The following is a 57,671-nucleotide window of genomic DNA, read 5'->3' as shown; positions in this document are numbered from 1 at the left end:
TGGTAGGCCAGCGCGGCGTACACCTCGGCCCGGCGCAGGTGGAGGCGGTTGGCCTGCCAGGCCGGGAGCGTGCCGGTGTCCACCTGCTCCAGCACCGAGGCTCGCCACTCGTCGAGGGCCTGGCGCTCCACCTGCCGGAGCGCAGGGTCGATGCATTCGGGCCGGGTGAGGGCGAGTGCGGCCCGGAGCCGCGCCTCGGGGGTGCCTCCCAGCGCGAGCACCCGGCGGAACGCCTCTCCGTCGTAGCAGAGGCGGGTGCGGCCCTCCTGCTCGAGGCTGACGAGCTTCACCCCGTAACTGGCGGCCACGTCCAGATGCGCGGCGAGGGCCTCGTCATTGGACTTGCGGGAGGAGGCCCGCTTGGCCAGTCGGTCCGCGAAGGTGCCCATGGCATCGAAGAGCTCGGGGCCGACCTGGGAGGAGTTCGCCGCTCTCAGCAACGCCGCCGTGTAGCCGATGCCCAGCGCCTCCGCTCCCGAGGTGTCCCGGAGGAACTCCACCACGGCCTGGAGCTGGGGGGCGCTGGACTCCTCCAGGCGGTAGACGCGAACCTGCTGCGGACGGATGTAGCCGGGGCGCTCCCGGCCGTGGTCGTAGACCTGGAGGAAGCCCTGGCGTTCGCCTCGGACTTCGAGCCACTCGCCCTGCCACAACGTGGCCTGGCGGGGCGCGGAATCCTGGGGCGAGGCGCGCAGAGGGGACTGGTCCTGCACCACGAGGGCGATGGTGAGAATGGCGGCGAGCATGGGGCCTACTCCTCCTGCTGCTGCGTGCCCTCGGACGCGTAACCGGACTCGGACTCGTCGCTCGACTCGGAGCGGCGCGAGCCGGGGGCGCTGGCGTACTGGGGCTTCGGCGAGGACTGTCCCAGCAGGTTGCCGGCGATGAAACCACCGGCCTGGGGCGGAGCGATGATGACCTGGATCTTGTCGGACAGCTTGTCGGCCAGGGTCTTCTGGATGAGGAGGGGGTTCTTGGTGATGAGGTCGGCCTCGCGGGCGAGCTGCTCGGAGGAGGCCTTGCCGGTGGCCTCGATGCGGTAGGCATCGGACTCGGCGAGCTTGCGGCGGGCGTCGGCCTCACCGTCGGCCTCGATGCGACGGGCTTCGGCCTCGGCGCTGGCCTGGGTGATGCGGCTGACCTTGGCGGCCTCGGCCTCCAGGCGGCGCTGTTCGATCTCCTTCTCCTTGAAGGGGAGGATGTGGCGCATGGCCTCGGCCTTGGCCTTGGCGGCGATGATCTCCTCGCTGGCGGCGGCCTCGGCGACCTTCTCGCGGCGGACCTTCTCGGCCTCGGCGCTCAGCGCGGTCTCCTTGATCTGCTTCTCCTTGAGGTCCAGGGTGTAGCGCATCTTCTCGGCGCTGAGTTCCTCGGCGAGCAGGGCCTCCACGCCGTTGCGGTATTGCTGGGGCAGGTCCACGTTGCCCAGGGTGACGGAGCGGAGGAGGACGCCATCCTTGGCCAGGAGGGGGGCAATCTCGTCGAAGAGGGCCTTCTGGATCTCCATGCGCTGGGTGGCGAAGATCTCCCGGACGGTGTGCCGGGCGAAGTGACTGCGGAGCACCCCATCGATGACGGGCTCGACGAGCTCGCGGCCCACATCGTCCGGCACCGAGGCGGCCAACTGGGAGATGCGGGCCGAGTCGAGGGCGTAGCGAAGGGTGACCTCGACGCCGATGGACAGGCCCTCAGCGGACTGAAAGGGAGCGGGGCCACTGGCATTGGCGCTGCGGTCGGGCCGGAAGACCTGGTCCTTGAGGCTATAGAGGCGGAGCCGGTGGATGTGGGGGACGAGCAGGGCCCAGCCTTCGCGAAGCTCCGCGGTGTTGCCGGTGACGAGGTTCATCCGGATGCCGACCTGGCCCGGCTCGATGAGGGTGACGGGGCGCGAGGCGGCGACGAGGCCGACGGTGCCCGCCACGACGAGCCCGGCGGTGAGGCGACGGCCCTTGGGGGTGAAGATGGACCAGCGGAACAGGCTGACGACGGCGCCCAGTCCGGAGCGGACCAGGAAGACGCCCTGCTTCACACCTTCACTCAACTTCTCTGGGATGTTCATGGCCTTCAATTTCTCTTTGATGTTCATGGATGCCTTCTCCGCGAGAGAGGCAATGCATGACGGATACCCACCGCGTGGGCGGATGTTCACGAAGGTGCTCCGCTCTGTGCGCGTGTGAAGCGTGAGGAGCACGAACGCGAGCGCGCGGCTGCATGGACGCACGCGGTGTGGCCCGCGTGGCTCATCACGAAGAACGGGTGCGTCCGGCGGCACACAGGAGCGGGCGGCAGCCCTGGCCGTGCCAGCCCGACATGTGAGGCCCGGGCCCCGGGGTCAGCCCTTGTTTTCCCCACCACTCGCAGGGGCCGGGGCGGCCGCGCGCACCACCGTCTCCGCGTTGAAGTCCTCCTGGCTGCTGGGCCGGAGGCTCGAGGACGACAGGCGCGAACTGCTGGCCTTCTTCCAGTACTGCCGCGGCGGCAGCGGCTCCACCTGCGGACCCGATACGATGCGCGGCCAGAAGTCGCACTCGACCAGCCCCATCCTCTTCACCAGCACCTGCCGCTCCTCATAGAGCCGGGCCGCTCCTGCCACATCCCCCAGCTCCTCCAGCGCCTCCGCGTACCGCTGGAGCGTCGGAATCTGGTTGCTCAGGTTCGCCACCGCCCGCAGCCGCGCCATCGCCTCGTCCGCCCACGTCCGCACCTGCGCCACCGTCCCACCCGAGAGCGCATGCAGGTGCGCCAGCCCGATCAGGCACAGCGGCGCGGCCTGCTCGTCCATCGTCCCGGCGCTGGCCAGCTCCAGCCCCTTCTCGTACGCCGCCTTCGCCTCGACCTGGCGGCCGGCGACGAACTCCACATCCCCCAGGTACGCATACGCCAGGGAGCTGCCGTACAAGGTGCCCTGCTGCTTCGCCAACCCCAGCGCGTGGTTCAGCAGGTGCCGAGCCCGATCCAACCGGCCAATGTGGAACTGGTGCCGCCCCGCATAGAAGGTACCCATGCACACATACAGCCCGGTGATGCCGTGGGCCTCACTGAAGGCCAGCAGCTCCGCGCTGCGCTGCACCCCTTCATCCCACCGGAACTCCGCCTCGGCGATGACGGAGTAATAAAAGGTGGAGGCCGCCATCCGCACCGGGTTGCCCAACCGCAAAGCAATCCGCGCCGCCGAGGACGCATACTCCCGGGCCTTCTTGAACTCGCCGCAGTACGCCAGGGACAGCGCGAGGATGCCCTCCGAGTGCGTCTGCTCCACGTACTCGCCCGCCTCCGCCGACTGCGCCGCCGCCTCGGTGAGCATGAGGATCGATGGCCCGAACCGCCCCGAGCCCGACAGCGCCCGCCCCATGATGCTCAAGGGCGCGTACAGGTAGGAGCGCAGGTGCGGCTCCGTCGCCAGATCCAGGCACGTCTCGCTGCACTCCAGCGCCTTGGGGAAGTTGCCCTGGGCATAGTAGGCCCGCGCCCATGAGCTGTTCAGCGCCAGCCGCTGCTCCGGCGTGCAGCGATCGAGCATCGCCTGCCCCAGGTCCAGGTACCGCAGCATCTCGGCCGCGCTGCCCAGCAGACAGCCGATGCGCACCAACCCATGCAGCGACTGGACCAACAGCTCGTCCCGCTCCGCCGAGACGGGCTGCGAGCTGGCCACCGTGAACGCCTTGCGCAGGTGCTGGCCAGCGCCAATGGGATCCAACAGCCGGTCCGCCTCGAGCCCCGCCTCCAGGTAGGCGCCCGCGGACCGCAGCGGCTGGCCCGCCTTCTCCCAGTGGTAGCCCAGCGTCCCCGGAGGAGCCCCTCGCTGCTGCAGCCGCTCGCCGATGCGCCGGTGGATGTCCGCCACGTTCTCCAGCCGCCCGTCCGATGCCAGCCGCTCGCGAATCGTGTCGTGCACGAAGGTGCACCGGTCTCCCGACACCACGCACAGCCGCTGCTCCTCCGCCGCGGTGATGGCCGCCCGCACCTCTATAGGAGCAAACAGGCCCAACGCCTCCAGGTCCGACAGCCGGAACCGCCGATCGAAGAGCGCGGCCACCCGGAGCACTCGCAGCACCTCTTCGTCCAGCCGCTCCAGCGCGCGCCCCACCACCGTGGACACGGAGTCCGGAGGCCGGTACTCGCCCCGCAGCCGGTCCGACAGGCGGATCCTCCCGTCCTGCTCCCGGGAGAGGTACCCGCCCACCTGCAAGTCTCGGATGATCTGCGCGCTCACCAGCGGGTTGCCGCTGGCCAGGAACGGCACCGACTGCACCAGCGCCTTCACCACCGCCGGACTGGCCCCACCCGCCAGCCTCGCCAGCAGCTGGTCATTCTCCTCGGGACCCAGCGCCTCCAGCGTCACCATCTCCAGCTCACCCGTGCGCGCCAGCCGGGGCGGCGGACGGGTGGTGCACAGCAGCAGCACCCCCGGAGGCGGCGACGCGGTGAGTCGAGAGAGCACCGCCAGCGTCCCATCGTCCGCCCAGTGCACATCCTCCAGCACCAGCACCAGCGGCCGCGCCGCTCCCAACGCCGTGAGCAGGTGCACCAGCGCCTTGCCCACCCGCTCGGCGCCCAGGCCCTGGACGATGACGCCCTCGTTCTCGCGCTCGGAGCCCTCGGGCAGCAACCGGCTCAGCTCGGGCACCAACCGCCGCAACTCCTGGGCCTCGCCCGCCAGCGCCTGCCCCGCCACATAGCGCACGCGGTGCCCGGGCTCGCTGCGGATGCCCATCAACAACTCCACCATCTGCCCCAGCGCCTCGCGCAGCGGCGAGTACGGCACCAACTCGCCCAACTGCCGGCACCGCCCGTACCCCACCAACACCCGCGCGCTCACCTCCTGCGCCAGGAGCACCTCGGAGATGAGGCGGCTCTTGCCCATGCCCGCCTCGCCCACCAGCATCAGCGAGCGACCCTGCCGGTCCCCCACCGAATCCACCGCCTCGCGAAGCAGCGCCACCTCGCGCGCGCGGCCCACGAAGGGCGCGTCGTCGGTGACCATCTCCGGAGGCAACACCACCACCCCATCCCCGGTGTTGCCGTGCAGCAGGTCGAAGTAGATCCCCTTGAGGCGCGCGGCCAACCGGCTCGCCCCGCCGAAGCGCTGCGCCACATCCGGATCCAGCAGCGAGCGCACCAGCCCCGCCACCGGCGAGGGCACCAGCGGCGCGGCCTGCTCCAGCGGCGTCATCTTCCCCGCGCGCTTGAGCGAGCCCAGCGCCGCATACGAGGAGTTGCTGGGGAACGGAAGGATGCACGAGAGCATCTCGTACAGCAGCGTCCCCAGCGCGTAGAGGTCCGCCTTCTCCGTGAAGCGATCACCCGTGCCGAAGAAACCCTCGGGGGCCATGTACGCCAGCGTCCCCGCCATGGGGCCGCCCTCGTGCGTCCGGAACCCGTTGGACAGCCGTGCCAGACCGAAGTCCAGCACCTTCACCTTCGGCTCCACGGGATCCGTAATAATGATGTTGGCCGGCTTCAGGTCCAGGTGGAGCACCTTCAGCTCATGGCAGTACGCCAGCGCCTCGGCGATGCGCCGGGTGAGCTGGAGCGCCTCGAGCACCTCCAGCGGGCCCTTCTCCTGCAGGTAGTGCCCCAGCACCACGCCGTGCACCATCTCCATCACCAGGTACAGGCGCCCATCCTCCAGAAAGCCGTACCCCAGCACCTCCACCAGCGAGGGGTGCCGCAACCGCGCCAGCGCCTCGATTTCGTTCTGCTGCCAGACGAGTTGCTGCGCGGTGATGGACTTCGCCGAGTGCTTGCTGACCTTGATGGCGACCAGCCGCTGCTCGGAGTCCCGGGCGCGATACACCACGCCAAAGCCGCCGGAACTCAGCGTGTCCTCGATGACGTACGCCCCCACCTGCGTCCCCGGGGTAAGCGCGCCGGGAACACTCTTCACGTCGGGTTTTTCCGGCGGAGGTGGTGCCATCGTCCTGGAAAAGTCCAAGCATGCCAGCTTGAGGCGACTGAAGCGAATCCAGAGAAAGCGACCCAGGAGAAAGGCGGGGCGCCTGTGACTCAACCCGCTACATCCCGCGTGGGAGAGCCGAGGGCCATCTTTCGTTGAAAGCCCCCAGTCCGCGGCCTAACTTTCGAGCCACCCACTGGTGGGGCCCCTCCGAGGCAGGCAGATGCACGGCGCGCGGCCTGCCCGGCCCGGTGCTCCACACGACAACCGAGGAGAGCACCGTGGCAGACCATGTCCCGCTCGAGGAGATCGGCCGGGAAGTCCGAAACATCATTGCCGGCGCATTGAAGAAGCCGGTGGAACAAATCCCACTGACGGCCAGCCTCGAGAGCGGGCTGGGGATCGACTCCATGGCGATGATCGAGATCAACATCGCCCTGGAGGAGCGCTTCCGCTTCGCCATGCCGGACATGGCGTCTCCGGCGGAGGCCAACCTGCGAACGGTGGAAGACCTGGCCCGCTTCGTGGCGAAGCTGCTGTCCCAGCAGAAGGGGAAGCCCTCATGACGACGGCCACGACGAACCTGGGGCTGCGGCACCCGGACGAGCGCGTCGCCGCCCAGCGCACTCCGGAGGAGCAGCGAGCGCACGAGGCCCGCGAGGTGGCTCAGCACTACGAGCACAACCCCGAGATTTTCAGTCTGGTACTGGACAAGCGGCTGGCGTACTCGACGGGGGTTTTCCTGTCTCCCGAGGAAGACCTGGAGACGGGGCAGGAGCGGAAGTTCGCGCGGGTGGCGGCGAAGCTGAACATCCAGCCCGGGGAGAAGGTGCTGGACGTGGGGTGCGGCTGGGGGAGCCTGCTGCTGTACCTGGCGCAGCACACGCAGGGCGACTTCCACGGCATCACCCTGAGCAGCAGGCAGCGCGAGGTGGCGCTGCAGCGCGCGAAGGACTGGGGCGTGGCGGACCGCGTGAAGGTGGAGCTCAAGCACGTGGAGGAGCTCAACCCGGCGCCGGAGAGCTACGACGTGGTGCTCTTCTCCGGGAGCATCGTCCACATGCACAACCGGGAGACCATCCACCAGCTGGTGGGGCGCACGCTGAAGCCGGGCGGGCGGCTGTTCATCTCGGACTGCTACTTCCCGGCGCAGCAGCGCGGGGACCGAGACAGCAGCGCCACGCGCTACATCTTCGTCACGGCGCTGGGCTACTGCCGGCTGCTGACGCTGTCGGAGGAGCTGGGGCTCATCGAGCAGGCGGGGTTGGATCTGCTGCACGTGGAGGACCTGACGAGCTCGTACGTGCAGACACTGGGGTATTGGATCGACAACGTGCGCAAGAACCGCGAGCACATCGAGTCCATGGCCCCCGGCTTCGCCAAGGTGCTCCAGGGCTACATGATGGTGGCGAAGCTGTCCTTCGCGAAGCGCACGGCGCTCGAGTACATGATCCTGGCGACCAAGGGCGCGCCCAAGGTGCACGTGGCGGGCTGGCCCATTCCGGGGAGCGCGAAGTGAGTGGGTCCAGGACGCTGGCCGGCCTGCTGCGGTCGCGGGCGCAGGCCGAGGGGGGAAAGCTCGCCATCCGTTATAAGGAGGGGGACGCGTGGCTGTCCCGTTCCTGGGGCGAGACGTGGGAGGAGGCGCGAGCGGTGGCCGCGGCGCTCCACGCTCGGGGCGTACGCCCAGGGGATGGAGTGCTGCTGCTGGTGCCCGAGGTACGGCCCTCCGTCAGCACGCTGTTCGGCGTGTGGGCGCTGGGCGCGGTGCCGAGCATCCTCGGCGTGCCGTATCGGCTGGCGGACCTGGACAGCTACCTGGAGCAACTGAGGATCACGGCGAAGAAGCTGGACGCGAAGGCGCTGGTGCTCTCGGGGATGTTGGCGGAGATGGCCGGAGACAGCGGCGGTGAGGGGCTCGCGCTCATCATCGCCGACTCGCTGGTGGAGGAGGGCCGTGCGTCCTCCTTCCAACCCGAGCCGGAAGCAGCTCCGGGCCCCTGTGTCGTTCAGCTCACCAGCGGCAGCACCAGCAACCCGCGCGGCGTGGTGCTCTCGCACGAGAAGGTGATGCTGCACATGGAGAGCATGAGCCGGGCCCTGCCCTCTCCGGCGCATGCGGTGGCGGTCTCCTGGCTACCGCTGCACCACGACATGGGGCTGTTGGGGGGACTGCTGTTCCCCTTCTTCAACGACTTCCCGGCGCACATGCTGTCGCCGCTGGATTTCCGGCAGCGGCCCTTCTGCTGGCTGGAGACGATGAGCCAGTTCCGAGGCACCATCTGCGCGGCGCCGCCCTCGGCGTACGCCATCTGCATGGGGCTGGCGAACCGGGCGCGCGAGGCGGGGTTGGACCTGAGCGCGTGGGAGGTGGCGATGATCGGCGCGGAGCCCATCTCGCCCGAGCTGTTGCGGCGCTTCTCGGACAAGTTCGCGCCGTGCGGCTTCCGGGCCGAGGCCTTCTTCCCCGTGTACGGGCTGGCCGAGGCCACGGTGGCGGTGACGTTCCCGGAGAAGCTGGCACCCACGGTGGTGGACCACGTGGACCGCGTGGCCCTGGAGCGCGAAGGCCGGGCGTTGCCCTGCGAGGCCGTCCCCGGGTCGCTGGGGCTCACGGGTGTCGGCCGCCCCATCCCCCACACCGAGGTGCGGCTGGTGGATGAGCAGGACCAGTCGGTGCCGGAGCGCACGCAGGGAGAGATCCTCGTGCGCTCGGCGACGCTGATGGATGGCTACTACCGGGAGCCGGAGCTGACCTCGGCCGCCGTGCAGGAGGGCTGGCTGCGGACGGGGGACGTGGGCTACCAGGCGAAGGGCTCGCTCTTCATCACCGGCCGGAAGAAGGAGCTCATCATCAAGGGTGGCCACAACCTGATTCCGTCCATCCTCGAGGAGATCGCCTCCACGGTGGAGGGAGTGCGGGCCGGGTGCGTGGCGGCGGTGGGCGTGCGCTCGGAGCAGCGGCAGACGGAGCTGGCCTACGTGCTGGCGGAGACGAAGCTGGAGGCCGAGGCCCAGGTGGCCCTGGGCGAGCGCATCCGCGAACAGCTCCGGGCCCACGGCATCACCATCGACCACGTGATGCTGGTGGCGGCGGGCGCGCTGCCCAAGACGACGAGCGGGAAGCTCAAGCGCAAGGCCATCTCCGAGGCCATCGCCTCGGGCCAGCTCACCGGCACGCTGGCATGAGGCGTGGGGCTCACTGGCCGATGACCTTGGCCTCCAGGCCCATGAGGGTGGGAGGCCGCACGAAGCGGCCATACCGCCGGCTCTTGGCGTACCAGGCGATGTGCCCGTTCACGCTGTCGATGATGGTCGTCGCGTAGGCCAGCAGGTCCCCGTCTTCGGGGAAGGACTCCTCGAGCTTGAGCGTGATGTGGGTGATGTCGGCGGCCAGCGAGTTGAGCTGGTCGAGCAGCGTGTGGAAGCGCTGTGACAGCGAGCTGCGCTCATTTCCCTGATCGAGCAGGAAGACATTGTCCAGCTCGCCGCAAGCAATCTCCTTGGCCAGCGAGAAGACATCGTTGATCAGGATGACGTGGCGGCAGGCATTCGTAAGCAGCAGCTTCACGGGGTGCAGCTGGCGGCGCATGGGGGACAGCGAGACGCCCTGGATGATCAGGAACGACTCGATCGACTGGACATAGGAGATGGTCTGCTCCCGGTTGTGCATGTACGTGGACAGCGAGGGTGAGTAGCCCGCGTCGGTATGAGCACCATGCTCCCAGGCCAGCGCCTCGAAATATTGGGCCATGCTGGCGATGAACCAGGAGAGCTCCATCCCGCTCTCGAGCGCGCGTTGGCGCACTTCCAGGAGCACCTCGAGGAACGGCTCGATGAGCGGGAAGTCCGCGGCATGCCCCTCCACACGAGGCCTCTCTCCCATGAGGCACCGCATGAAGAGGCCGAAGACCTCCTGGAGCTGGCCGTAGCTCAGGTAGTGGGACTCGGCGCGCACGTCGATCAGATTGTCCAGCGCATCATCCAGCGTGAAGATGAACGCCTGCAGTTGGATGAACCACACCGAGCGGCGGAGCAGTACATCCGGCAGCGTGCACGCCGCCAGCGCGGCCAGCCGAGACTGACAGAATTTGTGGAAGTAGGGCTCTCCCTTGCGTACGAGCCCCGTCTTCACCGCCCAGGCGATACACTCCTGCTCCGCTTGAGCGATCTCCTCGGGTGTGGCGACGGGACGCGGCCAGCCGTGGCCGGCAACATCCACGAGGTTCAGTCGTCCTTGCAGGCGGGCGCGTGACACCGTTCCGAGATCGAACTCGACAGCCGGTGAAGGGCTGAGACTCTGCATGGCGGGGGGACCTCCAGAAAGATCGTACGCCACGCCCAGTCAGGACGCTTGAGGACATGTATCGAAGCGGAACGAGCAGAGGGAGCTGGCCGCGGCGAGGGCGCACGGTACGCGCTCTTCAGCCCTCAGCCCAATTTCAGCAGCGCGTCCTTCCAACCTCCAGAGAGCACCGCGTCATCGGGTCCTCCTGAGACGGGAGGCCCCCTGTCGGCCGCACCGGGTCCAAACTGGTATGGCAGGCATACCAGTTGGCCGTGTTCTCGCCCGACGGGGTTCCTCCTCGGGCGCAGCCCCTGATGGCTCTAGGATGACCCCATGACATGGGAGCAACTCGTCAAGCTGGGCGCCGAGCTGCCCGAGGTCGAGGAGGGCCTCTGGTACGGCACACCGTCGCTCAAGGTCCGCGGCAAGGGCTTCGTGCGCCTGAAGGAAGACGGTGAGTCGGTCGTCTTCATGCTCGAGAGCGTCGACGAGCAGGAGTTCCTCATCCAGGCGATGCCGGAGCTCTATTTCATCACGGACCACTACCGGGGCTATGCCTTGGTCCTGGCACGGCTGCCGAAGCTGCGCGCCCCCGAGTGCCGCCGCAGGCTCGAGCAAGGCTGGAGGTTCAAGGCGCCACAGAAGCTGGTGAAGCAGCTCGACGCGGCCCAGGGCAAGCGGAGCCCTCCGAAGAAACGCCCGGCGCGCGGTTTATCGTCCGTTTAAAATCGGGGCGTAGGGTTCTTCTCATGAACCCACGCGACCGCCTGACAAGGGATGTACCCGCGCCCCACGGCGCCGCCTCCCTCAAGAGCTTCATCCACCTCATCGCCTCGACGAAGCCCTCGCTGCCCCTGCTCATCACCGCCCTGGTGCTGAGCGTGAGCTCGACGCTGGTGAGCCTCTTCGTCCCGCTCTTCACCAAGAACCTGGTGGATGGCTTCTCGCTGGCCGCCCTCAACTACCGCCAGATGGCGCTGATCGCCGCGGCCTTCACCCTCCAGGCCGCCACCAGCAGCATCTCGCTCTACCTGCTCACCTTCGTGGGCCAGCGCATCGTCGTCGGCATCCGAGACCGGCTCTGGAAAAAGCAGCTCGCCCTGCCCGTCCGCTACTTCGACGCGCACGGCACCGGAGACCTCATCTCCCGCATGGCCAACGACACCGCCGTCGTGAAGGCGCTCATCACCGAGAACCTCTCGAGCTTCGTCTCGGGCATCCTCGCCATGGTCGGCTCGGTCAGCCTCCTCATCTCCCTGAACTGGAAGATGGCCCTCGTCATGCTGGTGGCCCTGCCCGTGGGCATCGGCATCATCGTGCCCCTGGCTCGCAACATGCGCCGGGTGGCCATCGGGGCGATGGACGAGAACGCCCGCTTCACCGCCCTGCTCGCCCAGGTGCTGTCGGAGATCCGCCTGGTGAAGGCCTCCAACGCCGAGAGCCGCGAGTACCGCAAGGGCCAGGAGACCGTCGAGCGGCTCTTCCAGTTCGGCCTCAAGGAGGGTCGAGTCCAGGCGCTCGTCGGGCCGATGATGGGTCTGGTAATGATGGGCCTGCTCGTCCTCGTCATCGGCTATGGCGGGCTGCTCGTCTCGTCCGGACAGCTCTCGGCGGGAGACCTGGTCGCCTTCATCCTCTACCTCATCCAGGCCGTCATCCCCGTGGGTCAGCTCACCAACTTCTTCGTCCAGCTCCAGAAGGCCCGCGGCGCCACCCAGAGCATCATCACCCTGCTGGAGACGCCCGAGGAGAAGCCGGAGGAGGGAGTGCACCTCGAGGCGGCCCGCCTGCCCATCCGCTTCGATCAAGTGAGCTTCAGCTACCTGCCGGGCGAGCCCGTGAGCCGGGAGATGAGCTTCTGCCTGGAGCCTGGCACGGTGACGGCCATCGTCGGCCCGAGCGGCTCGGGCAAGACGACCCTCTTCTCGCTCCTGGAGCGCTTCTATGAACCGGACTCCGGGACCATCCTCATCGGCTCGAAGCCGCTGAAGGAGTTCTCCCTGGCCTCGTGGCGCCGCCGCATCGGCTACGTCCCCCAGGAGAGCCCGCTCATGGCGGGGACGATCCGCGAGAACATCGCCTATGGCCTCGACCGGGTGCCGAGCGATGAGGAGCTCGCCGAGGCCGCTCGCCTGGCCTATGCCGACGAGTTCATCCAGGGCCTGCCCAACGGCTATGACACGGAGGTGGGCGAGCGGGGCGTGAAGCTCTCCGGAGGACAGAGGCAGCGCATCGCGATTGCCCGGGCGTTCCTGCGCAACCCCGACATCCTCATGCTGGACGAGGCCACCTCCAGCCTGGACAGCACCTCGGAGCACTTCGTCAAGCTGGCCCTGGAGAACCTGATGCGCGGCCGGACGACGCTGATCATCGCTCACCGCCTGTCCACGGTGATGGACGCCGACCTCATCCTCTTCGTCGAGAAGGGGCGGCTGACGGGGCGCGGCACCCACTCGGAGCTGGTGAACAGCCACGAGCTCTACCGGAGCTTCGCCGAGCAGCAGCTCCGCCCCCACGACCTCCGAGAGGCACGTGCCTGACTCGCGGGGTGTTCCCTGTAGAATGTGAACCCAGGAGGGCGCATGGCGAGGATCATGGTCGTCGATGACGACCCCCACATCCGCGAGGTGGTGCGGCACTTCCTCGGGACCGCGGGCTTCGACGTCGTCGAGGCCTCGGACGGCCGGGAGGCCCTGCACCTGCTGGAGCGGACCCAGACCGACCTGCTCGTGCTGGACGTGATGATGCCGAAGATGGACGGCTGGCAGCTCTGCCAGGAGCTCAAGCGTCTGCGAGACGTCCCCATCCTGATGCTCACGGCGAAGGGAGAGACGTCGCAGAAGCTCAAGGGCTTCGAGCTCGGGGCCGATGACTACCTGGTGAAGCCCTTCGAGCCCGCGGAGCTCGCGGCCCGGGTCAAGGCGCTGCTCAAGCGCTACCGCATCGAGGCTTCGCAGAGCGTGCAGGTCGGCAAGCTCTTCCTCAGCCGGAAGACGTACCTGATCCAGGCGGGCACGGAGAGCCTCACCATCCCCATGAAGGAGTTCGAGTTGCTCTTCAAGCTGGGCAGCTCGCCTGGGAAGACGTTCAGCCGGGAGCAGCTCATCCAAGCCGTCTGGGGCCCGGACTTCGAGGGTACGGATCGCACCGTGGACGTGCACGTCAACCGCCTGCGCGAGCGCTTCCCCGAGGAGCGCTTCGGCTATCGCATCACCGCCATCCGCGGCCTGGGCTATCGACTGGAGCTCGCACAGTGAAGGTACCCTCCCTGAAGCGCACGCCTCGCCTCAGGGCCGTGCTCGTCACCCTGGCCTTCCTGGCAGGGCTGATCGCGGAGTGGACGCTGGTGTCCTGGCTCAAGGCTGCCGCCCTGGCGGCCCTCGGTGTGCAGCTCTCTCCCTACATCAGCCAGGTCATCGATCTGGTGGTCTCGCTCGTCCTGTTCGGCTTCATCATGAAGTTCATCGGAAAAGCCTTCTTCAACTGGCGGATGACCATCTTCACCGTGTTGAACGACGCGCTGAGCCGCATCGCGCGAGGGGACTTCTCCGTCAGCGTCCCGGTGGAGGAGGCGGACGATGACATTCGGGAGAACCCGGTCCTCAAGGTGGCCGTCAACATCAACCAGGTGGCCGAAGCCCTCCAGCGCATGGAGGCGATGCGCCAGGAGTTCATCTCGAATGTCTCCCACGAGATCCAATCGCCCCTCACCTCCATCCGGGGCTTCGCGCAGGCCCTGAGAGAAGGCGGGCTGTCCGAGGAGACCCGTCAGCACTACCTCACCACCATCGAGGCCGAGAGCCGGCGCCTCTCGCGGCTGAGCGAGAACCTCTTGAGGCTGAGCTCGCTGGACTCGAAGGCCCACGCCCCGGTCCCGCGGCGCTACCGGCTGGACAGCCAACTGCGCGAAGTGGTCCTGGCCGCCGAGCCTCAGTGGACGGCCAAGGGGCTCGACATCGAGGCGGACCTGGACGCCGTGTACCAGACCGCGGACGAGGACATGCTGAACCAGGTCTGGACCAACCTCGTCCACAACGCGATCAAGTTCACTCCCACGGGCGGGAAGATCGGGATCGAGCTGCGGCTCGAGGACAAACAGGCCCTCGTGCGGCTCACGGATTCGGGGATTGGCATCTCGCCGGAGGACCTGCCCTTCGTCTTCGACCGGTTCTACAAGGCGGACAAGGCTCGCAGCCGCACGGATACCTCGGGTGGAAGTGGACTGGGGCTCGCCATCGCCCGGAAGATCGTCGAGCTCCACGGAGGGCGCATCGAGGCCCTGAGCGAAGGCCTGGGCAAAGGCTCCTGCTTCGCGGTACGCCTCCCCTCCGCGGAGCCCTACCTGAAAGCACCCGAGCCTGCTTCACCGGACACATCTTCGGAGCTGGGAGCGGAGCAGGGAGCGCAGCCCGACACGGTTCAAAGTGCACGCTGGAGGCTCGACGGGTAGAAAGGGCGCCTACTCCACGAGAGGGTCGGATGCGTCCAACGCAGCAGGACGGGAAGACGAAGAAGGCAGCGGCACCCAAGAAGACCGTGGCGAAGAAGGCCACCGTGAAGAAGGCTCCAGCCAAGAAGGCCCCGGCGAAGAAAGCGTCTGCGAAGAAGCCGGCCGCGAAGAAGGCCGGTACGCAGGGCGAGCTGCCGATCCTCTCCTTCACGAAGCCGGAGGCGTGGTCGGACTGGCTCGACAAGAACCACGCATCCTCGCGCGGTGTGCTGCTGAAGTTCGCCCGCAAGGCATCCGGCATCCCCTCCATCACCTACCAGGAAGCGGTGGAGGTGGCGCTCATATGGGGCTGGATCGATGGTCAGGCGAAGCGGCTCGATGACACCGCCTGGCTCCAGCGATACACCCCACGAAGCCCCCGGAGCATCTGGTCCAAGATCAATCGCGAGAAGGCGCTGGTGCTCATCGCGGCGGGGAAGATGAAGCCGGCAGGGCTCGAGCAGGTCGAGCGCGCGAAGAAGGACGGGCGTTGGGAGGCTGCCTACGACTCGCCGAAGAGCGCAACCGTGCCCGACGATCTGTCCGCGGCCCTCACCGCCAATCCGCGCGCCGCCGCGTTCTTCGCCACTCTGAACTCAAGGAACCGCTACGCCGTGCTGTTCCGTCTCCACCACGCGAAGAAGGCGGAGACGCGCGCCCGGCACATCGCCACCTTCGTCGAGATGTTCGCCCGGCACGAGAAGCTGCACCCCTGAGGCGTGGGGGACACGCCGCTCATGGGAGCGCCGCCTCGATGATCTGCTGACACGCCGTGGACGCCGCGACGGCCGCATCATGCGTCTGCTCCAGCGGCCCCACCGCGGGATGAACGAGAACCTGGATCTCTCCTGTCCGGAGCACGAAGTTGCTGTGCCGGGGCATGATCTCGAACGCGCCGGAGACTGTCACAGGCAGCACGCGCACCCCCGCACGAGAGGCGATGTGGAACGCGCTGTTGTGGAACGGGCGCACCTTGCCATCCGGGCTCCGCGTCCCCTCCGGGAAGAAGACGGTGGACCAGCGCCGAGCCACCCCCTGCTGCGCCTGCTGGAGCCCGGGCAACGAGGCCCGCATGCTGCGCGGATCCACGGAGATGTGACCGAACAGCCGCATGGCCCACCCGATGAGCGGGATGCGAAAGGCCCCACGCCGGGCCACCATGCGCACGGAGGTACGTGGCTGGAGCGCCGCCACCACCGCCATCGCATCGAGCAGGCTCTGATGGTTGGCGACGATGATGTACCGCTCGTCCCGGAAGGCCTGCTCCGCGCCACGCACCGTCAGCCGCGCGCCCACCAGCGCGAGGATGCCGCGCGCCCAGAGGATGGAGCAGACGTCATGCACCCGCTGGCGCCGATCCAACGGGAGCGCCAGCAGGGCCACCGGGATGAACACCACCAGCGAGAGCATGGCCCATCCCACGGCCAGCACCGTCCTCAGGACCTGGACTGGGCGGGAATAGGTGCGCTCGGGCATGGAGCGCTTCTACTCTCCGAGGAACTGGCGACTCCAGTGGCGAAACGCGGGAATGGAGCGCTCTTCCGGTGAGAACAACGGCTTGGGCCGGTAGATCTTGTTCTCCCAGATGGGGATGTCCTCCTCCACCTGCCGGATGATCTCCGCCACCAGCGCCTTGACGACATTCTGGCTGGATCCCGGCAACGCGGGCTGCCGGGCGAAGAAGGTGTGCCTCAGGGTGACGTGCTCGGGCCCCACCGGAACAGCGGCGGAGATGAACGTCACATCGGTGATGCCCGTGAACCGGATGGCCCAGTAGCCAGGCCCATACGCATCGGCCTGGATGCGGCCGTTCACCGGACCTCGCGGAGTGGGCTGCACCACCTTCGAGTCCATGCGGAAGACATGGTCCTGCGAGGAGAACTCACTCACCGGCTGCGAGAGCAGGCTGTGGACGTATTGGAAGTGGGTGGAGTCCGCGATGTTCTCGGAGATCTCATTCACGTGGGTGCGGATGCGCCACTGCTTCTTCTGGAAGAGCACCCAGCCCTCGGAGCGAGCCTCGGGGAGTTCCGGCACCCGCCAGGGCGGCTCCAAGCCCTCGGGCCCATGGTGAACGAGGATGATGCCGTCGAGCTCGTGCACCGGCCACGCGCGCACCTTCGCGCCGGAAGGAATCTTGCCCGCGTGGGGGACCTCGACGCAGGTCCCCTGGCCGTTGAAGCGCCAACCGTGGAAGGGACACTGCAGGTTGCCCTTCTGGACACGTCCCCCATGGCCCAGGTGTGCTCCCAGGTGTGGGCAGTAGGCATCGAGCGCATGAACCACCCCATCCTCTGTCCGGAAGAGCACCAGCTCGCGGCCGAAACAGGACAGGGGCATGACTCCCCCCATGGGCAGCTCATCGGACCAGGCAACCTGGAACCAGCCGTGCGGATAGGAAGTGAAGGGGAAGCGAGGGTCCATGGCCTGCTGGACATGATAGTGACGGGAGCCGGGTGCTCCAACCACCCTCCAGGACAGTCCTCCACCTCGGGAGGCCCACGCGCCGCCTCGGACGAGCTACCGGTGCAGCAGCCGCTCCAGACACGCCAGCAGCTCGCTCACCTGCTCTCCCTTCTGGAACACGGCATCCACGGGGGCTCGCGTACCGAAGCTCTGCTGCCCCGACACGAGCACCAGCTTCGCCTCGGGCAGCTGGCGGCGAATCAACGGAATCAGCTCCCACCCGTCTCCATCCCCCAGCGTCGAGTCCAGCAGCACCGCGTCGTACCGCGACGGCCCCTGCAGGCACCCGGCGAGCTGCGCACAGGACTCGGCGATGACCACGGTGAAGCCCGCGTCCTCCAACAGCGCCGACAGCGTCAGCGAGTTGGCCAGATCATCCTCCACGAGCAGCAGGTTCCGCCGCGGTGCTCCCGAGTTCTCCATGGGTCCCCCCTCCGTGGTTCCTCGCTCACACTCCGCCAGCGGCTCCGGGCTCCTCCGCGATGGGAAAGGAGACCCGCGCCCGCGTGCCCACGGACTCGCCTGCCTTCAGCTCCACCCACGCCCGGCCACGCAGCGCCAGCCGCTGGACGATGCACAGCCCCACCCCCGCATGCCCCGGCTTCGTCGTCACGAACGGCTCGAACGCCCGCGATCGCTGCTCGTCGCTCATCCCCGAACCGGTGTCGGTCACCTCGAGGATGACGCGCCCCTCGTCGCCTTGCAGCGTCCGCACCCCCAGCGTGCCGCCCTGGGGCATCGCCTCCACCGCGTTCTCGATGAGACAGCGGGTGAGCAGGGCGAAGTTCTCTCCATCTCCCTCCACCCGCGATTTGTCCTGCCAGGTGCGCTCCACGCGAATGGCCGGAGGAATGTGCGAGACCGCCAACGCCCGCTCCGCCGCATCGCACAGCACCACCCGCTCCTGCGCCGCCGGGAGCACCGCCAGGTTGCGAGCCGACAGCAGCTCCTCGGCCGAGGCCAGCTCACGGTCGATGAGCTGGAAGAAGACCTCCACCCGTGGATCCGCCTTCCACAGGTCCGTCTTCTGCGTCTGCTTCATCAGATAGTACGAGGCGTTGCGGATGCTGGAGAACCGGTTGCGCAAGTCATGGCGCAGCACCGCCGTCAGCACCTCTGCCACCGCCGCGCGCTCGCGGGCCTCGACCCCTGGAGTTTGCTCGTCCATGTCAGTTCCTCGTCAACGCGCGTCCACGGGCTCGCGCGATTGTCTGGGCCAGCTCCCGGATGGAGATGGGCTTGCGCATGCAGGACACGTCCCCCAGCGCGGCCACCTGGCGCATCATCTCTGGCACGTCATGCCCGGACACGGCGATGAAGCCCACCGGCTGCCCCACCCCTCGCAACCGCTCCACCACCTCCGGGCCCGTCATCCCCGGCATCACCAGGTCCACCACGCAGATGTCCACGCTCCCCGAGCGCATGCGCTCCACCGCCGCGTCCCCGTCGTAAACGGCCTCCGCGCGTACACCGCACAGCCGCAGCCCCTCCACCGTGGCCTCCGCCACATCCCTCACGTCATCCACCACCAGCACCTCGGGAGTGCGCGCCGCGCGCCGCAGCGTCCGCAGCAGGTGCTCCACGTCGAAGGGCTTGTGCAGCACGGTGAAGACGCCCTCGGCCAGCGCATCATCCACCAGGCTCTCCTGGGCGAACGCCGTCATCAGCACCACGGGCAGCCCCGGCTGCTCGCGCCGCAGGTGACGGTTCAGCTCCACCCCGTGCAGCCCCGGCATGCGGATGTCCGCCAGCACCACGTCCACGGGCTGCTGCTTCACCAGGCTCAGCGCCTCTTCGCCCGTGGAGGCCTCGACCACCTGGTGCCCTTCCAGCTCCAGGTTCGCCGCGAGGGTGATTCGCATCGACTCTTCGTCATCCACCACCAGGATGCGCGCCGTGCTCACGGGGCCTCCTAGGCCGCCCTCGCCACAGCGGGCGGGAGCTGGATGATGAACTCACTGCCACGACCGGGTTCGCTCACGACCTGGAGTGTACCGCCATGGCGCTGCACGCGCGTGGCCACAATGGACAGCCCCAGCCCGGTCCCTTGCTTCTTCGTGGTGAACAGCGGCTCGAAGATGCGCGGCAGCACGTCCGGGGGGATGCCGCCCCCGTCGTCCACCACGCGCACCCGCAGGGGCTCGGGGCCACCTCCGTCGGCCCGCACCACCACCTCCCCGCTCCGCCCCAACGGGATGGCCTCCACCGCGTTCTGCACCAGGTTGATCAGCACCTGCCGGAACTGCTCCCGATCCAGCACCGGCACCGGCAGCGTCTCCGGCACCTGGTTGAGCACCCGCACGCCCTCACGCGGAGGCACCACGCCCATGGCCTCGTCCACCAGCGGCCGCAGCGGGCACGGCTGGAGGCTGAGCGCCCGCTCCCGCGCGAAGTCCAACAGGTCCGAGATGATGCGCGCACAGTTGTTCAGCTCCCGGTCCATCAACGCCAGGAACTGAGGCACGCGCGCATCCGTCGCCGCCTCCTCCGGCTTCGCCAGGCGCTTGGAGAGATAGGCGTGCGCGTTGCGCACGGCGGCCAGCGGGTTGCGCAGTTCGTGCCCCACGCCCGCCGCCAGCTGCCCCACCGCCGCCAGCTTCTCCACGCGGATGAGGTGCTCATGGGTGTCCCGCAGCTCGGTCAGCGCCTTGTCCAGCTCGCGAGACTTCTCCTGCTCGCGCTCGGAGGCCAGCTCCGCCGCCGCCCGGCGCTCGGCCATCTCGCGCATCTCCCGCCGAGCCCCGAAGCACGAGAACAGCAGCACCAGATCGATGGCGAAGACCCAGAAGACATGCTCCAGCAGGCGCCACCACTCCGGATCCGGCGTGCCGTAAACGGACTCGGGCCAGAACAGGCCGCGCAGCGAGTGGTCCACCACCACCACGCACGTGGCGCTCAGCAGCACCGGCCAGTCCCGGTAGAAGGCCAGGAAGGCCAGCGAGCCGAACACGTGGAAGTGTGTCTCGATGCGGCCCCCCGTCAGGTGGATGAGCAGCGCGGACCAGAGCATCTGGGAAATCGCCACCACGTGGCGGGTGAGCGCGGTGCCGCTCCGCAGCCACACCAGCGCGAAGGGAAAGAGGCTGAGCGCGCCACCGAGGAACACCGCCGCCTGCACGTGCACGTGCACCGAGCGAACCTTGCCCTCCCACCCGTACGGGGAGAAGAGCAACGCGACCGCGATGGCCACCACCCACTGCCCCATCATCAGCCGGGCAAAGAGCCGATCCACCCGCCGCCACACCTCATCCTGGTGCTGAGCCAGGAGCCGGGCGGCACGCTCCTCGAACTCCGCGGGCGTGCCCTCCTCTACCAGTGTCTGGCTCATGGTGACGCCACCGCCTCGCGAGGCGCGGCGGGGCTCTCCAGCGCGCAGCCGTACACCGGATGCCGCCCCTCCTCCTCCTCGCGGCCCTGCAGCAAGGCCTCCACCGTGTCACGCCCGGCGTTGTCTCCCGCATGCCCGCGCGAACGGGTAATCCCTCCGCTGAAGCGCAGCCGTCCCTCTCCATCGAAGACCAGCACGTGCCCGGAGGTGGTGGCGCCCAACCGCCGAGCCTCCGCGCCCCCCACGTCCTCGAGCACGGTGACGCCCGGAATGGAGGCCGCGCGCTCCCACAATTCGCCCTGCACCCAGCGATTGGACTCGCCCTCGGGACGGTGGAAAAGGACATAGGCGTCCACGCGCCCACCAGCCCTCGCCATCACCGTCGCCAGCTCCCCCAGGCTCGCGCGAGAGCAGGGGCAGCGCGGATGCACCAGCATCACGAGCAGCGAACGGCCCGGCGTGGGGTGCAGCAGGCTGTCCGCGGGCCAGCGCGCGGGCGCTTCGTGGAACTCACCCGGCGTGGCGGCGTAACGGGCCAACGCCGCCATCCCTCCGAGCACCGCGGCCAGCCACAACACTCCGGCCACAACGAGCAGCGTGCTCCCGCGCCCCGCTGGAAGCCTGCCCTTCATCTCACATCACTCGCTTCCAGGCCCCCAGCTCCGACGAGAGCGAGCTCATCACCCGCTTGAGCCGGGCCGACTCCGCCGCCCGCTGGACGATCTCCACCAGACGTGCGGGCTCGTACGGCTTGATGAGCAGGTAGTAGAGCCCCTGCGCCTCGTACTTGTCCCGCTTCTCCAGATACTCGGCGTGCCCGGTGACGAGCACGCCCGACAGGTGCGGCTGCTTCGCCGTCGCCTCGCGCAGTAGTTGGATGCCGTTCTGCCCCGGCATGTTGAAGTCGGTGCACACCACATCGACGGTGTTGCGCTCCAGCAGGCGCAGGGCCGCCGCCGCATCCTGCGCCGTCAGCACCCGGAAATCTTCGGACAGCACGGCAGCAGCGGTGATGAGCACCGGGTGCTCGTCATCGACCACCAGGACTGTGAGCCTCTCCTTCATGGTGTCGATTGCCTCGCGGTTACCCAAAAAGATGTAAGTTCATGTGAGAGAACCGACCGGACTGCCCGGGAGTCCCCCGCGACTCTTGTTGCTACAGGCTAACGCGATTGGATCGCCATCACTGTCCTAACGCCCCACTTGAGGTTGGACAGGCGACACAGGCAGAGGGGTAAGTGCTGCCCGGAAGGCCATCCTGGGTGCGGCAGCATCCGGAAGTGAACGCTCGGGTACCTCGCTCGCTGATAGGTTCGGGGGCGCATTGGGGGTTTCCTGGATGGACGTCGAGGTTCGCTTTGCCCGCACGGAGGATGAGCGCGAAGCCATCTACCGGCTGAGGTACGCGACCTACGTCGAGGAGATGCACCTCTACCAGGGCCAGGCGGATCACTCCCTGCACTGGCTCAAGGACGAGGACGACGGCACGGCGCACCAGTTGTACGCGGAGGTCCAGAGCGAGGTGGTGGGGGCGCTCCGGGTGCAATTGGGCCGGGAGCGAGCCATCCCCGAGTCCCTCACCGAGCGCTTCGCGCTGGAGCGCTTCCTGCCGCTGGTGCCGCTAGAGCAACTGTCCGTGGTGGGGCGCTTCATGGTGCGCCGGGACATGCGCGGCACCACCGTGCCCTACCGGCTCATTCACGAGGTCACCCGCTTCCTGATCGACGAGGGGCTGGAGCTGGCCTTCTGCGACTGCCAGCCGCACCTTCTCAACCTCTATATGTCGCTGGGCTTCCGGCCCTACCTGGGCACGTTCGATCACCCGGAGTTCGGGGTGATGGTGCCGTTGGTGATGGTGCTGCGGGATCGCGAGCACATGGAGTGGGTGGGCTCGCCGCTGCGGACGCTGCTGCCCATGGATGGGCGCTCGGAGGTGCCCGCGCGCGTGGCGCCGCTGCTGGAGGCGGCTCGGGACGTGCTGAGCCAGGAGCTCACGGATCCGGAGCACTACTGGCGGCAGGTGCACGAGCTGATGGGCCCGGTGCGTCCCCCCGTCTTCGCCGGGCTCTCCGAGCAGGAATTGCAGGCGGTGCTGGCCAGCAGCCACGTCATCCAGTGCGCTCCGGGGGACTACCTCATCCGGCGAGGGCAGGTGGCGCGCACCGTCTTCGTGGTGCTCTCCGGCTCGCTGGAGGTGCGCGATGGGGAGCGCGTGGTGGCCACGCCCACCGCGGGCGAGGTGCTCGGGGAGGTGGCCTTCCTGCTGTCCTCGTCACGCATCAGCGACGTGTGCGCCACCGGCTCGGGGGCACGCGTGCTGTGCCTGAGCGAGAAGTCGCTCCGCGCGCTGATCGACTCCAGCTCGCGCGCGGCGGCACTGCTGCTGCTCAACCTCTCGCGGGCCCTGGCCCACAAGCTGGTGCAGCGCGCCGACAGCCCGAAGTGAGCAGCCGCCGGCGTGCCCGGGACGAACCTAGTGGTGCGCGCGCACCCCGTCCGCGTAGTGCTGCAACTGGTGACGCGCCGCCTCGAAGGCATCATTCACGGCCAGATACGGATCCTCGTGCGTCTGCCGCTCGGCGTGCTCCTTGCCGACGCTGATGTCCTTGCCGGGCACGTGGAGGTCCACGCGGACATGGAACAGCTTGCCCTGCCGATGGTGCTTGTGCGGCTGCTCCACCACCACATGGCAGCCCACGATGCGATCGAAGAACTGCTCCAACTTCTCCGCCTGGTCCCGGATGTGCTCGGACATGGCCTCGCTCGGATCCATACCCCGGTAGGTGATCTGCAGCGGTCGGTTCATCTGACGCCTCGGCTGTGGCCCCGTGGGCCGGTTCACCCTCTCTCAATTGCATTCCCAGGGCCAACGATTCCCCAACGAATTCAAGAAGATGCGGCCCCCGGGCACGCACGCTTTGCGAGCATTCCGCCACGGTGCGCAGCGGTTGCGCCGCACCTTGCAACAGCTCACGGCGCGTGCGTCCCGCCTCACTGCCTGTGACTCGGGCGGCCAGGCAGCCAGGGAGGCCGTCCGAGTGCCTACCTTGTGCGTCGGGAGCCCTTTCCGGCTCCGAGGAGGCCACATGATCCGGTTCGGGCCCGCTGGGTGGACGTACAGGGACTGGGAGGGGGTGGTGTACCCGAAGCCCCGGCCCAAGGAGTTCGACCCGCTGGTGGCGATGGCGACGCTGTTCGACACCGTCGAGCTCAACACGTCCTTCTACGCGCCCATCACCCCGAAGAACGCGCACCTGTGGCTGGACCGCACGGAGTTCAACCCGGACTTCCGCTTCACGGCGAAGCTGTGGAAGCGCTTCACGCACGAGCGCTCCGAGCCGTGGACGGCGGAGGACGTGCGGTGGGCGCGCGTGGGGCTGGGAGTGCTGCAACAGGCGGGGCGGCTGGGCGCGGTGCTGGTGCAGTTCCCCTGGTCCTTCCGCAACGAGCCGGCGAACCGGGACCACGTGGACGCCATCGTCTCGGCGTTCGAGGGCTTCCCGCTGGTGCTGGAGGTGCGGCACGCCTCGTGGAACGAGCCCTCGTACTACGCGGAGTTGGTGGAGCGGGGGCTGGGCTTCGTGAACATCGACCAGCCGCTGTTCAAGGACTCGATTGCCCCGAGCGCCCGGGCCACGGCGGCGGTGGGCTACGTGCGCGTGCACGGGCGCAATTACAAGGAGTGGTTCCGCCACAAGTCGCCCATCGATCGGTATGACTACCTGTACTCGGCGAAGGAGCTGGAGCCGTGGGCGGAGCGGACGAAGGAGGTCGCCGCGCACGCGCGAGTGGAGGACGTGTACGTCATCACCAACAACCACGCGCGAGGCAAGGGAGTCACCAATGCCCTCATGCTGAAGGCGATGGTGACGGGCCAGAAGGTGGAAGCCCCCGAGACGCTGCTACGCGAATACGCCCGGGTGCTGGAGCCCTACGCGCGCCCCATGGACCTGACCGCGGCCACACTCGAGCACCAGGACACGCTCCTCTAGAGTTTGCCCTGGGGGCTGGGCCTTACGCGGAGGCCGTCACACATCACGTCGAACATCCGGCGACGCGAGCGGCTGTCGCCTCCCATGCGCTGCACCGCCGTGAAGACGCCGCCCACCAGCGCGACGATCTCGGAAGCCTCGATGTCCTCTCGGACGGCACCGGCCTCCTGGGCCCGGGTGAGCAGCGCGTCCACGGCACGCCGGAACTCCCGGGAGAGTTCGGGCGGAGCAGCCGCCACCTTCACACCGCCCTGGGCCAGGGTATCGATGAGGTTCTTCTTCGCCGTCCCCTGCTCGACGAGCCGTTCCAGGAAGTCGAAGAAGGCCTGCCCCGGATCCGCGGCCTCCATCAGGGAGCGCGCGTCCTCGATGAGCGCCTCCATGTGACTCAATACGGCCGCCTGGAACAGGGACTCCTTGGTGGGGAAGTGGCGGTACACCGTGCCCACCCCCACCCCGGCCTCCTTCGCGATGTCGTCCATCCCCACCGCGAGCCCCTTGGACGCGAACAGCTCGCGCGCCACCTCCAGCACCCGATCCCGGTTGCGCCGCGCATCCGCACGCAGCGCGTCCGCGCTGTCTTGGGCGCTCGGGCTCTGCTTCCGCTCCCGGCGCGGAGCCGACTTGCTCGCGCTCATGGCACACCCCGGCTCATGAGATTGACAACCGGAACCTGGGCTCCGTATATAAACGGAGTCCTGGTTCCGCATAGCTGATGCGAAATCATGAACGCCATTGTAGGCCAAGGAGGGCTCGATGATTCTGGTCACGGGTGCCACGGGCACGGTGGGGCGAGAGCTCGTCAAGCAGCTCGGCGCGAAGGGCGCGAAGGTCCGCGCCATGACGCGACACCCTGAGAAGGTCCGTCCCCCTGTCAGCGGCGAGATCGAGTTCGTCCGGGGCGACTTCGAGGACCGAGCCTCGCTCCTGCGAGCGCTCGAGGGCATCGACACGGTGTTCCTGCTGAGCGCGCCCGGGCCGAAGGTGGCCATTCACGATCTGGCGATGGTGGAGGCAGCGATCCGGAGCCGCGTGAGGAAGATGGTGAAGCTGGCGGGGATGAGCGCCGAGGGATACTCCACCTTCAAGGTAGGGAGCTGGCACCGCCCAGGCGAGGAGGCCCTCCAGACTTCGGGACTGGCGTGGACGCTGCTGCGCCCGTCGAGCTTCGCGTCGAACACGTTGCGGTGGGCCCCGGCGATCCGCGCGGGCAATCCGGTGCCCATCGCCACGGGTGACGGCAAGCAGGGCGTCATCGACCCTCGGGACATCGCCGCGGTGGCCGCCGCGGTCCTCACGTCGAACCAGCACGCGGGCAATGTGTACACCCTCACCGGGCCGGAGCTGCTCAGCGCCAAGGAGCAGTTGGAGGTGCTCTCCCGGGTGCTCAAGCGCCCCCTCAAGGCGGTTGAGCTCACGGTGGAGGCCGCTCGCACCCAGATGATTGCCGCGGGAGTGCCAGAAGCCCAGGCCGATATCGCCGCCGAAGCCAGCGCGTTCGTGCGCGCGGGAGGCTCCGCCATGCTGGCCAATGGCGTCGAGGCGGTGCTCGGCCACAAGCCCCGGCGCTTCGAGGACTGGGCGCGCGACTTCGCCGTGGCCTTTGCCTGAACGCCCTCACCTGGCGGCAGGCCCGGCTGACGCTTCGAGGGCGGTGAGGCGGCTTCTCAGCTCCTCGATGAGCGCTTGCTGCTCCTTGAGGGCCTCCACCAGCACCGCGGTGAGGTGGCCATAATCCACCGTCTTGCGGCCTCCCTCGTCGGTGCGGATGATCTCCGGGAGGGTCCTCTCTACATCCTGGGCGACCATGCCGATCCGGTCGCCGGCGAGCGCGTCACGCCTCCTCTTTCGCTCCGCGCCCCACACGCGCTCGTTCTCCTCCGCCGTGGCCTCGGGTCCAGCGGACACGCTCTCCTCGACGTCACGGGTGACATGCTGGAGCCCCGCTTCGTTCACCTGGTAGTACACACCCTGGAGCTTCTTGACCTTGTCGAGCGCGTGATCGACCGCGCGCACCTGCGCCTTGAATTGCGTGTCCTCCGTCCAGGTGTATGAGCCCGCATAATCGTTCGCCCTGTTCTGGATCTGCTTCCAGCACTTGTCCGCATCCCACCAGAAGAGCAGCTCGCCTTTCACGTGCAGCCCTTTCGAGACGTACACGTACTTGCCGTTCTTGGGATCCATCTGCCCCAGCGAGAGCTGGTCGGACGTGAGGATGCCCGTCACCCCGAGGGGCCCATGCACCCCGAGGGCCCCTTGCACCGAGAGGGGCCCTTGCACAGTCACGGCTGCAGTGCCCCTGGGCTTGAGGATGAGGTCCTGGTCCGCGTTGCTGCCCGTCGCGTAGATGGTGTTGAAGGTGAACCCGATCCCCTGTGACTCGTTGGTGTGCCGGAACTCGATCCCGGTCTTCGTGTCGTTGATGTTCCCGGTGACGTAGAGCGGGCTGGCCACGGGGGCCTTGATGGCCACGGCTCCGTTGAGCGTGGCCTTGCCAGCGATGGTCACCGCGCCGCTGAGCGTGGTCTCGTTCGCGTCGAGATGGATTTGCGGAAGCTGGCTGGAGTTCTTGTCCTGTTGATACGGGCCCATCAGGCTGAGCCTCTGGGCTGGCCGCTTCTCATCGCTGCTGCTCGTGGCGATGACGCAGGGGTTCTCGGGCTTGTTGGAGAACCGCAACTGCCCACCTCCGTCTGGCAACTTCACCAGCAGGCCCTGATCGAGCGTGGCGGGGCCCGTCACCGAGAGCGCGCCGCCGACCGTCACGTCCTGCGTGGTCTTGACCGTCTTCGGCGTCAGATCGGGGTTCCTGATGGTGATCGTCAGCGCGTCGTAGAGAGAGATGGCCTGGTAGCCGCCCGAGGGCTCGTCCTGGCCCGGATCACCCGTCATCGAGGCGACGAGGAACAGCGTCGTATCCGTGGCGAGCCCGGGCAGCGGGCAGAACGTCTCGCTCCCCTGGTAGACCGGCTTGCTGTCACCCTTCCGGTAGACCTCGAAGTAGGTGCCGTTGCTCTCCCACGAGAGCTGAATCTCCGCCCCGTTGTCGAACTCGGTCCTCGGCACCGTCGGCGCCCCCGTCGCGGTCGCGATGAGGTTCTTCAGGTAGAAGGCCGGCGCCACGACGTCGACCGTCGTTGTCAGCTCCTTGTCCGTGAACGTGGAAGGATCGTCGGTCGTCCCGGACGTCTCATAGATGTGCACCTCGCTCGAGCCCGTGAAGGTGGAGACCGGGCCGGACAGACAGAAGACGAGGTTGCCTGGAACATCGTAGTACTTCGGGTCGCGGGCGCTGAAGGTGTAATGAGCCCAGGAGCCCGAGGAGAGCCCCACCTCGGAACCCCGCACCAGCCTGGTGGTCGCTGGCCCCCAATCGCCGGTGTTGATCGCCGAGGAGGGAGCGGACTGGAACAGCGCCCCGGCCTCGGAGTCCGCCCTCACGTAGATGCTGATCTCATTCGTGTATGCCGGCTCCGAGCCCTTCCTCTTCACATAGATCGTGAGCAGGCCCGTCGTCGGCGTGTCCGAGGTGCTCGCCTGCAAGGGCGCTTGCTGGGTCGCGATGAAGTAGTCGAAGAGGGGGGAAGAATCGTCGAGAGTCATGTCGGGGCTCCTCGTGAATCACGCTGTCGGGCTGCGGCGCTCGGCTCAAGTGCCGGGCTTCAGGCGGGTGACGAGCTGCGCGATGCCGTCCCGGAGCGTAGTCGGTTCGGGCGGCAGCTCGGCATGAGTCGAGGCCTTGAGCATGTCGTAGGGCACGGGCTTCTGGTCCTTGTCGAGCTCCCACCAGGACCACTCGCCGCCCTGCTCGGCGGGACGAGGGTAGGTGATCGCTGGCGGCGCGTTCTTCTCGAGTGGCGCTCGGACCGCCGTCAGGATTGGCCCCATGCGGAAGCCGATCTCCAGGCGGGACAGGGGTTCATCCACGAACCGGGGAGGAATCGTGAGCTTCTTGATCGGGAACATGCCCGTCGCGATGTGCACCTCGGCGCGGGGATCGACCAGGAGCGTGACGAAGGCGGACGTGCCTTCCTGGAACGAGAGGTGGAGATAGTTCTGCCCCTTCCCGAGCGGTCCAATCGGCTTCACGTAGTCCTGCTTCAGCGCGGCGTCGGGCGCGGCGACGCTGTTGAAGCTGTCGTGAGCGGCGTCGGCGTAATACCCGAGGGTGCCATCCTGCCGGGTCGCCTGATCGCCCACGCGAAGAGCAAACTTCTGTGACAGGTACCCGGGCGGGCTCTTGTCGAAGGTCGCATCCCAGCCCGTGTCCCGGAACGGCGCTCCCTGGAGCTGCAGTTGCAGGCGCGCACGAACGAGCGCCAGGGGACGGCCGACGAGAGTCGAGAGGTCCTGATCGGCCCGGCCACCGATCGGATCGATGGTCCAGAGCGTCGCGTCGATGGCCCCCAGGAAGGCCCGGAACCCGGCCTCGCTCTGGAAGCGCTGCGCGCCCAGCATCCTGGCGAGGTGGGGGGAGATCTTCTCAAGCTCCTCGATGCCCTTCACATCCCCGTGCGCCGAGGGCGCCCACTCCGCGGTGCGCGTCACGCCATCGCGTCCCACCACCAACCGCATCTCGCCCAGGCTGCGCCCATCCGGCGCATGGACGAGCAGGCTCCCCTCGAGATGATTGGGGATGAGGAAGGCGCAGACCGGGCAGGCGTCGGGCGCCTCCGAGAGGAGCCGGGTGTCATCCGATTTGTCGACGAGCTGCAGGTCGATCCGGCCGCCCTGGATGGGGCGCGGCGGCAGCTCGACCATCGCGTGGACCCGTGGCTTGAGGCTCTTGTCCTTCGCCGGAACCAAGGCCGGATCGACGACGGCGGGGAAGGTCTCGAAGTCGTGGAGGCCGCTGGACGTGTTCGAGGAGATCAACGACAGGACCCGCCCGAAGCGATCGTAGAGCATCAGATCCGAGAAGTAGAACTGCCCTTGGCGGATCCCCTGGAACACGGGGGGCTCTCCATTGGGGATCAGCGGGAGGGAGCTCACCCTCCCGCGAAGGGCGCGAGGCAAGGCATCGCGGCCACCGGTCTGGCCGTCGTCGTGGCCCATCAGCTCGGCGATGCTTCGGGCGTCGCGGCCCACGGCCTCGGAGCGCAGCGGGCGCCGGTGGGCACGCCCATCGCGCAGGGCGAGGCTGTCATGGAAGCCCACGAGCTCCTGCGCGAGGAACTTCCAATGGAAGATCTTCTCGATCTGCTGGGACAGGTCCGCGAGCTTCGACTGCCCGGCTCCGTACTCCTGGAGGAACTTCTTGAGGCGCGAACCGAAGACGAACTGCGCATGCGGACTGAGGAGCGAGATGCCGCCGACCTGCACGGGCTTCTGCGCTTCACCGCTGCCGTTGAAATGGTACTCGGTGCCGTCGAAGGTCCAGGCCCCGCCATCACCGGGGATGGGGAGAAACGCTCCCTTCCACTCGAGGAAGAGCGGCGCCCACGGCTGGCTCCACCCATCCAGGGGCATCGCGGGGAGGACGCAGGAGGCGGGTTGATATGTTCCCGGGGCACGCGCCTTCATGACCCTGGACAGGTCCTCTCCAGACGGGAGCCCCACGGCCGCCGCGAGCGCGGTGGCGTTCGCGACATCGAGGAGGAAGAGCTCGTCGAAGAGCGCCCCCACGAGGTCGGGCAGCGCGGCGAGCCCTGGCAGCACCGGCATCGCGGCTCCGGCCGTGGCCCGCGAGAGGGTCTTCCCGCTGGCCTGGAGCGCCGTCACGAGCTGGGTCGATGTCCGGACCGTGGTTGCCTGTCCCGGATCGGGCGCATAGGGGGGCTCGACGCCCGAGAGGATGACCACCGGGTTCTTCGCGCGGTAATAGCGCGGCGCGGCCACGGCCTTCAGGATCTTGCTGGGGTGGAGCGCCCTGAGCTCCGCGAACGCGAGGATCCCCGCTTGCAGTGCTTCTTCTCGCGTCCTTGCGTTCTCCCAACGGGGCTGCGGCACCTGCGCGAGCAGACCCTTCACATGTCCGAGCTTCTGAACGAGCCCCGCGGCGACGCTTCCTTGCTGGTCGGGATCGAGGTTCTTCTCCAGTTCCTGGAGGAACGGGCCGAACTTGTCGGGATCAATGGGAGGCTCTGGCCGGACGTTGACCTTGTCGCCGAGATACCCCTTCTTGTGCCAGAGCTCGCTGAGCCTCCACTGGAGCGAGAACACCTCTTCGAGCGCCGCGTCGAGCTGGCCCTGGCGGACGTTGAGCTCTTGAAGCCAGGAGGCCTCCTCCGCGGTGAGCTCCGTCGACGCGCCCCCGTCCGATTTCCGGTCCGTGATGGCCCAGCGATAGCCACCGGCGGACTGGGAGAACCACTCCTGCCGGATGCGCTCCTCCAGCAGCGCGTCTCCGTTGATGTCGTTGAGGATGGGCAGGAGATCGTAGTTGAACGCGCGGAGAAGCGCCGAGGTGTCGGGATCCTTCACCTGCTGGCTGACCAGGGCCGAGAAGGCGTCGATGGTGTTGTTGGCGATCGCCACATTCAGGCGGCCGCTCGTGTGGATGTCCTCGATGGGATCGGGCGAAGGAGCCGCCCCCTTGCGGTCCCATGCGAGCTGGAAGACCGCGCCGGAGTAGAGGCTTCGCGTCGCCGCGCCCTCCGCTCCGGCGGCCCGGGTGAAGCCGAGCTTCGCCAGCGTCTCAGCATCCCTGGCCGGATCGGAGTACCAGCCGATGACATAGTAGCTGAGGGTGTCGTGATCGACGCCGTGGAGCTCGTCGTAGAACCCGAACACGCCCTGATGGTGGGGGAAGTACCCCGAGAAGTGAGGATTCGCCGGGGCGATCGCCTGGAGGAACATGCACGTCGCGGCACGCTCCTTCCAGCCGGAGGCCCCGTCGAACGCCACGCCAAGGTTGGCGATCAACAGCGCGGGGTCCCTGGCTGCGGACTTGAAGGACGTGCGATAGGGATCGCCGCTGGCGGCCCACATCCGGACGATCGCCTCGTCGACGAGGTACTCCGAGGAGTGCGCCACGTCACCGCTCTTCACCTGCGCCGTGAACGGGCAATCGCTCTCAAGCACCCACGCTCGGGCCTCTCGCTTCGCGGTGCCCGAGAGCCGGACCACGAGGTAGCGGTTGGGAACAAGCGGAGAGCTCATCGTGCCCGTGATGGAATCCTGCGTGCTCTGGCGCAGCTCCGCGGGGAGTGTCCAGTGCAGGTACACGCCCGGCTTCTGTCCGCCGACGCCGCCATCCAGGGCCACGGGCTCCGGACTGTGGAAATGCTGGAGGCCCATGTAATTGAAGGTCCACCAGCGGAAGCCGTGCTGGCTCTTGACGCCCTCGTTCACGACCAGGGCTTCGCACCTCATCGGCACGACCAGGGCGGGGGCAGTGCTGCTCATGGCTTGCTCCTCGACGGGAACTGGATGGCCTCGGGCGCCTTGATCATCTGGAGCGCGAACTCGGCGGGACCGAATCGGCCGATCGGTCCGGGCGCCGCGGCGGCGAGCGCATGTTCGACCGCCCGCACGAGGCCCGTCTCACTGCCGGGCGAGAGGTCCAACACGCGGCTCTCGGCGCCGCGGGTGTAGGGGGGCTTCTTCTCCGGGGGCTTGGAGAGGGAGAAGGGCTTGCCGATCTGTTGGCCCACCGGGGCATCTCCGGCCTTGGCCGGAGCGATCGGGTTGCGCAGCGTGAGGTTGCCGTCGTCGTCCGTGCCAAAGCGGAACCCCTCTTGCGGTTCGCTGAGCTCGACGGTGCTCGGGATGCCCCAGAACAGGCAGAGGAGCACGCTCGGCGAGAGGTGATGCATGCGCAGGATCCGCAGCATCGTCTTCCCGTCCGGGAGATATGGGCGCACCGCGAGGTGGGGCCAGCCCGAGACCAGCGCCGAGCGGAGCAACAGCCCGCTCATGACACCGCCTTCCTTGGGCGCCGGATCCGAGCCCTGGAGATGCGCGCGCGCGGCCTGGGCGGCCCGGAACGCGGCCTGGTGCAGGACATCGCGCGTCATCCGGTGGAAGAAGGTTTGCCGGCTGGACTCCAGACCCAGGCTGAGCGCGCCATCGAGCGCGGCCTCGATCCAGTTGTTGTCGAGGTAGAAGAAGCGAAGCGACTCGGCCGGCAGCATGCGCTCGTCGGGGACGAGGCTGTTGAAGGGCAAGGGTTCGAGCAGCAGGAGACGGGCGAGCCATTCGGCCACGCCGAGCAGGTCGTCCTTCACCAGGTGCTGGATCTTCTCCTGCACCGCGGGAGTGCCCAGGAAGTCCGCCACGGCGGCCTTCGGATCCCCCTGCGGCGGCGCGCGGTGCGGGGCCTTCGGGGCGATGAGCTTCGCCATCGGGGCGCCGAGCGCCTCGACAAGCTCCGTGCTCAGGACCGAGAGGAGCTCATCCTCCACGCGGGTGTCCGTGCTCAGGCTGTCGATCTGGTCCTTCGAGAGGAAGTACCTGCTCTGGAGTTGATGGAGGAGCTGATCCGTGAACCTGTGCGCCCGCCTGCGGAAGTCGAGCAGCCGCTGACAGAAGACCCGGTCGGAGAGCGCGGCGGAGCGGCCCGCGTTCCAGGCCGCGGCGAGTGACATGTCGAAGACCCCGAAGGCAGGCTGGTACGCGATCGCGGCATCGGCGGTGAGGAACGGCCCGGATTTGACCAGGGGTTGGGTCGAGACCGGCACGAGCGGCCCGCGGTACCAGGCGAAGGTCTGCTCACCCGTTCGCGTGTGGTACTCGAGCGGCGTGAAGCCCAGCTTCACACGCGCCACCATCTCCTTCGCGGCGGCGCTCTCCCCAGGCGCATCCGGCACGGGGAGGCGCAACCAGAGCCTGTCTGGGTCGATCCCTGCCTTCGAACGCTCCGGCGCCACGAGCCCCTGGACGAGGCCTCGGAAGTCGGCGTCGTGATCGGCGAGGCACTGGAACGTGAAGCTCAGGAGGGACACGAGGGCCACGCTCTTGTGCCCGCCGAAGTCAGGGGCTTTGACCAGCAGGTGCTCCAACCCCTCGACGGAGACGAGGTGGACGATGTTCTTGACGGCTGGCACGCCCTTCGGAGGCCTGGCGGGGAAGCGATTGGCGACCACCACGGAGAAGAAGCCGTTGGGGTCCTGCTCCACCGTGGCCTTGTCCGCGAGGTTGGCTTGCCGGCAGTGCGCCAGGAAGCGGAGCTCCTCGAGGCGAGGCACCACCGCCTCGAAGACCTGGACGGAGAGCTCGACGAAGTTGCACGAGGTCTTCTCGTCGATGTCGGCCTCGCGTTTGACGCGGGGCTTCAGGATCGCGCCATCCTCCTTCAAGAACGCTTCGATCGATGACGTCTGGGCCCGGGTGGGGGAGCCTTGACCGTTCAGGATCTCGTCTTCGGTGAGGACGAGCAGCGCCAGCCAGGGCGCCGGACCGTCCTTGGCGCCCGACAATGCCCTCTCCCAGGGGAGCGCCGGCTCCCGCAGGACGACATGAGGCAGCTCCTCTCCGAATCGCCCGCTGGATGCGTTCGGCGGATGCAGGCTGACGGCCTCGGAGCTCTCGAGAGAGAACTGTGGCGCGCAGACGACGATCTCCTGGGAGGCCCCGAGCCCTTCGGTGTTCACCTGCTGGCGGCCCTCGAAGAGGGTGTGCTCCACCGAGACCCGATAGCTGCCCGCAGGGACGGGGACGTCGTTGTCGTAGAAAGCGATGTCTCCGACCGGGATCGGAGTGGGGTCCTTGGCCGTGCTCATGCTCCTCCGTCCTGCTTCGTCTGCATCAGGGTGCGCCCTGGACGATATGCATCGGAGGGGCGGCGAAGAGGTGGGATGCGCGCTCCGCCATCCGCTCGACCTTGCCATTCTCTCCGCCATACACGCCCACCTTCTTCAGCGAGCCGAACAGCTCCTCACGCCCGCTCAGGGCACTGCCTCGAGCCATGTCGGCGATCTCGCCGATGGTCGCGGTCGAAGCCACGGGCGCGTACGCCGCGGTGCGCTCGACATCAGGGCTCAGCGGCGCCTGCCCCGGGTCGAGATACTCCTCGTTCAGCACCGAGAAGGCGATGGGCCCGACGGCGCTGCCCAACGTGGGCTCCGGCATCGTCACCCTGTATCCGACCAGCATGCCGTTCACGACGTCGCTGCTCGGCTTCGCGGGGCTCTGCTTGAAAGGGATGGGTGGCGCGCTCCAAAGCGCCGCGGGCATCTTGCGCGTGATCGGGGCGAACGACCAGCCGACCGGCTTGAACGAAGGCTCCCCGTCTCGCTCGACCTTGATCTTATGAGTCGAGGTGAGCGCCGCCTTGTTCATCGGGCGGATGGGGATCGCCGTCGCGGCGTGAGCAGCCGGGGCATGGTTGTCGACCTGCAGCGCGCTCGCGGGGATGGCGGACTGGGTCGTGAAGCTGAAGCCCCGCGGCCGGACGAACCAGCGCTTCTTGCTGTTGCTGTTCGCGGCGCTGTCGCTGTCCGCGGTGCCCACCAGCCCCTCGCCCGGCGCGAGGCTGCACACGTTGCTCGCGGGCAGGAGGGCCCGGAACTTCGCCCAGTCGAGCTCCTTCTCATCGTTCTGGTGGGCGGCATCGGAGCCGAAGCGCACCGAGAAGGTGAAGATCACCAGGTGGACATGCACCACGCCCCCCGTCGGTGGGCCCCAGAGGTCGAGCGAGGCGCCGATGGAGAGCGTGATCATCTTCGAGCACGCGCCCAGGTTGAGCCGGAAGCCGATGCCGATGTCGACATCGATGCTCGCGGAGAAGAAGAAGGGCCTCCACGAGATGAGGACATCGGCGTGCGCCGTGAACCAGGCCATCAGGCTGCCGTCGTGGAACAGGACCTCCAGGCCTCCGCCCGCCATGGCGCACGACGGGGTGAGCGCGAAGTACGCGTCTCCCTTGATGGAGACGTTGTCGCTCACGGGCCAGTTGAAGCCGAGGCGGGGGACCTTCGGGTAATGGTCCGGCGGCCCGAAGGCCGGGTGATAGCCGCCGAGGGTGAGCACGAACTCCCCCGCGTGAACGTGCTTGCCGTACCAGGTGTAGAAGGCGAACCCTCCCGTCAGGCGGCAGTTCGGCGTGAACAGGTACGAGTTGGCGCTCAGGAGGGCCGCCGCCGTGAAGACACCGGCCTCGGGCTTCAGGACCGCGCTGAGCTGGAGCTCGACAGAGGCATAGGTGAACTCGGAGCTCTCCGCGGGCAGCGGGAGCTGCATCGTCGAGAGCCCGAGGAGCGCCACGGTGAGATCGCTCCCCGGCTCCACGACCAGGAGAGCACTCGAGTGGACGAGCTCGAACGAGGTGAACGTCAGGCCCGCCGCGAACCAGAGCGCCCCAGGTTGGGGGGTGATCCAGCGGCGAGGGACGCCGCCCCCGGGGCCTGCCGTCCGGCCTTCCAGGATGCTCAGGACGTCGTCCCGCTTCTTGTCGAGCAGCAACAGCGGAAAGCGCTGGACCTCATCCATCGCCGGGATCGCCAGGCTCCGGTTGAAGCCGAAGCCGGCCATCAGCCCGGTGACGAAGAAGGGCGGGGGTCCACCGAGGGGCATCTCGAGCTGGGCGAACGCGAAGAAGGACGCGTCGCCCGCCTTCGTCTGGGCGAACGAGCCGATCCCGGCGATCCCCAGCTCCTGCGCGCGGATCACCACGGTGCCGTCGAACTGGAAGTCGACGTCCGGCGCGAGCACCCGGAGGAGCGAGCCCGAGAGGGTGAGCGGCGGTTGCGTGTAGTCGAGCCCGAGGCCCGCCAGAGAGAACGAGGGCTCGAACTCCGTGAGCGGTGAGCCGAGGGAGAGGCCATCCAGGGAGAGGGTCAATCCCGCCACGCGGATCGACGCGCTGAAGAGGACCCAGAGCTTCTTGTCCCGATAGTCCACCCCGATGCGCTCGAAGTGAACGGGGCCGAGGGTCTTCTGGACGCTGAACCAGGTGGCGCTGTCCGTGCCAGGAGCAGGCGGGGTGCCTGGGTTGGCGGGCGGGGCTCCGGCGCTGCTGGCCGTGGGGAAGCTCAGCGGTCGGGGTGCACCGCCCAGGTTCAGGTTGGCGGCGATGTTGAGCCCCCGGCTCAGGGCGGGAGGATTGGGGCCGGCGCCGGGCGAGGGCTGAGGTCCCTCCGGCAGGCGGGTGATCTCCGTCGGCAGGAGGCTGTTCAGCTTCGAGACCTCGCTCGTGCTGAAATCCGGAGAGGCATAGAGGATCTGGAGATCGTCGATACCGGCACCGTCCTCATACGCCACGGAGATGCCTTTTCCGATGAGGGGCAGCTTGCTGAAATCGAACCCGACACTGAGATCGACCCCCAGGAGGACCTTCTTCTGGGGCGCCTTGATGGAGGCGAAGAAGGCGCTCTTCAGGTCGATCTGGAGGACGTCGAGGTCCTTCGCCACATCCTCGGAGAGCGGGAGCACATCCCGAAGGAGCTCGCCGAACCCCAGCTTCTCGCTGCCCGGATGACTGTAAGCCGCCACGAGCTGGCGCGAGGGCTCGGCCCCCTTCGTGGTCTCGACCGTGAACGAGAAGCGGCGGCCACCGACCAAGAGCCAGCCCGCGTACGTGTTCTGCTGCTGCGCGAACTGGATGCGAACACCCGCGCGCACCGGCTTGTCGGCGACGTCGAACGTGCCCTCGCAGGAGAACGTGTACTGGTTGCCTTTCCCAGACGTCGAGCCAGGGGCCCGGCGGGCGCTCAGCATGAAGCCCGTGAGCGTGAAGCTCTGGAGCACCTCGGGCAAGGTGACGCTCGTCGGGAGCCCCTGGTCGTCCTGGCTGCGGACAATGGCCCGCAGCAGCTCATTCAGCAGCTCACCGAGCTTCAGGCCACCACCGCTCTCGCCCCCCGAGCCATGCAAAGCCCATTCATCGTTGGACAGGGTGAGCTGAAGCTCCGGCAGCTTGTCCTGCGAAGAGAGGGCCCCCTGGATCCCCAATGAGAATCGATAGGACTTGAGCGCGGGAGCCACGCTCAGGTTCATGTCCTTGATCACCAGGCTCGGGCCCTGGAGACGGGGGAAGCCGCTGTGGGCCTGCCGGTCGAAGATGTCCGGCAGCTTCACCTGGATGTCGCCGACCTGCCGGGCGCGGATGAGGAACCCGGGCACCTCGACGCTGGCCTCGAGCACGGCGCTCCACATCGTGAGCTGGCCCGTCAGCGTGGCCCAGGCGTTGACACCCGAGCCCCCCTTCGCGATCACCACGCGGACCTTCGTGAGCCCGGCCGTGATCTCCTTCTCCACAACGGTCCACGTCGCCGCCTTGCCCAGACCGATCGTGAACCCGGCCGCCACGGGCGCGTTGTTCACCAGGCGGATGAATGTCCTCTCGAGGCTGGGAGCGTGGGTCGCGTCGACCGTGACGCTCTCTGGCAGCACCTGGACGTCCACCGCTGTGTCCGGCCGCAGCAGATCCTTGGCGAGGGTGAGCACGTCTCCCACGCTCGTCAGCGCGGCATCCTGGAAGGAGCACACGAGGAGCACGTCCTTCGCGAACGCGTCCCACGTGTGGGCACTGAGCGCGCCGCTCCCGCGGACCTCCTTGCCATGAAGCTTTCCAAGGGTGACGGTCCCGAGATAGGCCATCCTGGGCCTGTAGCTCAGGTTTCGCAGGAGCCCACCGCGCGTGAGCGGGGAATAGAAGACGAAGGCAGGATCCGCGAAGGTGCCATGTCCCCAGAGCGGATGTGGCTCGCGCAGCGCCGCGCGCAGGTGAATCCCGGGGGGGAGCGGCTCGCCGGCCTTCTCATCCCAGGGCATGGCGTCGTCGGCGAGCGGTGGTGCTGGCTTTCGAGGATCCGGCAACACGAGCTGCCCGTGAAGGTCCAGCTCCGTGCCCTGCGGAGGCGTCAACCTGGCCGGCGTCCACCTCGCGCGGAGGTTGAGGCCCGCGTGCAGCGGCGGGTTCTCGCCGGGGAGGAGGTGCGTGCTGAAAACGAGCCGGAGCTCGCTCAAGGCCTCGCCCCACAGGATCGGCAAGACATCTGGCAGTGACGTGGCACCGCCATCGCCTTCGGACTCATAGGCAGCGGGCAGGTTCGGAAAGAGCTTCTGGACGCTGTGCCCCGCCGGCACGCTGAAAGACAGGATGGCCTGCACCTGCCCGTCGCCCATCAGGGTGAAGACGGCCGTCAGGTCGCAGGGCACCGCCGCGATCGCGATGCCGAAGGGAGCTGCTTCTCCGCCGGGTTCCATCACCTGGGGGAACTCGGCCCCGCCGGTGATGGTGATTGACTGATCCGCCTCGTGGACGACAGGCTTCGCGCCGGGGATCCGGATGGCTCCTCCTGGCCCCCAGAGGGCCGCGAACCCTCCGCGAAACCGCTCGTCGCTCAGCGTGTCATAGGTGAGCCGCACACCCGTGCCGTCCCCTTGGAGCGCCTTCCGCAGTGTATCGAAGTTCATGAGATCAAGCCCTTCGATGATCCCTCCCCGTAGAGGTGGTTCATGGCGGTGTACACGGAGGGCCAGACTCGAGGATCCGTCAGCGCGTCGCCATGATCGATGCCCCCTGGGACGACCCACCATTTGGCGCATCCAAAAGTCTGGGAGGTCAACGGAACCGTCCCGTCCCCGAACTCGTTGAGCGCGTAGGTGGGAACGGGGGGATCCACATATATATCGTCGAGTTTCAGGGACAGCTTCGTCAGGGTTTGCCTGCCCTTCAGGGCCACCGCGACCGTGTTCTCCGTCCAGTCCTTGTGCTCCGACTTGATCCACGTATTGAGTTGACGGCCCTTCTTGATGTTCCTCCTCATCTGTTTGACAAGGGCTTGGATGTTCTGGTTGCCGTAACTCCAGCTCTGGCAATGCACCCTTCCGCTGAAAGTCCATTTCCACTGCGGGTTGCTCTCCGCGAAGTGGTACCCCATCACCTTGGACACCTGCGAAGCCACGTCATCTCCGGAGTCGAACCAGAAGAGATCCGAGAACCCCGGGATGTGCGGCACGAGGAGTGCGCACTTCCAACCTTCTTCGGCGAGAAGTTTCGCGACGAGCTTCTCCTTGGGGTTGTACCAGGCGGCCGCGACGCCGTTCACGACCCGCCGGAGGGTCTCTGGCGCGCCGATGATCGGACCCGCGACGACGACGCTCCCCAGGAAGGCGGCTTGATGGGGCGGTAAGGAACCTTGCTTCAGGCGGATCGCCTGTGCCAGAGCCGCGAGCGTCCCCATGCTATGGGCGACGTACATGAAGGCCTTGTGCAGGCTGTTCTTCAATATCTCGGAGGTTCCATTCCAGATGGCATCGACGTTATCGAGCGTGGACCGGCTCCAGTCGTAATTGAGGACGTAGACATCGGGCGTGAACGAGAGGGATTCTCCCCCTTCGCCTCTCTTTTCGACGTTCGCATCGTTCGTCTTCGTGACGAAGTCGTGATACAGGCCGGCGACGTTCTTCGTACGGCTCTCCGCGAAAGGGGTGTTGGGAGAGGGCAGGAGCGCTGTTCGGCTATTGAAGCCTGGCGAAGTGCCGTCGATGGGGTCCGCAAAAGACCCGGCCTTTTCCAGCGCGCTCCTCCCATAAACGGTTCCCAACAGCGTGACCTCGTCGTGGACGGGCCAGACAACATCACCGGCTCGTTTCCCCACGAGCGGGCTGCCCAGGATTCCGGGCAGCAGGATCACGGCGACGCTGGGCATTGGAACGCTCCTCTCTCGCGTGCATGGGTGCCCTCCGAACTTCCGATAATAGACAGGTGCAGCCCACAAAGTAGCGCAATGGTGCGACAGCACTCGGGAAAGCCCCTGAGCAGAAATGCGCTGACCTTCATGCGCCGCGGATAGGCTGGAAGGATGAGGCTCTCGCTCACCGCGCTCTCCACCTGTGCGCTCCTGCTCTCGGCCCTCCCCGCCCTCGCCGAGGAATCCGCCAGCCCTCCTGCCGAGACGCTGCGCCTCCAACGCCTGCACGGTCTCGCTGAACTCTGGGGCGAGGTGCGCTACCGCCATCCGACCCTCGCCAGCCAGGAGCTCGACTGGGACGCGGCGCTGCTTGCGGCACTCCCACGCGTGGAGGCCGCGCGCAGCCGCGAGGACTACGCTCGCGCCCTCCAGCAGATGCTGGACACGGTGGGGGATCCGGCCACCCGCGTCGAGCCCTGGGATTCGAGCCAGCCCCAGGCTCGGCCCGCCCGCAACCCCCGTCCCTTGCATGCCTGGGAGAAGGAGGTGCTGGTCGTCAACCTCACCGCCGCCGCGAGTCCTCCCGCGCTCAGCTCGTTCGCCCCGGCGTACGCGCCGCTCGTCGCGGATCTCCAGCGGGCTCGAGCCGTGGTGGTGGACATGCGCGCCCGCGCCCTCACCGACGAGCGAGGCCCCTACCGCATGGCCAACGCGCTCGATCTCATCGCGCCCCAGCTCTTCCAGGGCGAGCTGCGCACACCCGCCCAGCGCATGGTGCGCCGCGACGGGTACCGCTCCCAGGTGGGCATCCCCGTGGGCTACGGCATCGCCTTCACGGAGTTCTCCGAGGACATCGTCACGGGCAAGGCCAGCCCCGGGCCGCGCCCCCTCGTCTTCCTGTTCGACACCGGCACGGTCGTGCCCGCCGTGGCCCTGGCACTCCAGCAACGGGGACTCGCGCGGATCCTCTCCGAGGGAGAGCTCGGCCAGGGCTCGGGGGCGGAACGGCTCGAGGTGAAGCTGGGAGAAGGGCTCACCGCCTGGGTGCGCGTCAGCGAGTTCACCGTCCCGCTCCGTGCGGACGAGCGCCTCGCGGAACGGCCCGCGGCAGATGCTTCGGACGCTGCCCTCCAGAAGGCCCTGGAGCTGGCGCGCCGGGGGTGGAAGGTCCCCACCCGCATTCCACGGCCGGAGCCCCTGCCGCGCGCGCTCTGGAAACCGGACAAGCGCTACGAGGAGTCTGCCTACCCGAACCGGGCCCTGAGGCAGCTGGCGGCCATCCGCGCCTGGAACGTCATCCGGCTCTTCCACCCCACCTTGAGGCTGTTCGCGCACGACTGGCAGGGAGCACTGGTCCACTTCCTGCCGAAGTTCGAAGCCGCGCGGGACGCTCGCGAGTACGTGCTCGCGGTGGCGGAGCTGTCCACCTGGGTGGAGGACGGGCACGTCTTCCTGCGGGATCACCCGGAGCTCACCCGGCTCTGGGGTGACTGGGTCGCGCCGCTGAACGTCTTCGATATCAACGGGAAGATGGTCGTCGTGGAGATCGAGGTTCCCTCCGCGGCGCCTGGGCTCCGGGTGGGAGACGTGGTGGAAGCCATCGACGGCGAGCCGATCGCCACCCGGGTCCAGCGGCTGACACCATACGTCACCGCCTCCACACCGTCCCATCGCGCCTTCAAGGTCCTGCGGCGTGCCCTCGGAGGCCCTGTGGACACCACCTCCACGCTGACGGTCCGAGGCGCGGACGGACAGGCACGACAGGTGACCATCAGCCGCAGCCGCGACAACCTCGGCAAGGAGTACACGGAGAATGGCCCCGCCTTCCGGGTGCTACCGGGCAACGTGGGGCTGGTGCGCCTGGGCCTGCTGCGCGCCGCCGAGGTGCCAGCGATGTTCGAGCAACTCAAGGGGACCCGTGCCCTGGTGCTGGACCTGCGTGGCTACCCTCAAGGTCTCTGGGGCATGGCCCCATACCTCAACACCCGGAAGGCAACAGACGCCAACCTCGCCCTCTGGAACGTGGTGGAGGGGGCCTCGCAGGCGATGAGCTTCCAGATGCGCTCTCCCGTGACACGAGGAGATGTCCCCCTGTACCAGGGCCGCACGGTGACGCTGATCGACGAGCGCACCATCAGCCAGGCGGAGAGCGTGGCCCTGCTGCTGGAGGCTGTGAACGGCACCACCTTCGTCGGCAGTCCCAGTGCGGGAGCGAACGGCGACATCACCGACTTCTCCCTGCCCGGCGGCATCAACTTCCTCTTCAGCGGGGCGGAGATCCGTCACCTGGACGGGGCGCAGCTGCAATGCCTGGGCGTCCAGCCGCACCTCCGGGTCCGCCCCACGCTACAGGGGCTGCGGGCCGGGCGTGACGAGGTGCTCGAAGCGGCGCTCCGGTTGCTCGAGGCCCCCGCTCCGAGCAGCGCTCCCCGGTAGGGGGGAATTGCATGTCACCGGGCAAGTCGCATCAAATCTCTCAGGTCCGAGTGCACGAGAGGCGTGTGGTTCGCATTCACCTCGTTACCGGATAGGGGGTGTCGAGATGGCCGAGCGCTTAGCCGTATCGAAGTTCGAGGTGAATGGTCAGGCCATCATGGCCGTCGTCGCGGCGATGTCCATCACCCAGAATCGCGCGCTGAAGATGCTGGCGGCACAAGGCATTGCTCCTCTCGAGAAGGAGAGGTGGTACCCGATGGACAAGTTCCTCGTGGTCTTCGAGGCCATCGGGAAGGAGATCGGCCCGAACACCATCAAGGCCGTGGGGCGGAAGATTCCGGAGAACGCCATCTTCCCTCCGAACATCCAAGCCATCGAGGACGGCTTCCGCTCCGTGGACATGGCCTACCGGATGAACCACCGAGGCACCGGAAGCATTGGCGGCTACCGCTATTCGCAAGTGGGGCCGCGCACCGCGCAGATGCTGTGCGACAACCCCTACCCGTGCTCGTTGGATGAGGGGCTGCTGGAGGCCCTGGGTGAGCGCTTCCGGCCGGTGGACTCGCTGTGGGTGCGCGTCGAGCACCAGCCGGGGAGCTGCCGCAAGAGCGGGGCGGCTTCCTGCACGTTCAATCTGTCCTGGTAGCCACGTGCTTCAGTAAGCGAGTGGCGCTCCAGCGGTCCCCTCCTGAGAAGTCCCCTCGGAGACGCTGTATTGGTACGGACGGGCGTCCCAGGGCAGTTCCACGGTGAAGGTGGTCCCCGCGGAGGCCTCGCTCTGGACCCTGACCGAGCCGCCATGCGCCTGCGCGCAACTCTGGACCAGGAAGAGGCCCAGCCCCCAGCCCTCATTCGTGGGCGAGCCATGCGACCGGGAGAAAGGCTCGAACAGGTGGGCCTGGTTCTCTCGGGAGATCACCGGCCCCTCGTTATGGACCGAGAACCAGGCACCCGCCGGGCCTCGCCGGACCGTGAGGGTGATGGGCCGGTCCTTCGCGCCATACTTGATCGCGTTCACCGCCAGGTTCCAGAGGGCACGCCCGAGTTCCTCCGCGCTCCAGCATCCCCGCACCCCACTGTCCGCATCGAGAATGAACCGGTCGCCATGGACCTCTCGAAGCTCCTCGAGGACCTCGCGGGCAACAGAGTCCAGCTCACAGGTGTCGAGCCGGAGCGGCAACTGGCCCCCCACCTGGACACGGCTGGCATCCAGCAGATCCCGGATCATCTGGTCCATGCGCCGGACGTTCCGGTCGATCCTGCTGGCGAGATCCTTCCGCGTGCCCAGCGCCTCGGCCTGCCGGAGCAGGAGCTGGGCCGCCGCCTTCACCGACGCCAACGGCCCTCGGAGATCGTGGGCCAGAACGGAGACGAACCGCTCGCGCAGGTCGCGCTCGACGCGAAGGTCCTCGGATTGGAGCAGGAGATCCTTGTAGAGCTGGGCATTGTCCAGTTGGAGCGTGAGTTGCTCCGCGAGCGACTCGAGCCGCCGGCCCTCCCGGGCGGTGAACGTCCGCTCCTCGGAGGTCCCGACGTATATCACCCCCAGGAGCTTGAAGCGGGGAGGGAGCCGCACCCCCAGCAGACCATGAATGCCACTGCGCCGCAGCGCGTCCCCCACTTCCAGGGTGGTGGTCGCCACGTCCGAAATGGTCGTCGGCTCCTCCCGTTCCGCGGTCTTGCCGGCGAACGAGGAGACACCCAGGGACACCACGTACTGCTCGAACTCTCCATTGCCCACGCCCACGGAGGCGGTGGTGACGAGCCGGTTGGTGTGCGGCTCATAGAGCAGGAGGGCCGCCGTCTGCGCCCCCATGGCCTCCATGACGAGCAACATGACGTCCCTGAGCTGCTCCTTGAAGGAGACTTCCGGCGTCCGCAAGGACTCGTTTGCGATGGAGCGAAGCAGACGGAGGTAGCGCTTCTCCGTCTGCTCATCGTCCCGCATGTGTTCATGGAAGAGGTCCGTCACCAGGGTCGTGGCGTGATTCAGCTCCCCGTACAGCCACTCGATCTCCTCGGGCGCGGGCTGCTCGGTGGGGGAGCGGTCTCGCCAGAACCGGGAGATGCATTGGCCCAGCAGCGCAAACTCGGCGGCGACTTCCGCGATATGGAAACCCTGGCGAAGACGCCACCCGATGTGCCCCTCGATGAGCTCCCGGCGCCTGGCGCTGGCGCTGGCGCTGTCAGGCGCCCCTGGAGCGTGCTGGGCCAGCAGCGCCAGATAGACGGGCATCATGTTGGTGAGTTCGGGCTGGGTCAGGCCCCGAGCAGACGCAGCCCTCTTCGCCTGCGCCACCCAAGACTCGAGAATCTCGTCATGATGGCGTCTGATGATTTCGGCGATGCTAACCATACCCCAGAGCACCTCCGGCCGATCTTCCACTCCCCAGGAACCGGCCTCTCCAGCAGGCCCTTGCTTGAGGACGTGTTCCAGCCCCACCGGTCGTGACCTTGCTTGCTTCACCAAAGCTGGCAGCGCCGCGGTAGAGGTGCACGGGCAAAGCATGGGAACACTCGCCCTGTGCGCAGATGAGCATCGGGACGAGAGAGCGCCCGATGTATCCTTTCGGTTCTGCGACAGGAGCGCTTCATGAGCGGACCCTTCCACACCCCCGACCTGAGCCGACGCTCTTTTGCTCGAACCAACCGCCAGACGGTGGAGCAGCGCGTGGAGGTGCTGCGCGAGTTCTTCCCCCAGGGTGTCCGCGCCGTGGGCGAGCTGTGCTGCGGGGACTGCAGCCGCCAGTACTCGGCCTATACCGAGCAGCTCGGGGTGACGCGCTACAGGGCGTTGGATCTCGAACCGGCCATCGTCGCCGCCAACCAGGAGCGCGGCATCGAGTGCGTCCAGGGTGACGTCACCCGGCCGGAAGTGCTGCGCCCCTTCCTGGACTTCGAGGTCCTCTTCTACGGCCCGCCGCTTTCCGTGGAGTGTGACGCGCACCGCTCCCTGTCGTTCCGCGAGGTGGTGCCTCCATTCTCCGATGTGGCGGGGCTCCTGTTCGGGGAGCTGAGGTACAACGGCACACTGGTGTGCATCGCGCCCAACACCACGACGGTGGGCGACGCGCGCTGGCTCTATACGCAGGTGCGCGAGGTGCGCCCGGACGTGGGGCTGCGCCTCATCCACCACAGCTTCTCCACGGTGACGGGCTCGGACGAGCCCACGGAGCCTCGAAGGAAGTACGTGGAACTCTGGCTGTCCACCCGCCTGGAGGATGCATGGGAGGTGCGCGAGTCCCAGCCCGCCCAGGAGGGTTCCGCGCCCTGAGGTGCCATGGAGCCCAACCCCAGGACTACGCGCCCCTGGCGGCTGCTCGTGCGATGCGCGCGGATCCCAGCCCCAGCACGATGAGCCCCGCCAGCGCCATGCCTCCGCCCACGAGGCAGACTCCCGCCCAGCCGAAGCGCATCCATGCGGCGGTTCCCAGCCAGGAGCCGGTCGCGCCTCCCACGAAGTAGCTCACCATGTAGATGGTGTTGAGGCGGCTGCGGGCCTCCGGGCGCAGCGCGAACACGCGCGTCTGGTTGGAGATGTGGTTGGCCTGGGCTCCCAGGTCCAGGAGGATGACGCCCAGCGCGATGCCCCACAGCCACTGTCCGAGCAGCGCCAGCACGACGAAGGACACCAGCAGCACGCTGATGGCCAGCATGTTGATCTTCCGATCCCCACGTACGTCGGCATAGCGCCCCACGAGCGGAGCCGCCGCGGCGCCCACCACGCCCACCGCGCCGAACAACCCGGCGACCTGGGGGCTGTAGTGCTCGGGCATGTTCTGGAGGTACAGCGCCAGCGTCGCCCAGAAGGCACCGAACGAGCCGAAGGTCAGCGCGCCGATCAGCGAGTGAAGCCTCAGCACGGGCTCGTTCCGCACCAGGCCTCCGAGCGAGTGCAGGAGCGCGCCGTAGGACATGTCCGCCACCGCGGGCTGAGCCGGTAGCGCCACACGGAGCACCACCGCCAGCACCAGCATCAGCGCCGCGCCGATCCAGAACATCTCCCGCCAGCCCAGGTGCGTGCCGACAAAGCCCGCCGCCGTGCGAGACAGGAGGATGCCGATGAGCAGTCCACTCATCACCGTCCCCACCACGCGCCCGCGCGCGGCCGCCGGAGCCAGGTGGGCCGCGAAGGGCACGAGCAACTGGGGGACGCAGGTGGTGATGCCGATCGCGAAGCTCGCCGCGACCATCCATCCCAGGCCCGGAGCCAGCGCCGCGCCCACCAGGGCCAGGCTGACAAGGCTCGTCATGGTGACGATGACGCGCCGCCGTTCGAGGCTGTCCCCCAAAGGGACGATGAGCAACATGCCCGACGCGTAGCCCACCTGCGTCATGGTGGGCACCCAGCCCAGGCTACTCCCCGACGCGCCCAACTCGCGCCCGATGTCTCCCAGCAGCGGCTGGTTGTAATAGAGGTTGGCAGCGGTCATGCCGGAAGCCACCGCCATCAGCCACACCAGGCCGGGCTTCATGTGCCCCGGCCGCGCGTGTTCTTCTCCCATCCCCTGACCTTCCATTCCCCCTTCCCTAACACCGGGCTCGCGGGCCTGCGGGGCAAATCTCGCGGCGGACAAGCCGACCTCCGCAAGGAAGTGGGCTGCCACCTGGGATGCCACCTGCCGTGGTTCGTGCCACCCGGTATGCCTGTCATACCAGTTCGGTTCACGCCCGCCGCCAGCGGGGACCACCGCAGGCAGGTCCTCGCCCTCGAGGCGTGCGACTTCAGCCGCGTCGGCCCGTCGCCCGCGTGCGCAGGTTGTCGAGCAACACCGCCAGCAGCAGGATCACCCCGCGGACCACGTACTGATAGAAGGCCTGGATGTTCAGCAGGTTCATCACGTTCTCGGCGATGCCCATGATGAGCACGCCGACGACCACGCCCGAGAGCGTGGCCCGCCCGCCGGCCAGCGACACGCCACCGAGGACGCAAGCGGAGATGACCGACAGCTCGAGCCCCTGTGCCGCATTCGGCTGACCGCTGGTGATGCGCGAGGACAGGAGGATGCCGGCAATCGCGCAGACAAACCCCTGGAGACTGAAGATCCAGATGCGGATGGTGCCCACGTTGACGCCAGCCAGCCGCGAGGCATCCGGGTTGCCGCCGATGGCCAGCGTGTTGCGCCCGAACACGGTGCGGTTCAGGACGAAGCCAAAGAAGGCGAACGACAGCACCATCACGACGATGGGCACCGGGACGCCGAGCGGTGCCGTCTGGGCGATATCAAAAAAGGCGGGATCATCCACGCCAACGGCTCGCCCATCCGAGGCAATCAGCGCCAGGCCGCGGACGATCTGCATCGTCGCCAGCGTGGTGATGAGCGCGTTGATCCGCAGCCGGGCAATCACCACACCATTGACCATCCCCACCACGACCCCAGCCGCCAGCGCGGCCAGGATGCCGATAAGGATGCTCTCGGTGCTGTTGGAGATCATCACGGCCGTCATGCCCGTGAAGGCCACCGTCGAGCCCACGGACAGGTCGAAATCCCGCGACGCCAGGCAGAGCATCATCGTGCACGCGACAATGCCGATGGTGACCACCGACTGCAGCAGGCCCAGCACGTTGCGCTGGGTCATGAAGTTGGGCACGAAGATCGAGACGATCACCAGGGCCAGCAGGAACAGGATGACCAGCCCCTGTTCTCCGAGCACGACCCGCTTCAGGCGCTCCATTCCACGTCCTCTCACGCGACCGAGCGGTCGGGCAGTGCCGCCGCCAGGATCTTCTCCTCGGTGAAGCCATCCCTCGCGAACTCGGCCGAGATGCGCCCATTGCACATCACCAGGATGCGGTCGCTGATGCCCATGATCTCGGGCAGCTCGCTGGAGATGACGATGAGCGCCACGCCCTGGTCGGCCAGTTCGTAGAGCACCTTGTAGATGTCGCTCTTGGCGCCCACGTCGATGCCTCGGGTGGGCTCGTCGACGATGAGCACCTTGACGCCGCGCTCGGCCAGCCAGCGCGCCAGGATGACCTTCTGCTGGTTGCCTCCCGACAGGTTGACGATGTCCTGGTAGCGCGACGGCGTGCGCACCCCCAGCCGCTGGATGAAGGTGTCCGCCACCTCGTCCTCCTTGCGGAGGTTCAGGATGCCGAAGGGCGAGAAGTGGCGGCGGCAGGAGATGGTGATGTTGTCCTCGACCGACTGACCTTGGAGGATGCCATCGGCCTTGCGGTCCTCCGGGCAGAGCACCAGCCCCGCGCGAACGGCCTTCCTCGGGTGATCGATCCGTACAGGAGCGCCATCGAGCCGGAGTTCTCCCGCCTGGCGCTTGTCGGCACCGTACAGCAGACGCGCCAGCTCGCTGCAGCCCGCGCCCACCAGTCCGAAGAAGCCGAGGATCTCCCCCGCGCGGACCTCGAAGCTCGCGGGAGCCGTCAGGCGCGAGCCGTTCACGCCCGAAACAGAGAGGCGCACTTCCCCCGGAGTCCGAGGCCGCCAGCCCCAGATGCTCTGGATCTCCCGTCCCACCATCTCGCGCACCAGCGCGTCGCGAGTGAGGCCCTCGAGTGTCTCGTGGTGCGCCACCAGCTTGCCGTCACGAAGGACGACGGCGCTGTCGCACAGGCGGAACACCTCATCCAGGCGGTGCGAGACATAGAGGATGATCTTCCCTGCCTCGCGCAAGCGGTGGACGAGCCGGAAGAGGATCTCGCTCTCGTGCGCGGAGAGCGAGGAGGTGGGCTCGTCCAGGGCGAGGATCTTCGCGTCGAAGATGGCGGCCTTGGCGATCTCCACCATCTGCCGATCGCCGATGGACAGGTCCGTGACCCGAGCATCTGGCGACACCTCGATGCCGAGCTCGCGCAGCACGGAGCCGACCTTGGCGGACATCTCCCGGAAGCTGACGATCCCGAAACGTGACGGGAAGCGGCCGAGCATGAGGTTCTCGGCCACCGTCAGCTCGGGCACCAGCTGCAACTCCTGGTGCACGATGGTGACGCCCGCGAGGATCGAGTCGCGCGTCGAGGTGAAATGCTGCGCCTTGCCCGCGATGCGGATCTCACCGGAGTCGGGCCGGTAATCGCCCCCCAGGATCTTGATGAGCGTGGACTTGCCCGCGCCATTCTCGCCGAGCAGGCCGATGACGCGGCCTGCCGGCACGGCGAAGCTGAGATCCTGGAGCGCCCGGACGCCGGGGAAGCTCTTGGAGATGTGGGCGAACTCGAGGAAGGGCGTCATACGCCCGGCCTACTGGAGCCCGAGGTCCTTGCGGACCGCCACATACGTATCGCGGGTGGCCAGCTTGCCGGAGGTAAGGGTGAGCTTCTCCGGCGGCTTGTTGGCGAGGACCCAGTTGAACATGTTGAGCGTCGTCTCGTACCCGTGGCGCTTGGGCGAGATGATGACGGAGCCATAGAAGCCGGTCGGCGAGGGCTTCTTGAACTCGTTGATGGCGGCATCCGAGCCGCCGATGCCCACGCCCACCACGTCCGTGCCCTTCAGGCCCACGGCCTCGGTGGCGCGGACGGCGCCGAGCACGGCCTCGTCATTGAGACCGAAGGCGACCCACTTCTTGATGTTGGGGTTCTTGTTGAGGACGACGGTGGCGGCGTTCAGGGACGCCTCGGTGTCCGTCTTGCTCTGCGGCGCGTCGAAGATGTTCTGCGCCAGGAAGCCGTTCTGCTTCAGCACGGAGATGGCGCCCTCGACGCGGTCCTTGGCGGTGGGGAGCTGGTCGTAGGAGACGCGGATGGCACCCACGTCCTTCACGTTCCAGCCGCGTGCCTTGATCTGATCGACGATGGCCTGACCCACGGCCTCGCCAATCTTGGTGGCGGAGATGCCCATGTGGGGCACATCCTCGAGCGCCTTGCCCTTGCTGTTGACGAGCTGATCATCGACGGTCATCAGCTTGAGCTGATTGGCCTTGGCGCGAGCGACCAGGCCGGGCCCCAGCTTGACGTCCGGGGTGCAGATGATGACGCCTTGCGCGCCTTGGGCTCCCAGGTTGTCGATAGCTGAGAGGGCCTTCTCGCCGTCCTCTGCGCCAATCTTGATGAGGGTGAAGCCCTTCTCCTTGGCGGCGATGTCCGCGAACTTCCACTCGTCCTGGAACCACGGTTCCTCGGGCTGCTTGACGACGAAGCCGATCTTCACGTCCTTCGGATCCTTCGGGTCCGCTGCTTCCGCCACCGACGCCGCGAATACGGACATGGCCAAGGCCATGAGCAGGTTCTTCCAGAGGCGCATCGTTCCTCCTGAACAGCCAGGTCTCTGACGTGTGAGTTGTACGGGTGCTCGGGCGGCGATCGCCGACCCTACTTCGAGCGTAGTGCAAGCAGGACCCGAGTCAATCACCACGGTGTGCCTGAAATCTTCCAGGACTCGGGCCCTGCGCGCCGTACCTACTGCACGCTGATCTTGTCGAGGTCGGGCGCCCAGCCCGAAGCGTTGGAGAACTGGAGGGTGTTGTTGCCCGCGCTCAGGTTCACGGTGGTCTGCCAGGAGGCTGGCACGTCATAGCTGCCGGTGCTGGCCAGGCTGTAGGTCGCCGTCGTCCCTGCGTTGACACGCAAGGACAGGGAGCGCACCTCGGCGGTGGAATAGGAGACGGTGAGGGTGTAGTTGCCGGCGACGGGGACGTAGACGCTGTTGAAGGTCAGCGTGCCGCCATTTCCCAGGAAGCCGACCTTCTGGCCGCCTGAGCACCCAGGGCAGGTGGCCCTCACGGCGCCTCCGGCGAGGGTGTTGGCGGAGTCCTCCGCCTCGAAGGTGGCGGTGCTGCCGCAGGTGATGCGCGCGTTGGCCCAGTCCGCATGGTCGTACTGATCGTTGTCGCCATTGTCCGTGACGACGAGCTTGAGCGTGGACCTGCCGGAGACGTTGACGCTGAGGCTCTTGGTCGCGGAGGCGCCGGTCATCGTCCCGCTGTCGTACAGCTTGGTGCTGTCTCCCCAGACCTGGAAGATGACACTGCCGTTGCTGCCCACCTCGTCATCGAGCCCGATATCCGCGGTGAAGCTCGAGCACCGACCCGAGAGGTTGAAGTCCACCTGGGAGTTCGCATGGATGCCGAGCCCCTTGGCATAGGTGGCGCCATTGAGGGTGATCGTCCGCCCATCACCGCTGGCCTGCTCGCCATTGCTGAGGTTGCGCTCGACAGGGCCCCAGCCGCTGGAGGCCAGGGACCAGGTGTCATCGCTCAGATAGGTGGTGCCCACCGGCACGACGACCTCGGTGCCGACGACCTTGAGCATCACCACGCCGTGAGACGGGACATTGGCGGTGTAGCTGTTGGTGAACGAGCCGCGATCCGCCTTCGCCCAGAGATCCCGGACCGTAGCGCTGCCTGCGGCGAGCCCCAGGTCGCTCCAGTTGGCGGTGATGTTGGCGGCGGCGGCGGAGCGGTTGAACAGCACCACGGCGCGAACTCCAGAGCCAGTCAGCTTCTTCGACCAGACCTGGAGCCCGTTGTTGTCGACGACCTTGCTGCCCTGGATGCCGAGCGGGTCCTGATCCACGGCGATGACTTCACTGTTCATCAGGATGTTGCGAGTCGCCGCATTCATGTTGGTGAGGTCATTGCCCATGATGAGCGGGGCGGCCATGAGGGCCCAGAGGCTGAAGTGGGCCTGGTACTCGGTGTCCGTCATGCCCGTGCCGCCCACTCCGTTGGAGCCGTAGAGGCCAACGATGAGCATGTCCGGATCGTTCCAGCTCCCGGGCCCGGCGGAGGCGGCGTGCTGGGCATTGCTGTCGAGGATGCCGGTGAAGCTGCCCCAGCTGTCGTTGATGTCCCCGGTGGTGCGCCAGAGGTTGCCGGTGCTCGGGCCCCAGTTCCACGGTGACTGGACGCCCCAGTTGCAGATGCTGAAGACGATGGGGCGGCTGGCCTGAGCGAGGGCGTCTCGCATCACCGCGTAGCTCGACGGAGCGTCGTAGCCAGGCGTGTTGCACCAGTCGACCTTGACGTAGTCCACGCCCCAGGCGGCGTATTGGTTGGCGTCCTTCACTTCGTAGCCACGGCTGCCGGGCCGGCCCTGACAGGTGGCGGTGCCGATGTCCGTGTAGACGCCAAGCTTCAAGCCCTTGCTGTGGACGTAGTCCGCCAGCGCCGCGATGCCGCTGGGAAAGCGCGTGGAGTCCGCGACGATGTTGCCATTGGCGTCTCGGCTGACCTGCCAGCAGTCATCGATGTTGATGTACTGATAGCCAGCGGCCTTGAGCCCGCTGCTGACCATCGCATCCGCCTGCTGTTTGATGAGCGTCTCGTTGATGTTGCAGGCGTACTTGTTCCAGCTGTTCCACCCCATGGGCGGAGTCCGCGCCAAGCCATTGTCCAGGGCGTGGGCACTCATCCCGAGTAGCGTGGAGAGAAGAATGAGGCGACCGGTCAGTCCCGCAGCGATTCCGCGTGCGCGCATGTGCTGGCTCCTGTGCAAATGCAATTTCATTTCCTTGATTATCAAGGAAAGCGCGACTTAAAGGGCTCCATTCTCTTGCACAAGAGCTGTGGTTCCGCAGGACTCCCACTGTTCACCAGTGAGCAGTTTGGCAGGCGATGGGATGCAGGGAGGAACCCGCGTCGGGCGAGACCGAAACCAACCGGTATGCCTGTCATACCAGTTCGCAACCCACTCAGTTCAGCAGCAGCGCCCACCGCCTCGACGGTAGCGAGCCTGCATCCGCTCGTTGAAGAACTCCGCGTAGCTCATCACCGGCCGCTCCGGGTGGTGCACACGCATGTGCTGGACGTAGGTGTCGTAGTCGGGCACGCCAATGATCAGCCGAGCAGTCTGCACGGCCCGACGCCACAGTCCCCTCAGCTCATCGCGCGAGAGCCACATCTCAAGAGTCCGCCACCAGGGGCACGTGAGGGGTCTCCTGCGCTGTTGGAGCCACCGAGCGGCGGGCCGCAAGCGCGGCGCGAATTCCGAACGCGAGCGTCGTCACGACCACCAGCATGAAGAGGACGGTGAGGCTGGCGTCCACGTAGTCGTTGGTGATGACACGCTGCATCTCCTCGAGCGTCTTCGCCGGAGCGAGCACCTTGCCGCTGTCCCGGGCCGCGGAGAAGGCGCGCGCATGGGCGAGGAAGCTGACGCGGATGTCACTGCTGAAGACCTTCTGCCAGCCAGCGGTCAGCGTGCACAGCACCAGCCACGCGGTGGGAATGGCGGGGATCCACAGGAAGCGCTCGCGCTTCATCTTCACGAGCGCCACACACGCCAGGGTCAACGCGATGGCGGCCAGCATCTGGTTGGCGATACCGAACAACGGCCACAGCGTGTTGATACCGCCGAGCGGATCCACCACGCCCTGGTAGAGGAAGTAGCCCCAGCCGGCCACGCAAACCACGGTCGCGATGAGGTTCGCGCCCCAGGAGTCCGTTCTCTTCAGTGGCGCATAGACCAGACCGGCCAGCTCCTGGATCATGAAGCGGCCGACGCGGGTGCCAGCATCCACGGTGGTGAGGATGAACAGCGCCTCGAAGAGGATGGCGTAGTGGTACCAGAAGGCCATCATCCCCTCTCCGCCGACCAGCCCGTGGAGGATCTGCGCCATTCCCACGGCGAGGGTCGGCGCGCCACCGGCCCGAGACAGGATGGAGCTTTCGCCAATCTCCCGAGCCGTCTGGGTGAGCACCTCGGGAGTGAGCACGAAGCCCCACTGGCTGATCACCTGGGCCGCGTTCTCCACCGTGGTGCCAATCAGCCCCGGAGGAGAGTTCATGGCGAAGTACACCCCGGGCTGCAGCACCGTGGCGGAGATCAGCGCCATGATGGCGACGAAGGCCTCCATGAGCATGGCGCCATAGCCCACCATGCGCGCCTCGCTCTCGTTGGAGAGCATCTTCGGCGTGGTGCCCGAGGAGATGAGCGAGTGCCACCCGGACACCGCTCCACAGGCGATGGTGATGAAGAGGAACGGGAAGAGGTTGCCGGAGAACACAGGGCCGGTGCCGTCGATGAACTTGGTCATCGCGGGCATGCGCAGCTCGGGACGGGCCAGGACGATGCCCACCGCCAGCACCAGGATGGTGCCGATCTTCAAGAAGGTGGACAGGTAGTCGCGAGGCGCTAGCAGCAGCCACACCGGAAGCACCGAGGCGCAGAAGCCGTACGCAATCAGCATCCACGCCAGGGCCCGGCCGTCATAGGTGAACAACGGAGCCAGCGCCGGGTTGTCGGCCACGCGGCCACCCAGCCAGATGGACAGCATGAGCAGCACGAAGCCGATGACGGAGACCTCGAGCACCCGGCCGGGCCGGAGATAGCGCAGGTACACGCCCATCAGCAGGGCGATGGGAATGGTCATGGCCACCGTGAAGGTGCCCCAGGCGCTGGAGGCCAACGCCTTGACCACCACAAGTGCCAGCACGGCGAGGATGATCATCATGATCATCAGCACGCCGATCATCGCCACCACACCGGCGGCGGGGCCCATCTCCATGCGCACCATGTCGCCCAGGGACTTGCCGTCCCGGCGAATGGACAGGAACAGGATGGTGAAGTCCTGCACCGCGCCGGCCAGCAGCACTCCGAAGAGGATCCACATCGTGCCGGGCAGGTAGCCCATCTGCGCGGCGAGCACCGGCCCCACCAGCGGCCCAGCGCCCGCGATGGCGGCGAAGTGGTGCCCGAAGAGCACCCACTTGTCGGTGGGCACGTAATCGAGCCCATCGTTGTGGCGCCGCGCCGGTGTGGTGCGAGTGGGATCGAGCTGGAGCGCCTTCTCGGCAATGAAGCGGCTGTAGAACCGATAGCCGATCATGAACGTGGAAACAGCGGCCACCACCAGCCATGTGGCGTTGATCGACTCGCCTCGGTGCAGAGCGACCGTGCCCAGACAGAACGCGCCCAGAACGGCGAGCGCAGCCCAGCCCAGCTTGCTCGCGAGGCTCCCCTTCATCCCTTCCGCTTGACTCATCGCGCGAAGGTTCCTCCCGGGGTTGGAGCCCGTCAATCTCAAGATCCTACCCGGTCAGGGCTTCTGTCCTGCCCGGACGGTCATGACGCGGCACGTCCTACCCGGGCCCCTCTCACGTGCCCGTGAAGATATGGTCCCAGACAGCCTCGCGCTGAAGGTCCACGAGCATCTGGTCCCTCCCTCCCGCCCGAGTGCCCCAGCCGCCCTTCTCGCGGAAGAGTTCGCCTTGGATCCAGGTCCCCACCTCGGGGTGGAGATGACAGACCGCAGCGGTGGGATCGTGAAACATCTTCTCGGGAGCTCCCTCGAGGTACAGCCTCATGCCCTCCAGGAAGAGCTCCATCGCGCGCGTCCGGGGCGCATGCGCGAGGTGCCGCTCGAGGATCCTCCGGTCGTAGACCATGGTGTGACAGACGTTCTTGCCCACGAACCGCCGGGGAATGTCCTGCGAGAGGAAGCGCTGTGCGCCCTTCACGTCTCCATTCAGGTTGAAGGTGGCCACCGCCTCCAGCCCCTCGAACTTGCGGAGCCGCACGGGCGGCGCGTACAGGTGGTAGCCCACAAAGCCCCCCTGCATGGTTGCTCGCCGGGGCAACGACGCCGCGTCACTCTTGAGGTAGCCCGAGATGTTCTGCACTGGGCCGATGATGAACCACTCGGCCTCAGGGTACTTCGCCATCGTGTCCCGGACGATCTCGTGGCCGTGACCATCGGGAGGGAGGCGCTTCGGCCAGTCGTACTTCTTCAGGATGTCCACGTGCACGCCGCCCACGCTGGACTTGTCCCTCTCCGGGCCCGCGCTCCCCACGGGGATGTCCAGGCCCACCTGCCGGCAGAGGAAGCGGGCCACCGCCACTTGATCCTGATCGCCTGGGGAGATGGTAATGGCTCGGATGTGGACCCCCGCCGCGACGAGGTAGAGCAAGGCGAAGAAGTCATCGGCATCGCGTCCGATGTCCGTCTCGACGATCAGGTCCATGTCACTCTCCGTGGGAAGTCGGTCCGGCGGGCGGACCTGCGCGCCGTGACGAGACACCCCCACTCCTCCTGACTCCCAGGTGCTCAGGGTGCGCTTCTGATGGCATGATGCGCGGCAGCCCGTTGATCAGAGGTGGAAACCGGCTGTGATTTCAATCAAGGAACTGCGAACGCTCGGCGCGTCCCTGTCCGCGGAGAAGTTCCGCGGCCAACTGGGGCCCTTCACACTCATCCAGCGGCCTCCAAGCGAGGAGTCCTCGGAGACGTTGGCTCCGACGCACACGGCCAACCGAGGCACCATCGAACAGGGGATGCTCACGCTGCTGTTCGAGTTCGAGAACCTGCTCGTCGCGACGCTGCCACCCCTGGGCGAGACGGACTCGATAACGTTCGGGCGGCTGCCGGACTGTGACGTGGTGCTCGAGGACAAGTCGGTGTCCAAGCAGCACGCCGTGCTGCGCTGGAATGAGGCCGAGCGCCGCTGCACGGTGAAGGACCTCGGCTCGCGCAACGGCACATTCCTGAACGGAACGCTCGTCGTGAACCGCGAGGCCACGCTGAAGGACGGAGACATCCTCAGCGTGGGCTACGTGCAGTTCTGGTTCCTGCTCACGGACACGCTCTACACGCGGCTGCGCAGCGCCCGCTAGACGGCTCAGAGCGTGTAGCACCTCGGAGCCCGGTCAGATGACCGACGCATCTCCATTCTTCGCGGCAAACTTCTTCAAAGCCTCCTTGAGGCCCTCGTCTGCTGGAATGAAGGCAAGTACGGGAGCCCATGCAGGAGGAGCCCGAGGAATGTCGGTGGTGTCACAGAGGATGTCCAGGAAGCGCCTGTCTCCCACAGAGAATCGGATGACGCCGATGTAGCGGGGCAAGAGCAACGTCGAGACGAGCTGCTCGGTCCGATCCGGTGACAGGCCAAACCCATGCGCTTCACTCAAATAACGCCCGTTCAAGACGAAGCGGAGGTCGACCAGGAGCTCGTCCCGCTGGCCCTCCCCGGCAACAAAGCGCACGAGCGGCAGCAACTGGCTCGCCATCAACACCAGGTCCGTAGCGCTCATTCGGAGCTTGGGGTACAGCGGCACATAGGCTTCGTGAATCGAGACCGGCTGCTCGAACTCGTCATAACCGGCGTCGTACGGAGCAAAACTGAGACGAGGGAGTTCCTCGGCCGCGTTGGCATCCTGGCGGGGGACCCACGTCATGCGCGCATAGGGCCCGAAGCGATCGTCGTGAACGTAGAGGCGAGCAATCCCCACCGAGCGCAGTCCGTAAGGGGCCGCGCAGGAATAAAGTTTCAGTTTGCGGGTGCCCGAGATCGTGCCCATCAATGTAGGCATGGACCTGGAGGAAGTCATCGCGGCGAAGTACCAAGCGCTTGAGAGCGGACTTACAG

At 67.3% G+C, this 57,671-nt stretch carries 44 protein-coding genes (1 of these 44 running past the window's edge); 15 read left to right on the top strand and 29 right to left on the bottom strand.

What is annotated here, in order from left to right; genetic code table 11:
* The 3 genes from KY501_RS53630 to KY501_RS14105 form a co-directional block, all read right to left on the bottom strand.
* Positions 1-746 carry the 5' portion of a hypothetical protein gene (locus tag KY501_RS53630; protein WP_304608614.1) on the bottom strand. The gene continues 658 nt to the left of window position 1, outside the view, so only the first 746 of its 1,404 coding nucleotides appear in the window; its start codon is at positions 744-746; its stop codon lies beyond the left edge, outside the window.
* A gap of 5 nt (positions 747-751) precedes the next feature.
* Positions 752-2,086, bottom strand: coding sequence for an SPFH domain-containing protein (locus tag KY501_RS14110; protein ID WP_224363450.1), 1,335 nt, complete (start codon positions 2,084-2,086; stop codon positions 752-754).
* 246 nt (positions 2,087-2,332) lie between these two features.
* Entirely contained in the window at positions 2,333-5,887 is a 3,555-nt protein-coding gene (locus KY501_RS14105) for a serine/threonine-protein kinase (RefSeq protein ID WP_224363449.1), read from the bottom strand.
* Between the two features lie 290 nt (positions 5,888-6,177).
* Here KY501_RS14105 and KY501_RS14100 point away from each other — a divergent pair, with 290 nt between their 5' ends.
* Genes KY501_RS14100 through KY501_RS14090 form a run of 3 tightly spaced genes read left to right on the top strand, consistent with a single transcriptional unit; the run spans position 6,178 to position 9,085 of the window.
* Positions 6,178-6,462: an acyl carrier protein gene (locus KY501_RS14100; protein WP_224363448.1), complete on the top strand. Its 285-nt coding sequence runs from the start codon at positions 6,178-6,180 to the stop codon at positions 6,460-6,462.
* Positions 6,459-7,415 carry an SAM-dependent methyltransferase gene (locus KY501_RS14095; RefSeq protein WP_224363447.1) on the top strand — a complete coding sequence of 319 codons (957 nt, stop codon included), beginning with the start codon at positions 6,459-6,461 and terminating at the stop codon, positions 7,413-7,415. The genes KY501_RS14100 and KY501_RS14095 overlap by 4 nt, the downstream gene beginning before the upstream one ends.
* A complete protein-coding gene (locus KY501_RS14090) occupies positions 7,412-9,085 on the top strand; it encodes an AMP-binding protein (protein WP_224363446.1) in 1,674 nt (557 codons plus the stop codon). The genes KY501_RS14095 and KY501_RS14090 overlap by 4 nt, the downstream gene beginning before the upstream one ends.
* 10 nt (positions 9,086-9,095) lie before the next feature.
* On the opposite strand, the gene KY501_RS14085 is transcribed toward KY501_RS14090, so the two are convergent.
* Positions 9,096-10,202 (bottom strand): terpene synthase family protein, encoded by a 1,107-nt coding sequence (locus tag KY501_RS14085; RefSeq protein WP_224363445.1) that lies wholly within the window; start codon positions 10,200-10,202, stop codon positions 9,096-9,098.
* Positions 10,203-10,517: 315 nt separating this feature from the next.
* Here KY501_RS14085 and KY501_RS14080 point away from each other — a divergent pair, with 315 nt between their 5' ends.
* The 5 genes from KY501_RS14080 to KY501_RS14060 are packed head-to-tail and all read left to right on the top strand — an operon-like array spanning position 10,518 to position 15,389.
* The gene (locus KY501_RS14080) at positions 10,518-10,910 is read left to right on the top strand and encodes an MmcQ/YjbR family DNA-binding protein (protein ID WP_224363444.1); all 393 of its coding nucleotides are present in this window, start codon (positions 10,518-10,520) and stop codon (positions 10,908-10,910) included.
* Between the two features lie 23 nt (positions 10,911-10,933).
* Positions 10,934-12,724: an ABC transporter ATP-binding protein gene (locus tag KY501_RS14075; RefSeq protein ID WP_224363443.1), complete on the top strand. Its 1,791-nt coding sequence runs from the start codon at positions 10,934-10,936 to the stop codon at positions 12,722-12,724.
* A gap of 42 nt (positions 12,725-12,766) precedes the next feature.
* Positions 12,767-13,441 carry a response regulator transcription factor gene (locus KY501_RS14070; protein WP_224363442.1) on the top strand — a complete coding sequence of 225 codons (675 nt, stop codon included), beginning with the start codon at positions 12,767-12,769 and terminating at the stop codon, positions 13,439-13,441.
* Positions 13,438-14,634, top strand: a complete 1,197-nt coding sequence (locus KY501_RS14065; RefSeq protein ID WP_224363441.1) for a sensor histidine kinase — start codon at positions 13,438-13,440, stop codon at positions 14,632-14,634. The genes KY501_RS14070 and KY501_RS14065 overlap by 4 nt, the downstream gene beginning before the upstream one ends.
* A gap of 29 nt (positions 14,635-14,663) precedes the next feature.
* Positions 14,664-15,389, top strand: coding sequence for a YdeI/OmpD-associated family protein (locus KY501_RS14060; RefSeq protein WP_224363440.1), 726 nt, complete (start codon positions 14,664-14,666; stop codon positions 15,387-15,389).
* Positions 15,390-15,408: 19 nt separating this feature from the next.
* Here the strand turns inward: KY501_RS14060 and KY501_RS14055 are convergent, their stop codons facing one another.
* The 8 genes from KY501_RS14055 to KY501_RS14020 form a co-directional block, all read right to left on the bottom strand.
* Positions 15,409-16,149: a lysophospholipid acyltransferase family protein gene (locus tag KY501_RS14055; RefSeq protein WP_224363439.1), complete on the bottom strand. Its 741-nt coding sequence runs from the start codon at positions 16,147-16,149 to the stop codon at positions 15,409-15,411.
* A gap of 9 nt (positions 16,150-16,158) precedes the next feature.
* Positions 16,159-17,097 (bottom strand): Rieske 2Fe-2S domain-containing protein, encoded by a 939-nt coding sequence (locus tag KY501_RS14050; protein WP_224363438.1) that lies wholly within the window; start codon positions 17,095-17,097, stop codon positions 16,159-16,161.
* A 96-nt stretch (positions 17,098-17,193) separates the two neighbouring features.
* Positions 17,194-17,562, bottom strand: a complete 369-nt coding sequence (locus tag KY501_RS14045; protein ID WP_224363437.1) for a response regulator — start codon at positions 17,560-17,562, stop codon at positions 17,194-17,196.
* A gap of 25 nt (positions 17,563-17,587) precedes the next feature.
* Positions 17,588-18,307, bottom strand: a complete 720-nt coding sequence (locus KY501_RS14040) for a sensor histidine kinase (protein WP_224363436.1) — start codon at positions 18,305-18,307, stop codon at positions 17,588-17,590.
* Position 18,308: 1 nt separating this feature from the next.
* Positions 18,309-19,043, bottom strand: a complete 735-nt coding sequence (locus tag KY501_RS14035; protein WP_224363435.1) for a response regulator — start codon at positions 19,041-19,043, stop codon at positions 18,309-18,311.
* A gap of 8 nt (positions 19,044-19,051) precedes the next feature.
* Positions 19,052-20,467 (bottom strand): sensor histidine kinase, encoded by a 1,416-nt coding sequence (locus tag KY501_RS14030; protein WP_224363434.1) that lies wholly within the window; start codon positions 20,465-20,467, stop codon positions 19,052-19,054.
* Entirely contained in the window at positions 20,464-21,099 is a 636-nt protein-coding gene (locus KY501_RS14025; RefSeq protein WP_224363433.1) for a thioredoxin domain-containing protein, read from the bottom strand. Before KY501_RS14025 ends, KY501_RS14030 begins: the two co-directional genes overlap by 4 nt.
* 1 nt (position 21,100) lies before the next feature.
* Positions 21,101-21,532, bottom strand: a complete 432-nt coding sequence (locus KY501_RS14020; protein ID WP_224363432.1) for a response regulator — start codon at positions 21,530-21,532, stop codon at positions 21,101-21,103.
* 274 nt (positions 21,533-21,806) lie between these two features.
* Between KY501_RS14020 and KY501_RS14015 the strand changes: the two genes are divergently transcribed.
* Positions 21,807-22,913: a cyclic nucleotide-binding domain-containing protein gene (locus tag KY501_RS14015; protein ID WP_224363431.1), complete on the top strand. Its 1,107-nt coding sequence runs from the start codon at positions 21,807-21,809 to the stop codon at positions 22,911-22,913.
* A gap of 27 nt (positions 22,914-22,940) precedes the next feature.
* Here the strand turns inward: KY501_RS14015 and KY501_RS14010 are convergent, their stop codons facing one another.
* The gene (locus KY501_RS14010) at positions 22,941-23,273 is read right to left on the bottom strand and encodes an HPF/RaiA family ribosome-associated protein (RefSeq protein WP_224363430.1); all 333 of its coding nucleotides are present in this window, start codon (positions 23,271-23,273) and stop codon (positions 22,941-22,943) included.
* Positions 23,274-23,553: 280 nt separating this feature from the next.
* Here KY501_RS14010 and KY501_RS14005 point away from each other — a divergent pair, with 280 nt between their 5' ends.
* Complete coding sequence (locus tag KY501_RS14005) at positions 23,554-24,459, top strand: DUF72 domain-containing protein (RefSeq protein ID WP_224363429.1); 906 nt, start codon at positions 23,554-23,556, stop codon at positions 24,457-24,459.
* On the opposite strand, the gene KY501_RS14000 is transcribed toward KY501_RS14005, so the two are convergent.
* A complete protein-coding gene (locus KY501_RS14000; RefSeq protein ID WP_224363428.1) occupies positions 24,456-25,097 on the bottom strand; it encodes a TetR/AcrR family transcriptional regulator in 642 nt (213 codons plus the stop codon). The genes KY501_RS14005 and KY501_RS14000 overlap by 4 nt on opposite strands.
* A 118-nt stretch (positions 25,098-25,215) precedes the next feature.
* Between KY501_RS14000 and KY501_RS13995 the strand changes: the two genes are divergently transcribed.
* The gene (locus KY501_RS13995) at positions 25,216-26,070 is read left to right on the top strand and encodes an SDR family oxidoreductase (RefSeq protein ID WP_224363427.1); all 855 of its coding nucleotides are present in this window, start codon (positions 25,216-25,218) and stop codon (positions 26,068-26,070) included.
* Between the two features lie 6 nt (positions 26,071-26,076).
* On the opposite strand, the gene KY501_RS13990 is transcribed toward KY501_RS13995, so the two are convergent.
* From KY501_RS13990 to KY501_RS13970, 5 genes are read right to left on the bottom strand one after another with little or no spacing between them, the layout of a single operon-like run.
* Complete coding sequence (locus KY501_RS13990; RefSeq protein WP_224363426.1) at positions 26,077-28,062, bottom strand: tail fiber domain-containing protein; 1,986 nt, start codon at positions 28,060-28,062, stop codon at positions 26,077-26,079.
* 45 nt (positions 28,063-28,107) lie between these two features.
* The gene (locus tag KY501_RS13985) at positions 28,108-31,806 is read right to left on the bottom strand and encodes a hypothetical protein (protein WP_224363425.1); all 3,699 of its coding nucleotides are present in this window, start codon (positions 31,804-31,806) and stop codon (positions 28,108-28,110) included.
* Positions 31,803-34,121 (bottom strand): hypothetical protein, encoded by a 2,319-nt coding sequence (locus KY501_RS13980; protein ID WP_224363424.1) that lies wholly within the window; start codon positions 34,119-34,121, stop codon positions 31,803-31,805. Before KY501_RS13980 ends, KY501_RS13985 begins: the two co-directional genes overlap by 4 nt.
* 25 nt (positions 34,122-34,146) lie before the next feature.
* Positions 34,147-38,757, bottom strand: coding sequence for a DUF6603 domain-containing protein (locus tag KY501_RS13975; RefSeq protein ID WP_224363423.1), 4,611 nt, complete (start codon positions 38,755-38,757; stop codon positions 34,147-34,149).
* Positions 38,754-39,995: a hypothetical protein gene (locus KY501_RS13970; protein WP_224363422.1), complete on the bottom strand. Its 1,242-nt coding sequence runs from the start codon at positions 39,993-39,995 to the stop codon at positions 38,754-38,756. Before KY501_RS13970 ends, KY501_RS13975 begins: the two co-directional genes overlap by 4 nt.
* Positions 39,996-40,148: 153 nt before the next feature.
* On the opposite strand from KY501_RS13970, the gene KY501_RS13965 reads away from it, so the two are divergent.
* Together KY501_RS13965 and KY501_RS13960 are read left to right on the top strand one after the other, a co-directional pair.
* Positions 40,149-42,413, top strand: a complete 2,265-nt coding sequence (locus KY501_RS13965) for a S41 family peptidase (protein ID WP_224363421.1) — start codon at positions 40,149-40,151, stop codon at positions 42,411-42,413.
* A gap of 106 nt (positions 42,414-42,519) precedes the next feature.
* On the top strand, positions 42,520-43,059 hold the full coding sequence (locus tag KY501_RS13960) for a hypothetical protein (RefSeq protein WP_224363420.1): 540 nt from the start codon (positions 42,520-42,522) through the stop codon (positions 43,057-43,059).
* 9 nt (positions 43,060-43,068) lie between these two features.
* Here KY501_RS13960 and KY501_RS13955 read toward each other — a convergent pair whose 3' ends face one another.
* Positions 43,069-44,712, bottom strand: a complete 1,644-nt coding sequence (locus KY501_RS13955) for a sensor histidine kinase (protein ID WP_507236555.1) — start codon at positions 44,710-44,712, stop codon at positions 43,069-43,071.
* A 294-nt stretch (positions 44,713-45,006) separates the two neighbouring features.
* On the opposite strand from KY501_RS13955, the gene KY501_RS13950 reads away from it, so the two are divergent.
* Positions 45,007-45,687, top strand: a complete 681-nt coding sequence (locus KY501_RS13950; RefSeq protein WP_224363418.1) for a metallophosphoesterase family protein — start codon at positions 45,007-45,009, stop codon at positions 45,685-45,687.
* Between the two features lie 25 nt (positions 45,688-45,712).
* Here the strand turns inward: KY501_RS13950 and KY501_RS13945 are convergent, their stop codons facing one another.
* The 8 genes from KY501_RS13945 to KY501_RS13910 all read right to left on the bottom strand — a co-directional run bounded on the left by KY501_RS13945 (position 45,713) and on the right by KY501_RS13910 (position 56,270).
* Positions 45,713-46,918, bottom strand: a complete 1,206-nt coding sequence (locus KY501_RS13945) for an MFS transporter (protein WP_224363417.1) — start codon at positions 46,916-46,918, stop codon at positions 45,713-45,715.
* Between the two features lie 220 nt (positions 46,919-47,138).
* On the bottom strand, positions 47,139-48,089 hold the full coding sequence (gene araH / locus KY501_RS13940; protein ID WP_224363416.1) for an L-arabinose ABC transporter permease AraH: 951 nt from the start codon (positions 48,087-48,089) through the stop codon (positions 47,139-47,141).
* 11 nt (positions 48,090-48,100) lie between these two features.
* Complete coding sequence (araG, locus tag KY501_RS13935; RefSeq protein WP_224363415.1) at positions 48,101-49,600, bottom strand: L-arabinose ABC transporter ATP-binding protein AraG; 1,500 nt, start codon at positions 49,598-49,600, stop codon at positions 48,101-48,103.
* A gap of 9 nt (positions 49,601-49,609) precedes the next feature.
* On the bottom strand, positions 49,610-50,611 hold the full coding sequence (locus KY501_RS13930; protein WP_224363414.1) for an arabinose ABC transporter substrate-binding protein: 1,002 nt from the start codon (positions 50,609-50,611) through the stop codon (positions 49,610-49,612).
* Positions 50,612-50,766: 155 nt separating this feature from the next.
* A complete protein-coding gene (locus KY501_RS13925) occupies positions 50,767-52,785 on the bottom strand; it encodes an NPCBM/NEW2 domain-containing protein (protein ID WP_224363413.1) in 2,019 nt (672 codons plus the stop codon).
* A gap of 219 nt (positions 52,786-53,004) precedes the next feature.
* Entirely contained in the window at positions 53,005-53,208 is a 204-nt protein-coding gene (locus tag KY501_RS13920) for a YbdD/YjiX family protein (protein WP_224363412.1), read from the bottom strand.
* A 1-nt stretch (position 53,209) separates the two neighbouring features.
* Entirely contained in the window at positions 53,210-55,273 is a 2,064-nt protein-coding gene (locus KY501_RS13915; protein WP_224363878.1) for a carbon starvation CstA family protein, read from the bottom strand.
* A gap of 130 nt (positions 55,274-55,403) precedes the next feature.
* Complete coding sequence (locus tag KY501_RS13910; RefSeq protein WP_224363411.1) at positions 55,404-56,270, bottom strand: nucleoside hydrolase; 867 nt, start codon at positions 56,268-56,270, stop codon at positions 55,404-55,406.
* Positions 56,271-56,415: 145 nt separating this feature from the next.
* Here KY501_RS13910 and KY501_RS13905 point away from each other — a divergent pair, with 145 nt between their 5' ends.
* Positions 56,416-56,919 carry an FHA domain-containing protein gene (locus tag KY501_RS13905; protein ID WP_224363410.1) on the top strand — a complete coding sequence of 168 codons (504 nt, stop codon included), beginning with the start codon at positions 56,416-56,418 and terminating at the stop codon, positions 56,917-56,919.
* A 33-nt stretch (positions 56,920-56,952) separates the two neighbouring features.
* Here KY501_RS13905 and KY501_RS13900 read toward each other — a convergent pair.
* The coding region (locus tag KY501_RS13900; RefSeq protein ID WP_224363409.1) for a hypothetical protein at positions 56,953-57,671 on the bottom strand (719 nt) is incomplete at its 5' end.

The sequence above is a fragment of the Hyalangium versicolor genome, assembly GCF_020103695.1.
Classification (GTDB): domain Bacteria; phylum Myxococcota; class Myxococcia; order Myxococcales; family Myxococcaceae; genus Hyalangium; species Hyalangium versicolor.
The sequence above is the reverse complement of the archived record's forward strand: the minus strand, read 5'-3'. Positions and strand labels throughout refer to the sequence as shown.

Coding starts and splice junctions, on each gene's coding strand:
- KY501_RS14110 (WP_224363450.1), bottom strand. CDS start 2,086: ATGAACATCAAAGAGAAATTGAAGGCCATGAACATCCCAGAGAAGTTG.
- KY501_RS14095 (WP_224363447.1), top strand. CDS start 6,459: ATGACGACGGCCACGACGAACCTGGGGCTGCGGCACCCGGACGAGCGC.
- KY501_RS14085 (WP_224363445.1), bottom strand. CDS start 10,202: ATGCAGAGTCTCAGCCCTTCACCGGCTGTCGAGTTCGATCTCGGAACG.
- KY501_RS14080 (WP_224363444.1), top strand. CDS start 10,518: ATGACATGGGAGCAACTCGTCAAGCTGGGCGCCGAGCTGCCCGAGGTC.
- KY501_RS14075 (WP_224363443.1), top strand. CDS start 10,934: ATGAACCCACGCGACCGCCTGACAAGGGATGTACCCGCGCCCCACGGC.
- KY501_RS14070 (WP_224363442.1), top strand. CDS start 12,767: ATGGCGAGGATCATGGTCGTCGATGACGACCCCCACATCCGCGAGGTG.
- KY501_RS14060 (WP_224363440.1), top strand. CDS start 14,664: ATGCGTCCAACGCAGCAGGACGGGAAGACGAAGAAGGCAGCGGCACCC.
- KY501_RS14055 (WP_224363439.1), bottom strand. CDS start 16,149: ATGCCCGAGCGCACCTATTCCCGCCCAGTCCAGGTCCTGAGGACGGTG.
- KY501_RS14050 (WP_224363438.1), bottom strand. CDS start 17,097: ATGGACCCTCGCTTCCCCTTCACTTCCTATCCGCACGGCTGGTTCCAG.
- KY501_RS14045 (WP_224363437.1), bottom strand. CDS start 17,562: ATGGAGAACTCGGGAGCACCGCGGCGGAACCTGCTGCTCGTGGAGGAT.
- KY501_RS14040 (WP_224363436.1), bottom strand. CDS start 18,307: ATGGACGAGCAAACTCCAGGGGTCGAGGCCCGCGAGCGCGCGGCGGTG.
- KY501_RS14030 (WP_224363434.1), bottom strand. CDS start 20,467: ATGAGCCAGACACTGGTAGAGGAGGGCACGCCCGCGGAGTTCGAGGAG.
- KY501_RS14025 (WP_224363433.1), bottom strand. CDS start 21,099: ATGAAGGGCAGGCTTCCAGCGGGGCGCGGGAGCACGCTGCTCGTTGTG.
- KY501_RS14020 (WP_224363432.1), bottom strand. CDS start 21,532: ATGAAGGAGAGGCTCACAGTCCTGGTGGTCGATGACGAGCACCCGGTG.
- KY501_RS14015 (WP_224363431.1), top strand. CDS start 21,807: ATGGACGTCGAGGTTCGCTTTGCCCGCACGGAGGATGAGCGCGAAGCC.
- KY501_RS14010 (WP_224363430.1), bottom strand. CDS start 23,273: ATGAACCGACCGCTGCAGATCACCTACCGGGGTATGGATCCGAGCGAG.
- KY501_RS14005 (WP_224363429.1), top strand. CDS start 23,554: ATGATCCGGTTCGGGCCCGCTGGGTGGACGTACAGGGACTGGGAGGGG.
- KY501_RS14000 (WP_224363428.1), bottom strand. CDS start 25,097: ATGAGCGCGAGCAAGTCGGCTCCGCGCCGGGAGCGGAAGCAGAGCCCG.
- KY501_RS13995 (WP_224363427.1), top strand. CDS start 25,216: ATGATTCTGGTCACGGGTGCCACGGGCACGGTGGGGCGAGAGCTCGTC.
- KY501_RS13990 (WP_224363426.1), bottom strand. CDS start 28,062: ATGACTCTCGACGATTCTTCCCCCCTCTTCGACTACTTCATCGCGACC.
- KY501_RS13985 (WP_224363425.1), bottom strand. CDS start 31,806: ATGAGCAGCACTGCCCCCGCCCTGGTCGTGCCGATGAGGTGCGAAGCC.
- KY501_RS13980 (WP_224363424.1), bottom strand. CDS start 34,121: ATGAGCACGGCCAAGGACCCCACTCCGATCCCGGTCGGAGACATCGCT.
- KY501_RS13975 (WP_224363423.1), bottom strand. CDS start 38,757: ATGAACTTCGATACACTGCGGAAGGCGCTCCAAGGGGACGGCACGGGT.
- KY501_RS13970 (WP_224363422.1), bottom strand. CDS start 39,995: ATGCCCAGCGTCGCCGTGATCCTGCTGCCCGGAATCCTGGGCAGCCCG.
- KY501_RS13965 (WP_224363421.1), top strand. CDS start 40,149: ATGAGGCTCTCGCTCACCGCGCTCTCCACCTGTGCGCTCCTGCTCTCG.
- KY501_RS13960 (WP_224363420.1), top strand. CDS start 42,520: ATGGCCGAGCGCTTAGCCGTATCGAAGTTCGAGGTGAATGGTCAGGCC.
- KY501_RS13950 (WP_224363418.1), top strand. CDS start 45,007: ATGAGCGGACCCTTCCACACCCCCGACCTGAGCCGACGCTCTTTTGCT.
- KY501_RS13945 (WP_224363417.1), bottom strand. CDS start 46,918: ATGGGAGAAGAACACGCGCGGCCGGGGCACATGAAGCCCGGCCTGGTG.
- araH (WP_224363416.1), bottom strand. CDS start 48,089: ATGGAGCGCCTGAAGCGGGTCGTGCTCGGAGAACAGGGGCTGGTCATC.
- araG (WP_224363415.1), bottom strand. CDS start 49,600: ATGACGCCCTTCCTCGAGTTCGCCCACATCTCCAAGAGCTTCCCCGGC.
- KY501_RS13930 (WP_224363414.1), bottom strand. CDS start 50,611: ATGCGCCTCTGGAAGAACCTGCTCATGGCCTTGGCCATGTCCGTATTC.
- KY501_RS13925 (WP_224363413.1), bottom strand. CDS start 52,785: ATGCGCGCACGCGGAATCGCTGCGGGACTGACCGGTCGCCTCATTCTT.
- KY501_RS13920 (WP_224363412.1), bottom strand. CDS start 53,208: ATGTGGCTCTCGCGCGATGAGCTGAGGGGACTGTGGCGTCGGGCCGTG.
- KY501_RS13915 (WP_224363878.1), bottom strand. CDS start 55,273: ATGAAGGGGAGCCTCGCGAGCAAGCTGGGCTGGGCTGCGCTCGCCGTT.
- KY501_RS13910 (WP_224363411.1), bottom strand. CDS start 56,270: ATGGACCTGATCGTCGAGACGGACATCGGACGCGATGCCGATGACTTC.